Below are 57,671 nucleotides of genomic sequence, written 5' to 3'. Positions count from 1 at the left end.
TAAATGAGTAACACTCCTTTTATTGCTCCCGTATACGCTGGTGTCATTAGTCACAGCATTGTCAGATTTATAAAGGGAATTACCTGTTATAATTAGAGTAGAAGTCATGAATCACAACTACTAGTTAATGGAAAGAAGGAACGTTATGAGTACTGAGTCTCAATCCAAAATTATTTTCTCATTGAGTGTCGTTCAGGTGATCCTTTCGATTTCAATTCTTTTCATGCCAATTATGTACCTCATGCATCCTGAGCAGGAAAGCCTCTTATTATACGGTTTGATTTCGTTTGGTATTGTGAATCTACTTGCAGGCCTTTCGAAAAGGATTAAGGGTGAGAACCGCTCTGGAATGTTCTACTCCATTGCAGGCGTTGTTTTGTTTGCAATCGGCATTAGTTTATCAATCTTCTAATCAATTGGGCTGATACTTTATTAATAGACAGACCTCTGAATATAGTAAATTAAAACAAATTAAATAAGGTTATCACGAGTGAACGAGAGCACGGGCTCATTGACTTCACAGCAACCTGCCAGCCGGTAAGGTGCTACAACCTGCAAAGCATGGCTTTGAATGATAACGAACGAAAAGCGTAGGCTCTTTGTTGCATTCATTTGCGATGAAGGGCCTTTTCTCGTTTTCCTTGCTGATACCTTGTTAGAAAGAAAAAGGAGTGATTGGGTTGAATAGCAATGGGTTTGCTAGGGGCTTATTGGCGAAGCACTATAATGGAGAGAAGTTTCTATTGCATGTAGCTGACGTCATTGAACGACAGTTGAAAGAGTGGAGCGTTGTGTATGAAGTGATGGTAATGAAGCTTTCTGACTATAAAATCGTCGTGAAAAAGGATAATCGTTATTACGAATTGGTGATTTCTGAAAAGGAACTTGATACGCTTCAAGCAACCGCGCCATTTGCGCTAGATCGATTTGTGTGGAAGGAGTTAGAGAAGCAGGGGATAGAGATTGTAAGAGGGTATGGGGATTATATTGAGAGAGTGATGTGAAAGCGCAGTGGGGTCAGGTACGTGTCTGACCCCAATTTATATCGAACAAGATTGAGCCTAGATAGGACACCTAATACAACACTTGTGAGTTTTGACAAGGTGGAAATCCGTTTATATCTTGAATCATAGAGTATTCATATTGTTTTAAAGCGAATTGTGTTTGATACAAATATTCCATGACAAGAAGCTTTCCTTCGGATGTACCGCATAAAATACCTGAAGTTCCCTGTCCGTTTGCTAATGATATTCCAACAGGCTGACCCATTAAATATCGAATTTTTTGATGCCAGGGCATTGTCATCACTCCTTTTTACCTATCATATTGAATTGGAATAGATAGGTGCCTATTGGAGAGCAATTTATTCTTAAGTGGATAAAAATCATCATTTTATAAGATTCGTTGAATTAGTTTTGTATTATAGGAATATTCCTTTCATTGATCTATATATTACTTGATAGATAATAATAGATAATACGCCTTGAACAAAGAGTGCAATTGCAAAGAAGATTTTTCTTAAAAACCAATTGTAATTTGCAACTTTTTTATAAATGTAATAACCAGATCCAATCGTCGATATCATAAATATATTAATAACTTTCTGTATTAAATTGCTTGGCTTTTCTTCAATAGTAACTGCGAAATAATTAATCATTATTCTTCCAAGTAAAAGGATAAGTACTCCATAACCAAACTGTATTCCAAGTATGTATCCAAGTATTAATCTGAATATCCCAAAAAATTCCCATATTGTAAATCCCAAGTTGTTCACCTTCTTGACTTTAGTGTATTAATTAAACGAAGTGGTCTGGTAGATGTTTAATTTTCTTATTTTCTGGAATTTTTAGCATAGTGATCTCTCATCTCGTCCTAACTAAAAATACTATCTAAAATCAGAAGAGATTAGATAGCCACACAACAAATCCCTCAATCTGCTTTATGAAACAGAAGAGGGACTATGAAAACATATAATTAAACTTCTTTCAATACTTCCTGGAATTTCTCCTCTTCATCATTTTTAAATCCCTCAAAAATAACTTGAGCAATGTTTTCGTGATTAAAAAGGTAAGTATGCTCTTGATCAATAAAACCTTCTGGATAGGGCACACCTATGTAGTCGTACATATCAAGGTCTTGCTCGTTCTCAACTTTTTCTTCATCTAGGTGAAGTTGTTTTCGACCGTAAATCATTAGTTTTTTGTTGCCACCGTCTAGTAAGACGATGGTGCCGTTTGGGAGTAGTTTTATCATTATTTGTATACAACACCTTTTCTTTCGTACTTTTTAAGTAAATTTTTATCAGAAGGTTTATCAAAGAAAACTAATCTCATATTTGTTTTCATAAAAAAGTATTTATGAATGTACTTTGCAGCGAAGTACGATAGGAATAGAGTGAAAATTACTGTTGCGATTAAAAACACACTATGCATACCTTTTTCACTATTTTTGGAAGATTGAAATATAATGTAGCCAATACCAGGGGCTGCAGTTAGAAGAGGAATAAACCTTGTATTGTTATACCATTTGTTGGATTCCTCTATTTTATAATTTATTTCAGAATATTTTTCGATTTGATATTGAATCAGAACGGCAATAAGTATTATATGTACTATTGAAAACACAACATAGAACCATAGGTTTGATATTTCGACAAATACATATGAAACTTTTATGCTAGTGATGAAATTACATATTGCTCCTATTATAGAAAAAACACCCATAAACAAAGTGGTTTCCATCTGTGTTGTGTAAGGGTTTTTGAATAACAATCGGATTAACCATAAATGTATAAAAATGATTAGTGGAATAGTTATCATGTAAATCAAGTCATTTTTTGGATAGAGCAAAGGAACAGCACTCATATCAAGCAATATGAGACAAAACATCGTGATTGTTACCTTTGCACTATCAGGTGATATCATAATGAGGTGTTCCTGCATATAATTTGGAAGGTTTCTAGTTTTTTTGTTTTCAGGAATTTTAAGCATAATAACCTCCTCTATACCTTTAAATTAATTAACAATACTCTCTGCAGTATCGTTGAACCAACCAGCTACTGATTGTACTCCATTTTTAAAATGATCGCCAATTGATTTATTATTTATCTTAAGACCATCTAATACATAGGAAACAGTTAGAGATGCTGCGACTGTGACTGCTGTTCCAAATAATACTGGTGCACCTGCGCTTACAGCTAATGCAGCAAATGCGCCTCCGACAGCTAGAGTAGCTGCACCGATCGCTACATCAATTACTGCATCTCCAACAATTTTGCTTGAGCTTTCATCGTTGTGAATATTTTTTCTTGCATTATCGACCGTAGTGATACCTACTCCTAGCCATCCAATTTTACTTTTTACAGCACTAATCGCTCCTGCTTTACCATTTAGAAATTTAGAAACATTTAAATTAAGAGAATTCCCTCTATTTACTTGGGATTTGATGTACTTTTGAGTAAAGGTCTTAAAATTTCGTCCATTTTTAGGAGCGGTTTTAAATTTATTGTACTTTGATTCGTAAACTAGATGTTTAACTTTATCTGATTTACCGACTTTCTCTATCCTAAAACCTCCTTTAACTTCTCGACCTGCTGAATAAAAGGCAAAACCATCAGTAGCTAGTCTATATGCTCCGCTTGGTCCTTTAAATGGTGCTATAGGATCAATACCAACATCAACAGATTTCTTCGCCTGAACAGCCTTCCCAACCGTACTCGTCCCAGATGAACCTGAAGACAAACCACTCATCACCGTCTTATAAGCTGGAATAGCACTCATCGTTCCTACCTGATAACCACTAATCGAAATATCCCCACTTTGAAATCTGGTTGATACTTCTCTTATGTAATTCATGAGTGTGTGGCATTCTTGAAGGACTGCTTCTAAGTGGTTTGCTTGGCTTTTGTCTAAAGCATGAAGATCTTCAAGAACTTGGGTTGTTTTCTCTTGTCCTCTGTGGACATTTGTATTAAATTCATCTTGCTGTAATTCTGGAATAAAGATAATGTCATTTACGCTTCGGATAATGGAATTGCTGTCGCTTGTTAGTTGATCAGTTATGTTTTGAGCTTTATGTAATCCATTCTCCACATCATTAGCAAGAAAATCTTCTCGAACGAATCCAGATTCTTGTGGTTCATATGATTGGATAGAGTTAATCAAATTGACTAGCTTCTCTTCAAAGTGAGTTATGACATTTTCCAAATAAGTCAGAAAGGGGAGATGACATTCCTGGTAGAATGACCGAACTGCTTTCCCGCCATGACCGTTAAAAGAAGCTTCCAATGTAGTAAATCTTTCAATAGATGAACGGAGCTCTGTCGTTTGCGTTCTCATAGTAGTGACGGCAGATCGGGTATGTTCAATACCTTGATGAAGCGATTGGACGTCTAGTGTTTTCATTGTAGCCTTCACCTCTTAACGTAATTGAATAGAGGAAGAGAGTTCTTTGTCTGCATTCTCTAATTGTTGTACAGATTCTCGTACGGTCTGGTTGTTTTCAGCTAGGATCTGTTTATAAGCGTTGCCGACTTCTGTCATCATGTGATTCAACTCATTCAAGCGATTCACAACATCAAGATTATTGCCTTCTCCTGTGTTCTTCGGAAGTTCTGCGTTAAAGGCACTTAAACTTTTTTCAATGCGACTAATGGACTGTTCAATTTCATTGAATTTGACAAGTAGCTCATGACTCAATTGGTATTTCTCCTTTCTCTTGCTTCTTCTTCGAGGCGATGTCTTTCTTGTGTAATGTTCATTTCAAGTGACTGAATTTCGTACCTGAGATACTGTGCTTTATTTTCCATCGTAATTATTGCTGTGTTTAGCTGATTCGCAGATAGATTTTGATAAGCTAGTTTCATATCTTCTCGAATGTTTTTGAATGAGTTCGCTAACTCACCTTCCCATGTAGCAGGGGAGAGTTCAGGAGTATCGATAAGCTGTTTATTTTGGAAGAATTCATTTTGTATACCTTCAAGTTTAGTTAAGCTTGATTGTAGGCGGATAAGCTGAACTTGTTTTTCAGCTATTTCTGATTGTAAATATGATAAATAGGACATTCGCTCTATCCCCTTTGTATAGTTGTGCAGAAAAATCATGCTCAAACAGTATTATAGGGTACCAATAGTCACTTGTGTGGTAAATGGGAAGAACCTCCTAAAAATGAGACTCACGTACGGGGTCTTAGTACCCAATAGTGAGGAGGAGTCAGGTGTGTAGGGATCGAAATTTACTTAATTGGGTAAAAATAACATTATATTATACAACTTTAATCAAGGAAATCAATAGGTGTTAATACTTTCAAAACTGGAAATAAAAAAGAAGAATAAAGTGAGGAAATCATACTAAAAAAGTATTCCTAAATTTCAAATAATTAACTATAATCAAAAGTAGGATGGGAATTACTAGTAGGATCTAACTGGTTTATGGGAGAAAGGGAAAAGGCCACTAGGTCATCCAGACTAGCAGAAAAGGAAGGAAATTGAACGATAGGGTGGTGAATCGTACTTGAACGGCATACCTAAAAACCCCAGAATGTCTAGTCTTGGCAGACACATTCTGGGGTCGTTGTTGGCGTGGAAACCAACGTATTCCTAGTATACCGTTTTACGTGTGAAAGGGAAACCTTATGCAATGATAATAAGTTACAAATCATCTAACAATGGAGCGGAAGGGATACTAAGGATGAACGAATATAATAGTGAAATAATGGATGACTATGAGATAAGCAAAACAACGCAAGCAATTGAGCTTGCGAAAGAGGTTGAGTATAGCTCTAGAATCTACGATCGAAACGGCATTTATTTATCAACTAAGACACCGGTTGAGCTGATTCGGCATGCGTGTCTTGAGGCTGGTATGACATATGAAGGTCGTAGAAAGGCTGTTATTTACCATTTAAGGTATGAGCAGCAAACGCCGATTATTGTCTCGCATTGGAACTCGATTTCGGTTTTTCCAACCGAATCACCTGAGAAAATGGATTGCTGTTGGATCTTCTACCAGCATGTGAAGGAGATGACGGCGCTCTCGAAAAGTTGTTCGAAGATCCTTTTTCTAGACGGATTTGAATTAATGGTCCCTGTTTCTGTTGGAAGGCTGCAGAAGCAAATGGAGCGGATGGGGCGTTGGATTAGTCACTATTCGAATAATCCTGTGTATTGTTGATGAGGATAGGGAAAGGGTCAGACATGTGTCTGACCCTTTGCTTATATTTGTTAAACTATGGGAGAGTGCTTTTCTAGGAGGAGAGGTTATGGAACTTAAAACGCAATTGAAGCAGATGAACTTTGAATATCCTGATCAAGTGAAACGCGTTGATATGGATCTTCTGTTGGAGAGCATGTTAAATGAGATTGGATCCACGGATCCAGAGCTCAGGGATGAATTCATTTTTGGAACGTTTGCTGAGCTTGTGATGAAGGACTATTTAACAGTGAAGCAGATGAATATTGTGATGACGACTTGTTTAGATGATCAGCACGTATTTTATAGGATAGGTGAAAAGGGGACGGATGCTGTTTTCACTCGTTCTTTTTCAATTCTAGTTCTTGCGCTTCTCTTAGAGAAGGATCGAGATGTACCTTTTCTAACGGACGAGGATGCAAATAGAGCCATTGATTGTTGTGTTCGGTATTTGCAGGAGGAGCAGGATACGAGAGGGTATGTAGAAGAAAAGGGCTGGGCGCATAGCATTGCACACGGTGCCGATGCACTAGCTGAAGCGATTAAGCACAGGAAATTCGGTGATGAGCGTGTTGCTCAGTGTCTTGAGACGATTCAGCTTTGTCTGTTTAAAGAAGGTGTGTATGTAGATGATGAGGATGAGCGATTATTGCTATCATTAGAAGCACTTCTTGAACGAGGTGTGGGTGATGCTGTTCTAGTATCGTGGATTGTTGGAATTGAAGACGAGCTCGAGTTACGGTTTACTAACGAAGGATATAGTGTGCCGTTCTTTCATACGAAAGGGAATGTGATGCAGTTCTGGAAGAGCTGTTATTTCAGGCTATTGTTTCTTGATTGCTGTGTGGAAACGAGAGTGACGATCGAGAATGTAGTGAAGAAGTGGACGAAGAAATTCTATGGATAAGGCATAGCTACGTGCTATGCCTATTTCTTATTGTTTCCGTTTAGGATTGGAATCGGGCAGTCGATCTTCCTGCTCCGTTTCTAACATTCCGTATTCGCCATTCATTGCTTGTTCGTCTTGATCAACGCCTAGGTCATATTCATTGACATACGATTTCTTCATCATCGTTGGCTGATTAGCGAATTTCTTCTTATTCAATTTCATTTGAATCACCCCTACTTGTTATGGTGGCTTAAAGCGGAATTATTATACGTAATTGATAAAGGAGGGGAGGTTCGACAAAAGGTTACATAAAGCGGGTGGTGACAGGCACTCGCAGCTCTCTCATCAAAAAAGCTCTTGAAAGACATAAGTCCTTCAAGAGCTTTATTTTTTGATCTTGCACTTAACTTAATACGCTAGTGCGAAAAGACCTTTGATATGAGAAAGATAACGAACGCTACTTGCTTCTTTCATAACAGAAGCTGGTAGTCCTCTAAGTGATGTTGCGTTCTCACCGATTGAGGCAACAGCGTCTTTACGACCAAGGCTTGCGAGTACTCCTGAGTTAACTGGAGTAAAGTCTCGATAGTCCTTGCCTTCAAGGTAAGCAAATAGGTTATACCCAACCAATTCACCCATCTGCCAAGCAATTTGAGCAGTTGGTGGTTGTGGACGCTCGTCACCAGGTTTGAAGTAAACGGCGCTATCACCTACTACAAATACATCTTCGTGAGAAGTGGATTGAAGGTAGTTATTTACTGTTGCGCGACCGCGGTTCACTGCAATGCCTGATTCAGCAACCAGTGGATTTCCTTGAACGCCGCCTGTCCATACGAAAGTATTCGTTACGATCTTCTGGCCGTCTTTAAGTTCAACAACGTTGCCATCCACGTTTGTAACAGGAAGGTCTGTTAAGAATGTTACGCCTCGCTTTTCAAGGCTTGTCATCGCACGCTGAATCAAGTCATCCGGAAGCATTGGAAGAATTTTCGGCATAGCTTCAACAAGCATTAGTTTGATCTTATCACGGTCAACGCCGTATTTACGTGTCATTTTTGGAAGTTCATCAGCTAGCTCTCCAACAAGCTCTGTACCAGTAAGACCGCCACCGCCAATTAGGATTGTAGCATCAGCTTCGTCACCTGTTTCAGCGAATCTCTTAATGCATTCTTCAACATGATTACGAATGTTGTTTGCATCTTCAGCTGATTTCAAGACCATGCTGTATTCTTCAAGGCCAGGGATGCCGAAGTAAGCTGTTTTACTACCTAATGCAACAACAAGTGCATCGTATGAAAGAGTAGAGCCGTCACTAAGCTTTACTTCTTTGTTGTCGACAGAGAATGAATCAACAGTTGCGATTTTAAGATCAACGTTTGCTCCTTTTAACAACTTCTCTAATGGAAGTGCAGCTGCTTGCTCTGAAATGTTACCTGCAGCAAGACGATGCAGCTCAGTGATGATTTGGTGTGTTGGTGTTTTGTTAATCAATGTAACAGTTGCTTCTGATTCACCTAAGTATTGACGTACGGATAAAGCAGCAAGAAGCCCACCATAACCTCCGCCTAGAATAACGATTTGTTTTGACATGATGTTTCCTCCATTCTTAGCTGCTCTTTATGATTTTTGGTTGTTGCGTTCGCCAGAAACTTTTAGGTAAGCATTCACAAATCTGAATAGCTTCTGTGCTTGTGGATCTTTGAGCATTTTAAGTAGACCGAAAACGCCGATTGTTTCTGAACTCTTCTCAGCCATGTCCTTAGCTTCAATTGCGTTCGCTGCAACATCTTTAGCAGTAGACTTCACAGGATGAATAAGTTCTGAAAGGAATTCCGTTGTATCACTCATTAATACGTCATCTGTTGCAATCGCATTAACGGTGTCGTATGTGGAAGAAAGCATATTGACTAGCTCTGTTACTTTCGGAAGCTCCTTAACAAGTGTGTTCAATGATTCCTGTACTTCTGGATCTAAAAGCTGATCGAGTAATTCGCGCTGCTCTTGTGTTGCTTGCGTTGTTTCTTTTGTTGTTGATTCTGACATAACCACTACTCCTTCTTTTAAGCTAGCTCGCTTATTTATCATTCGTAAGGAAAACCTATAGCATTGTAGTGTGAAGCTTGATTGGACAAGCCAATCAACTTATAAAAAGAGCCAAATCCATCTGTTTTGGTAACCTTTTTTAGTGTCTACTATTCAGTAATCTTCAATACCTACTAACTTAGGTTAAGTTAAACTTAACTGAATTTCAATGAATTGCTCGTTTGTTAATCGCTTACATGAAAAAAAAGTGTGAAGAGGGGGTCAGACACGTGTCTGACCCCCTATAAAATGACGACTCCTACAACGATCAAGGCGATCGAAAGAAATTTACGCTTGCTTGCTTTTTCGTTAAAAAGCAAAATACCAGCCAATGTTGTACCCGCGATGGATGCGCCCGACCAGATTGCATAGGCGATACCGATTTCTACCGTTTCAACGGCAATTGTAAGGTAGTAAATACACATTCCGAAGAAAATGAAGGAAGTAACCCCTGGGATGATTTTCTGAAAACCTGCGGACTGCTTCACGCTTATGCTTCCTACAATTGAGAATAGTAAGGATAGTAGTAAGAAACCCATCTTTACTCACCTCCAATTACACGTCTACTGCGGTGCCCATTTGAATTTAGTCCATAAATTCCAGCAATAATGAGGGATATGCCAATAAGCTTGGCTAGAGTTGTTTCTTCATTAAATAGGGTGATACCAATGACTGCAATAATAACCGTCCCTCCCCCGGACCAAAGAGCGTTAATGGTACCAAGTTCGTGCTTTTTCGTGAGAAGGATATAGAATGTAACAGCTAACGCATAACTAGCCATTACAATGCCACTTGCCCAAAGGTTACTGAATCCGTCTGCATATTTCATGAGAGTAGCACCAATTACTTCAAATACAATTGCAATTCCAAGTAGTAGATAGATTTTCACGATGATTCCTCCTATAGGATTTCTTGTTAAAAGGATAACGTCTTTCTTAGGTGGGATGGTAATAGTGAAAAATGATGAAAGTATAACTTCAGGTTATAGTTAGTTAAGATTAAAAGCATATAATCGCCATTTTAGCTAATATAAAGTGAGGAGAAGTTATAGTTGGGAGTGTTGCGAATCATGTTGTTACATAAATTAAAGTACTTTATTGAGATTGCTGAACAGAGAAGTTTTACGAGTGCTGCGAGTACGTTCTATGTTTCGCAGCCTGCGTTAAGTAAACAGGTGAAGTTGCTGGAGGAAGAGCTTGGATTTACACTATTCAACCGTTCTGTGAGAGGAGTGGAGCTCACGAAGAAAGGGAGGGCGCTATTTGAAGACTTAAAGCCATTATTCCATCAAATCGATAAAACTGTTGGGCTTTATAAGCAGTTTGATCACATTCGCTTTGGCTCTACGCCGATGTTAAGCTCCTATTTTCTTCCGGGTTATTATGAAAAATTGCAGTATACGAACCTTGACGTCACAGTCGTTCAAGAAGACAGTCAGGATTTAATTCCGTTATTAAATAAACAAGAAATTGATGCTGCCATTGTACAAGACATTCCTTCAGTAGAAGGGCTACATTCGAAGCTCCTATTTGAGGAGAACTTCGTAGCAGCTATTCCTATTTCTTATGCGCTCGCATCCAAGGACACGATAACGATTGAGGAGTGCTTCGACTATACACAAATCCTACCACCAGCGGGGAGTTTGTCTCTGAATGTTCGGAGAATGATGAAAGAGCAGAACGTGGAGCGAGATGTACTTGAGACCCATTACCTCGGAATGGTCGGTCTCGTTTCGCTAGGAATTGGAATTGCTTATCTACCTAGTATGATGGCAAAAGAAATTGAGCATCGAGGCGTCGTTTTCATACCGATTAAAGGTGCTCCATTAAATAGAAAGATGTATTTATATGCTGTTACATCGTCTGTATTGGAGGTTTTATCAGAGTCGTTGAAATGAAACAACAGTAGGAGGGGGTCAGACACGTGCCAGACCCCCTCCTACAAAAGACCTACCTCCAATCAGTATGAATGACACATACAAATTATGACACAGAAGGTATAAAATAGAAGTTAGACTATTTAGTGAATTAGAGGAGGAATGGGATGAAGAAGCAACTAATTGCTGGGCTTGTTACGCTCGGTCTCTTTGCCGCGCCGATGACAGGTTCTGCAGAGTCGAATTGGAAGAATGTGAATTGGAATGAAACGATGCAAGAGGAGAATGGTAGTCCTTTTAATAGTGAGAACTATGATTTCGTAAACTATTCAGAAGTAGATGATAAGCTACAAGAAATTGAGAAGAACAGCAATCGGATTACGGTCGAAACTCCTGCTCAATCGTCAGAAGGTCGCGACCTTTATGTAGTGACGATTTCAGATCCTGAAGCAAAAGGGAAGTATGGGTACCAAAAAGCATTGCGAAAGAAAATGTTTAAAAACCCTGAGAAAGCAGAGAAATTCATTGAAAAGCATCCTGATTTCAAAGTGCCAGTCATGATTAATGCTTCCATTCACGGAACGGAGTTTGTCGGTTCCGATGCAGCACTACAGTTAATCGAACGATTCGCTACAGCGAATGATGCGAAAACAAAGGAACTCCTGGAAAATCACATTCTGATTTTTAATGTGGTAGCGAATCCTGATGGTCGCATCGATGCAACTCGCTTTAACTCAAACGGTATTGATTTGAATCGTGATTTCATTACGCAATCTCAGGTAGAGACAAAGCATACCGTTAACTTAATTAAAGAATGGAATCCGATGGTGTTTCTTGATTTGCATGGTTATGTGAAAGCATTTGGTGGAGAAGATCACCCTGGATTAATTGAGCCTTGCACACCACCTCACAATCCGAACTATGAATATGATTTGTATTCAAAGTGGGCGATGGATCAAGCAGAATCGATGGAAGGTACTATTGTCGATAACAGAAGTGACTATGATAATACAAACACAGAAACATCGAACGTCAATTACCAAACGATGACAGGTACATATATACCTCAGCGTGATGACGAAGCAGGTTGGGATGACTATCCACCAATTTTCACGCCAATGTATGCGATGTACCACGGTGCATATGGTTACACGCTTGAAGCTCCAACGAATGATTGGGACGGTGTTAAGTGGCATTACGATGCGGTGATGGGTGCACTTGAATTCTCGAATGATAATAAAGAAGAGATGATCAAAGATCAGATCGAGGTGTTTAAGCGTGGTATCCAGTTCGATCACCCTTATCACACAGAAGGCTTTTTCCCGAAAGCGTACATTCTACCTGTTGATGAAAAGGACCCAACTGCTACAGAAAAAGCGGTTGAGCATTTGATGTTCAATGATATTGAAGTATCAGAAGCGAAAAAGGCTTTTGAATTCGATGGTAAAACGTATCCTAAAGGGTCGTACATTGTAGATATGAGTCAAGCGAAGGCAGGACTTGCGAATACGATGCTTTGGGACGGGGAGGATATCACGGATATTACCCCAGCTATGTATGACATTTCAGCATGGAATCTTCCTGAACTATGGGGTTTTGAAGCGATTGAAGTAGAATCCACACGTTCTCTTGATGTAAAAACATCTGATGTGAAAAAAATCAAAACAGATGGTGAGTTAGTTGGGACTGGTCCTTACGTTATCGAAAATTCATCTGTGAAAGCTGTAAATCTTGTGAACAAGCTGATCGAGAATGGGTTTGACGTGCAGTGGGGAGAAGACGGATCGTTCCATGTTGATGCAAGTGCAACTACTGACTTGAGAAAGCTTGTAAGAGATTCTGGGGTTACAGTGGTGACGGATCCTAAAGTCGAAGGAAAGAAGCTTACTTCACAGAAAGTAACGATTTTAAAAGATGGTGGGATTTACAAAGCACAATCGCATGCTGGGACACATCTAGCACTCGAGCGACTAGGTTTTGATGTTAAGGAAATCACACCACGTGAGCTTGCAGAGAATGGTCTTGGCGATACGGATGTCTTTTTCTATAGTGGTACATCTCGGTTGATTTCGTACAACAATAGTGAAGCAAACGCACCGTTTGGTTTAGAGAATGAAGACCAATATCAAGCGTTCAAGCAGGAGATGCAATCGTATGTTGAAAATGAAGGCAAGTATATTGCCGTAGGCGCTGGTGCATCTGATGCGACGAAGAAGCTTGGGTTAACGAGCGTTTCAGTAAATAAAGGTTACTCAAACAGCAACGGAATTGTAAAAGTGGATTATGGAAATCAGCTTTTAACCTCAGGGTTTGGAGCAAACGATTATGGTTTCGTTTATCAGCCTGTTTGGTATTCGAATGTAGAAGAAGTAGATGTGCACGCTTCCTTCGATACAGGCGATTTCTTTGTTGCAGGACACTGGGAAAATCGTGTTGGTGCAGAAGGGCAACCTGTTATTGTGAAAGAACAAAATCAAGATGTAACGTTAATTGGTATTGAAGCAGGGTTCCGTGATCATACGGATTACTTGTTCCGTCTTCTTTCGAATGCAGTGTTTAGTGAGTAAAGTAAGGTAATTCATATACAGACTTGCAAAATGCTAAATCATTTTGCAAGTCTGTTTTTTATTCAAGATTGATCGAGAGGCACTTTAACTACAAGTAATTCCACTAGTAATTTAGATTACTTCATATTTAAAAGTTTTCCCCTATACTCGAAGTGTACTTATTAAATAGATTGGAGTTGTTCAAGAGATGAATCAAAAAGCTGTAAGTTATGGATTACTTGTTGCGCGCGTGGTTCTTGGTATTATTATGCTTGCTCACGGTATTCAGAAATGGATGGGAATTGAGGGAGTCGTTGGCATGTTCGAGGACATGATTGGATTGCCTGGCTTCCTTGCTTATGTAACAGCTGCGGTTGAACTTGTTGGAGGTCTTGCGTTGATCATTGGATTTAAAGTTCGCATCGCATCCATTCTTATTGGAATCATAATGATCGGAGCAATGGTGACTGTGAAAATCCCTATGGTTGGTTTCTTCGGAAATGGTCAAATGGCTGGTTGGGAATATGATCTATCCCTTCTTGCACTAGCTGTCTTGCTTAGCCTAAGTGGAAGTCAGCTATTTTCAATTGATGGTAAAAGTTCATCAGAAACTCACGTATAAATATAGTAGAACCGAGCTTGGCGCTTCGCTAAGCTCGGTTTGTTTTTGTGTAAGGAAAGCGTCACTCCCCTTTCTTGAATTGTCTCGAGATTCTACGAATAGGTATAACTAGAAGGATTCTACCGGAAAGGGTTGATTCAAGTGAGGGCTAAAGTCGAATCAGAGATCAACCGGATTGTCCGAACGTTAAAGAACGATCAGTTACCGGGTGGGGACTGGGATTATACGTTTGAGACAGGTATTACAACGGATGCCTATATGATTATTTTACTAAGAGTGATGAAAAATCATAATGAAGAATTGATTCGTTCTCTCGTTGAGCGGATTTTAAGTAAACGTGAATCGGATGGACTGTGGAAGCTATTCCCTGATGAAGAAGAAGCGAATTTCAACGTGACGCTTGATGCTTACTACGCTCTTCTATCTTCAGGTTATAAGTCAGCAAATGATCCGGATATGAGGATTGTAAAAAGGTACCTTCTTTCAAAGGGAGGACTTGCGAACGCAGGAATGTTTTCGAAGATATTGCTTGCGATTACTGGACAGATTCCATGGCCGAACGACTATCCGTTTACACTTGAATTCATGGTGCAGCCTTTATCTACCCCACTCAACATTTTTGATATATCGGTGTTTGGTCGTTCAAATTTAATTCCGATTTTAATTCTAGCTGATAAGAAATTCAGTCTGAAAAATTCAGGTGGGCCGGATTTATCTGATCTTTTGGTTGAACGTTCTTACGTTGATTACAACTATGATGGATCAGAACACCCGAGGTATGATAAGGCTCTTGCGTTAAAAAAAGCTGAGCAATATATGCTTGATCGTATTGAACCTGATGGGACGTTCCTTAATTATTTTAGCGCAACGTTTTTAATGATATTTGCCCTTATGGCACTGGGGTATACGAAGAATCATCCGGTCATCACGAAAGCAATAAAAGGACTGGAGTCTATGCGGGTTACAATCGATGGGTTCACACATATGCAGTACACAACAGCAAATATATGGAATACAACGCTAATTAATCATGCTATGCAAGCGGCAGGTGTTCTTCCTTCATCTGAAACGGTTCAGAAAGCGAATCATTATCTGCTTCAGAAGCAGCAGCTTTTATATGGTGATTGGGTTGTGCATAATCCTGATACGCTTCCAGGCGGGTGGGGGTTCTCAAACAGCAATACGATCAATCCAGATGTGGATGACTCGACCGCTGCGCTAAGAGCAATTAAGCATTTTGCGAAGAGAAACCCTGACTACCGGGGTGCCTGGGATCGTGGGAGCATTTGGGTCATGTCAATGCAAAACAGTGACGGCGGCTGGCCGGCGTTTGAGAGAGGGATCGATAACAAGCTGCTGAGCGCACTTCCCCTTCAGGGAGCGGAGTATTTGTTGCTTGATCCATCAAGCGCTGATCTTACTGGACGAACGCTTGAATTCTTCGGAACGTTTACGAAATTAAATAAAACCCATCCGAGTGTGAAAGCGGGAATTAACTGGCTAGTGAACAATCAGAAGGATGATGGTTCGTGGTATGGGCGCTGGGGAATTTGCTATATCTATGGGGCGTGGTCAGCTCTCACTGGGCTAAGAGCCGTTCGATCAATGGAGCAGGAAACGATTTCGAAAGCGATAAGGTGGTTGAAGAAGATTCAAAACGAAGACGGTGGCTGGGGAGAGTCATGTAATAGTGATATAAAGCGAACCTATGTGCCGCTTGGTGCTAGCACTCTCACGCACACAGCCTGGGCAGTGGATGCCCTCATTGCATGTACGGATGAAAGCTCGCCAGAAATTGAACGTGGGATTCAATTTTTATTAGATAACGGTGAAAAAGACGACTGGACGACAGCTTATCCAAAAGGACAGGGCATGGCAGGTGGTTTTTATATTCATTACCACAGCTACAGGTATATTTGGCCGCTCCTTACGTTGGGGCATTATCGACGGAAGTTTGGTTGAAAAAGAGGGGGGGGGATCAGGTACGTACCTGATCCCTATTCAAAAATGCTTCTTTAAAAAGGTTAACTTGATCACGGTCAGATTTCTTGATCGCCATCTTAATGACAGGAGAGAAGACCCTTGACATACCTCGCGCATCGCAACTCGCATTAAGAGTGAGTTTTGTATAATCGGTATTCTCGCTTGAGAAGGAGTACGTGTAGTCAGCCTGGAAATTTCCTTGTACCGAAGTCAGGGTAACCTTCGCCTTGGGAACAAACTCAGTAACGGTTGAAGAATGTCTCTTTCCCCGTGCGTGAAATAAATAGTTCGTTCCTTGATGGATTTCTCCTGTAGTTTCTTTCTCCATTTCTTGAATGCCCTTCATCCAATTAGGAGCATTCTCTTCAAGGTTAATGAAATAGTTCCAAACTTCTTCTAGTGGGGCGTTGATTGTCACGGTTTCTGTGAAAATCTGGCTCATACTTTAACCTCGCTTACTCTAAATATTTTAGTAGTGCTCAACTAATGGGGATATCTTAATGATAAGTATACTACAACGGTTTAAAGCAGCGGGGGTCAGGTACGTACCTGACCCCCTTTATTCGCTACTTTTGTAGGAGGCCGCGAAAATAAGGGTTATTTAACTTCAAAGGGTACAGAGGACAGGAACACATTATTGTTGAAATGAGTCGTTTTATGAAGAATGATAGTTTGTTAGGTTTTCTCATGCGATCTCTGACAAACGAAGTCACTTTATTTATCCTATTAATAGAAATAAAAACTATTAAGGGGAGTTGGATGTTTATTGAAGATGCGTAAATTATTTTCTATATTGTGTATTGGTGTCATTTCTTTTGTAACTATGGCAACAGGCGTGGCTAGCGCGAGTACAAGCGAAAGTAGCCAAACCTTAAATCTATCAGGAACACCAAGTGAAATTGGAGAACAATATGGAGAATTAGCAAAATCAGCTATCCAAGAAAATCTAACTTTATTTAAGAAGACAGCCAACTTGATAGGTTATTCTGAAGAAGAATTAATAGAAGCAGGCACAGAACTTGAAACTTATTTGCTAAAGCAAGACAAAGACTTAATAGAACAATACAAAGCAATGGCGGAAGGCTCAGATGTTTCATACATAGACTTACTTGCATTTAATCAACTTGAAGAAACGGTCTTAGGAGATGGATGTACAACAATCTTAGCTGACGGAAAAGCAACAAAAAAAGGGGCCACTTACTATCATAAAACCCGAGATGCTTCTCGTGGATATAAACAAGTTGTCGTTCAAGTTCAACCGGAAGATGGTCACAAGTTTATAGGAATTACAAGTGCTGGATCCTCTGGGATTGCAATGGGTATTAACGAACATGGTGTCTCTGTTGGGAACAATGTGCTATCTACATGGGATACAGGTAGTGGATATGGAAACCTTACCATTATTCGTATGGCATTAGAAAATGCAAGCAACACTCAGGAAGCGGTAGGTTATGTTGCAGACATTGATCGTAAATCAGGTTCTGTTTATGGAATTGCTGATGAAACAGAAGCTGCATTTGTTGAAACAACATATAGTGCATATGGCGTCATTTGGGTGGAAGACGCAGCGGTTGCCCACACAAACCATTTCATACATCCTGATATGCTTGGTTATGAAGGTTTATCGGATGATCCAGATGATGAAAGATGGAATTGGAGTTGGTACATCTCTACAGAAGAGCGTCTTGAACGTGCTAAAGAATTACTTGAGAAAGACTTCGGTAAATTAGATATACAACGTATTATCAACATTTCTGAAGACCAAAACGGTGAAGATCCTACACTTTGGATTGATGCACAAGCGGTAATTAACGATAGAGCGATGGGTTCTGTTTCAACAGGAACATTTGATGGTTCCAAGCTTCGTATGTGGTCACAATTAGGGCAACCTAGTGTAGCCCCAGCAATTCCATTTGATGTTGACCGACCACTTATTCCAATGCCGTTTAACTCTGGTAAGCAAAGTGACCGTATCGAGAAGACGAGTAGTAATCGAAATTAACCGAAACTACTTTATAAATAGGGTGCGTATGGGATGTATAATCCAGGGGACTTTTCTCCTGGATTTTTTACTGAAAAACCTTTTGACGTTCATACAGGTGACGCACAATTCTCGTGGTTTTTAAAACGGTAAATATTGACCTTAAAAAAGTCTTGGTTCGACACAACGAAAGAACATGGGAAATGTTGTTTACTTCTTTGGGTGGATTTGCACAATTTGAGCAAAATCTTACTTCCGAACGAACACAATTTAGCCTTCATTTCACATCAATTAATTCAAACCGTTCACACACCACCAATAGATCCTCAGAAAACTCACGTTCAACTTCCTTTAATTCAGATGTGAAGAACGCTTCATGAACATTCCACCAGTACTCATAACTTCGATCTCCTTCGCCTTCAGCCGCTGCGAATTCCTCTGATACTTCATTCATAGGAAGAGTGGATACTTCTACAGTTTTAATGATCGCTACCGGCTCGTTCTGGCTGTTTAGGATAACGCTGTAATCCTGAGTTGTAGGTAGCGGTTCTTGATCCAACTCGTAAAAAATGTGAGCTGAGCAAGTTGCGGTTTTAATCCCTTTCATAACTAGCTTTGCAAGTTGATCTGGATCGTCACCGAATTGCCAGGCCGTGACAGAAGGTGGCTTTTCTCGACCCTTCCAGTAGTGATCCCAGTAGTTTTGTGCAGTTTCATTCAACTGAAACCCTCCTTAAAGAAAAATAGTTCAATGCTATATGCTCTTCAAATTATTTCAAACAATCACTTTTTCTTCAATCCTGATTTTGTTTAGTGATTTAAAGCAGCGGGGGTCAGGTACGTACCTGACCCCCTCCCATCCGCTAAGCATAATCTTGAAAAATTAGTAAAAAGGTATTACTCTTTTTTTGTAGAATTTTAAGGTAATGTTGCTTGTTCTGGTGAAAAGACATGTGGTTGGTTCATACGTTTGCTTTTGATCGGTAATACCTACACCATCAATGAAGACAATCTATGAAAAGGGGAGTGGTGGAGTGGAACAGCTTAGGGGGAATGACGAAATCTCTGTTATTCAAAAAGAGGCCATGTATCAGCAAATTGTTGAATATTCGTTTGAGACGACGGTTATTCATTCGAGGCATAAAGTGCTTTATATTAATCAGTCGGGAGCAGACTTTCTAAGAGCACCGAAGGAGAGTATCATCGGGGCGAACATACTTGACCTTTTTATGAATGACTACAAAGACATCATTGTGGAGCGGATCAGAAGAAATGAGGAAGAAAATATTGTCGGTCAGCTTATCGAAACAAAGGTCTATCGGATGGATGGAACACTTGTCGAAGTAGAGCTGTACTGTCACCCTGTCTATTTTGGTGAAACTAAAGCGATTCAATCAATTGTTCGGGATATTACGCCACGTAAAGAAGCGCAGCGAAAGCTAAGACAAGTCATTGATGAAGTATCAATTCCACTTGTCCCCGTGCTAGATGGCATAGCGGTTCTACCCTTGGTAGGTATGATGGATCAATATCGAAGCGAGCAAGTCCTAGATAGCCTGCCAAAGAAAGTCCAAGGTCGTCATCTAACTCATTTAATTATCGATGTTTCAGGTATCTACAATTTCGACGAAGTAGTTGCTCAGTTTCTATATCGAATAAACGCGATCATGAGACTACTAGGTATTACGTTAATATATACAGGGTTCAGGCCTGAATTAGCTCAAAAAGCTGTACAGGCAGGCATTGAGATTTCGTCAGTAAAAACGATGACGAACGTGAAGATGGCGTTAAGAATGTTAATGGAATAGAGTTCTGAGTGGGTGGAAGTGATTTTTTGTTGTTTTCCTTTATAGACACTTAATTCTATGTAGTTGAATGTTTTTTTACTAGAATACCTCCATTAACTTTAATGGAGGTATTAAAATTTAGATTACCATTTCACATATGAAACGCCAACAATAATCAATAGAACAAATAGAACGACAATTAAAGCAAAGTTGTTATTATAGCCATACATAATTATTCCTCCTGTTCCTAAATTAAGAATGAGAAGGGATGCTTACCTTCAAGAATAGAATATGCAAACTGTAAAAAAGAGGTGTGGACAAGTTGAAAGGAGGGGGCAGGTGAGTACCTGCCCCCTAATAATTTATTAAATTATTATTTAGCAAAAGAAACGCCAACGATGATTAATAGAACAAACAACACAACAATTAGAGCAAAGTTGTTATTGTAACCATACATAGTTATCCCTCCTATTTCTGAAATTAAGAGGAAATCTATCACTCTCATTAATAGAATATGCAAGCCTATAAAAGACGGTGAGGACAAGGTTGGAAAATAGTCTTTAGTAGATTAACGTAGTGGGGGTCAGGTACGTACCTGACCCCTTTTAAATTCTTTTAAAATATTTTAAGAAAAACTGTAGGGATTTCTCTTTTTTATTCGTCTATATAGGTAACGTTGCATGAAAGGGGGGAGAGGTTGGAAGAGTCATTGATTTATCGAGCTAAGAACGGCAATGAACAGGCGTTTCGGCTGCTGATTGAAACATATAAAGACTATGTCTTTAAAAGCATTTACGGAGTGCTTCGTAACCAGAAGGATGCAGAGGATGCATCTCAAGAAGTGTGGATCAAGATCTATACCTCCCTCCAGAGCTACGAGGGCCAGGGGTTTAAAACGTGGATCTCGCGCATTGCCGTTCGACATGCGATTGATTGTAAGAGGAAGAAAGCAAGACGGAGTGAGGAGCTTGTTGATGAGTTTGCGATCGGCATAGACGTCAACTCAGAGAGGAATCACCTCGTGGAACGAAGCGTACTTCAAAAGGAGCAAAAACAGCTCGTGTTAAAGAGTCTTGATCAGGCACCTGCTGCTTATCGGGACGTGATTGAAGGATACTACATAAAGGGAAAAACGTATCAACAGTTAGCACAGGAACAGAATGTCCAGGTGAAAACAATTGAGACGAGGTTATATCGTGCAAGATTATGGATTAGAAAGCATTGGAAGGAGGAGGATTTTCTATGAACCATCACTCGTTAGAAGAATGGAAGCAATATGCTAGTGGTGAACTGCATCCTGAGAACCGTACAGCATATGACCACCACCTTGATCATTGTGACGACTGCCTTACTCTTTATATGAATGCGATTGAGGCCACAGAAGATGAGCTACCTGAGATTGAAAATCCCTCACTCTATACCGATGATCTTATGTCACAACTTCCGTTTGAATCTGTTGAAACTATTTCAGTAAAAAAGAAGTGGTTTGAGAATCGCGCATTTCACTATGTGCTAGCTGCCGCGATGACGTTTCTTCTCATGACGACAGGCGTTTTCTCGCAACTTACAACCGTACCAAAAGAATTTGAACTAAACGAGCGTTCTTCTTTTACAGAAGACGTACTAAATAAAACGACGAGCTTACTAGATCGTGTTGAGGAAGAGAAATAGAGGAGGTATATATTAATGGTAAAAAATAAAAACCCGATCGTTGCCTTTTTGCTAGCGTTTCTGCCAGGAGTAGGATTGATGTATTTAGGTAAGGTGGGAAGAGGCGTGTTGTTCTCTCTCGCAATCATTGGATCAATTCCCTTTGGATATGCATTGAATCGTGTGTTATGGATGCCTGAGGCAATGATTCTGTCCATTGGAGTAGGATTTCTACTATATGTTGTAAGCATTATCCACACAGCTTTGACTGCATCGAAAAGTGTCCAGCAAAGCGAGAGTCAGGCTCAGCCTTTAAGCTCAGAACGCTTCTACACAATTATCCTATCAATGGTACCAGGTCTCGGGCATTTCCAACTTGGTTTAATGAACAGAGGTGTAACTTTTCTTGCATCGTTCCTAGGTGTTGCAGCGATGATTCTGTTCGTCACCTTTATTACAGGAACCGGTGGATTTATGGTGTTTCTGATCATCCTACCTGTCATTTGGGTATACAATTTCTTTGATACGATGCAGCTGCTAAACAAGAAAGAAGCAGGCGAGGACTTGAAAGATCGTTCGATTCTAGAAGACTTTGAAGATCATCATCAAGGTGGTAAGAAAAGCGTTGTGCTTGCAACGCTGTTATCGATGTTTCCTGGCGCCGGGCATCTATATCTAGGATACCAGCGCAGGGGTGTGCAATTAATGGCGGCATTTCTTTTTTCTATCTATATCTTGGACGTCCTTCGTCTTGGCATCTTTCTTTTTCTAGTACCAATCATTTGGTTCTTTAGCTTCTTCGATGGCTTGCAGCGCGCCTCTCGTCATAACAAAGAACCATTGGAGGATGAACCGATTGTTTCCTACTTTGTTAATCATCAGAAGTGGATTGGAATAGCACTCATCTTCATCGGAGTTTATTACCCAATTACAAATATTGTTTTACCAACTTTAGCGCCATACGTGAATGATTATTTCCAAGTGAATCTTTATAACCTCGGGCAATACATGCAAACCGGAATTGTTTGTGCTTTACTCATTATCGGTGGCGTTAAGCTTCTTGGTGGTAGCAAAAAGAAAGCAAATATGGGGGAGGAGTAAAGTCATGGGATCGTGGAGAGTAGGAACAATTTCAATGGGGGTATGCCTGTTATTTCTAGGCGTGATGTTATTACTATCACAAATTTTTGATTGGGACACCGCATATGTCTTGATTAGCTGGTGGCCTCTGCTGCTCATCGTGTTGGGTGTCGAAACACTTCTTTACTTCTTGCAGTCGCAGTCTGAAAAGCCATATTTGAAATTTGATTTTCTTAGTATTTTCTTTGTCGGAATCATTGGAACGGTTGGAATCGGTTTTACGATCTTTCAAGCATCCGGCTTCCTAGATCATGTGGGATCGTATCTTGAAGGTGAAGTGAAAACGGAAAACCTTCCAGCCTATAATCAGGCTGTCGGGGATGAGATTAAAAGAATCCTTGTTGATGCGGGGAACCAACCAGTGACGATCGAAAGTTCATCGGAAAAAGAAGTGAGCGTTTTCGGAACGTATCGTGCCCAGGAGATAGACGGTGAGTCTCTTCTAACCAATTTCGAAGAGTATCTTTTTACAAAAGAGAAGGGTGATACGCTTTATGTTACGTTTAAAGATCTCCCTGAGAGACAAGGCTTGACGCGCCAAAGCATGATGCAAGCAAGGCTCGTCGTTCCATCCACAACCGAACTAGAAGTGACGAGTGCTTACGGCGGAGTAACGCTTAATCCAAGAGCACTTGTGAGCTCATGGAACGTCTCGAATGCTTCAGACGTATCAATCAACCTCTCAAAGGAAGAAAACCTGACCGTCAATTTAGAAGAGGTAGAGTATATTCATGGTGAAGCATCTGAATGGCAGTACACAGACAATGCTTCAGGAGAAAGTCCTGTGAATAGTAGCAATGGAGATGAAGTAGTTGGACTTGAGCCAAATCAGTCAGCGACGTTATCTATTGGAGACGGTGATTACTTTGTCTCAATTTCAAAAGCTTCATCTGTTAACGCTTCAATAAGAGAATAGCCAAGCATAGAAAGCCACGCTCTCCTGGGAAAGGGGCGTGGTTTTTCACGTTCGCGGATATAACGAAGAAATCGCGAGAGTGTCCGGCAGGTGACAGGCACCACCCGAAGTATGTCGACCTATGTCAGTTGGGATTAGTGACTGCTTTTTGTATAAATTGTATGTATACGACACCAGCATTTTACTAGATATGGTAAACTGTTAGAAAAGTCAGATATTATGAAGGGAGGGGTGTGGGTGCAACCTACCGTTCCGATTATAGAAACGAAACTTGTACCGCCAGCTTTGAAAGATACGTATATTTATCGGCGTTCGGTTATTAAAAAATTGAAGGAGGTTATGAATTATCCATTAACAATCGTTCATGCAGGAGCGGGTTATGGAAAAAGTACGATTGTTAGTCAATATATTAAACAATGCAAGCAGCCTGTTTGTTGGTATACGGTGACCGAACAGGATGATGATATTTTCCCGTTCATTCATTATATTGTTTATACGATTCGAAAGAAATTCCCTCATTTTGGTGAGGAGTTGCTTGAAGTCATTGCTCAAATGGATTATTGGGTCAGTGAAGAAGACCTTCAATTACTTAGCGCCCTCTTTATTAATGAATGCGCACGTATGAACACGGACTTTATTCTCGTAATTGATGATTTTCAATTGGTTGATCACGTATTTATGATCAATCAATGGATTGAGAAATTCATTACTCTTCTGCCTACAAATGTTCATCTCCTATTTTCTACACGCATGAAACCTAAGTGGGATATTCTCATCAAACTTAGTGTTAGTAATCAAATGCTTGATATAAATGAGAAGGATCTTTCTCTCTCAGAGGAGGAGACGAGGGTATTTTTGACGGATTTCTATGAGTCTTCTATGTCAGATGAACAGCTTGAGAAAATACACAATCTAACAGAAGGTTGGATCATTGCAATTAGTATGATTGGAAGCCAGCTCTCTCAATCTGAAGAAATTGATTCAATTCTTCAATTTAAGCACACATCAATGGATGATTTATTTTCCTACCTTGCACAAGAGGTCTTTACTAAGCAGTCAGACGAAACTCAGCAGTTTCTACTGGATTCGGCTATGTTCGGAGAACTTGAAGCAGATTCTTGTAACCGCATTCTTGAGATTTCGAACGCTAAAACGATGTTGGATTATCTATTCTCAAAAAACCTGTTCTTTCAAAAAGTCAATGAAGGTCGCTATCGATACCATGGGTTATTCAAAGCTTTCTTGAAAAGTAGAGGAAGAGAACAACAGAAAAAGCGCATGAGGAATTTGCAATACAAATGGGCTCGAGATCTTGAAGAAAATAACTATTACGAGGATGCTATCGTTCACTATGATGAACTAGAGGATGAGTCTTCACTCGCTCGCGTTTTGTTAAAAACAAGTGAGCGAATGATACGGAACCGTCAGCTAGAAGCTCTTCTCGATCAGCTGAGTTCTCTTTCTAAGAGCGTAAAGGATGACAAGTATCCGCTTTGGTTATATGAAGGGGAGGTTCTGCGCTATCGTTCTTATTATGATCGAGCTTTTACTTGTTATAAACGAGCGATTGAATTAGGGAAGAAAGCTGATGATTTTATTATACTTAGTAAAGCGAATGAAGGAATTGGGAATATTTACTTAGATACGATTCAACCTGGAAAAGCCGAGCGTTATTTGGCTGAAGCCATCCATTACCTTGAACGAGTTAATCCGAGTCACCCTGATAAGGAACGGTTATTTCGTCTACTCGCTGAAAATCTTGTGAATTCTGGTCAAGCCGCTAAGGCGATGAATTGGTATGAAAGAAGTGAGGGAAATAATTCCTGGATATTTGGAAATCTAGATGCTCGTTTGTTATTACGTACAGGGAAAATTTTTAAATCACGAGAACTTCTTCTTACTCGGAATTCTTCAATCGAACAGCTCCCTCAATCGCACAGAGAAACAGAGTTGCTACTCTCGCTTTTAGAGTCGCTCAGCGGTAATGGAGATCGTGCAAAAGATCTTGCACAGCAAGGGATCCAGCAGGGGATACAGCATCAGTCACCCTTTATTGAGGCGTGTGGTTGGATTCGAATGGGTCATGCGGTCGCTATTTCGAATCAGTATGAAGAGAAGTTAGCGATTAATTGTTATGAAACGGCTCTAGAATTAATGGATTCAATAAAAGTCGAGAGAGGGAAAGCGGAGCCTCTGATGGGATTATGTGTGATGTTTGGACGCAATGAGATGTGGGAGCGTGCGAAAGAATACGGTGAACGAGCACTTTACGAAACGAAAAGAGTTAAGGATGAATGGCTTTCCACTCTTATCAAACTATGTATCGGACAATCAGCTTATTATTGTGGTGAATTAGAAGAAGCTGAGAGATGGCTTCTTGACACGTATCAATCTGCGCAATTATGTGGGGATGTTTATGCTGAAATGCTCGCTACGATGTGGCTTGCATTTCTAACGAAAGAACGGGATGATTTCACCAACTATGCTCGTGCTTTCCTTCAAAAAGTTCAAATCGAGGAATACGAATTTATTTTCGCCAAACGAACAACTTTCGGCCCAAAAGACTTGCAGCAATTTCTCCCCCTTTTATTAAAAGCAAAAGAGGCAGGGATTTATGAAACTTACATCACAAACCTGCTGGATTCATGGGGATATAAGCACCTCGAGTCTCATCCGGGTTATACCCTTCGTATTAAAACTCTGGGGGAATTTAGCGTATCGCTCGGGGACAAGGTACTTGATTATAAGGATTGGCAGCGTGAGAAAGGAAAAGAACTGTTTCAGTATTTACTTATCCGCCGTAACACGTTTGTGAGAAAAGAAGAAATATTCCATGATGTATGGCCAGAAGCTGATGAATCAAGCAGTCAACGAGATTTCAAAGTCGCTTTTAATGCGTTGAACAAAGCATTAGAACCGGACCGGAAAACGAGGGGTCAACCGTATTTTGTGGTACGACAGGATTCATCCTACGGCTTCAACAAAACTGCTGTTATTGATGTGGATAGCTTCCATTTCAGCCATTGGGTAACAGAAGGGTTGAAAGAAAATCGTGTGATTCAATCTAAAAAACTACTAGAAAAAGGGTTGCGATACTATGAGGGAGACTTTCTCCCAGATCGTCAAACAGCATGGGCCCAAAGTGAACGAGAGCGTCTTCGCCAACTGTATTTACGAGGATTAGAAAAGCTTGCGCAGCTTTTTATACGGTTGTCAGAGTTTGAAAAAGCGATCCCGATTTGCAGAAAAATCATTGAAGTCGATTCTTTGTGGGAAGAAGCATACAGGCTTCTCATGTTCTGTTATTATCAGCGGAACAATCGTCCGCAAGCCATACGACTATATCAGGATTGTGTAGTAAAGCTTCGTGAAGAACTTGCTGTTGAACCAATGGAATCAACGAGGCAAATGTATAACATGATTTGTTCAGAGACTGTTTCCTTTACGATATAGGATCGCTTCTTTCTCCTAATGAAGCGGTTCTTTTTTTGTTTGTAACTTTTGTGTAACTCACTCCCTGTAAGCTACCCCTATAGCAATACCGAATGAAAAAGGGGGTAGAAATGCTTGCGTAAAAATGTGGTTTTATCAATGGTAATGTCATTGTCTCTTGTTCTTGGTGCCTGTAGTTCCAACTCCGAATCTTCTGGACAGGAGAATGGAGATGCTGAAGAAACGATTAAAATTGGTGTGCTTGCTTCATTAACTGGTGCACTTGAGACCTATGGGAATCAAACAAAGCAAGGATTCGAGCTTGGACTTGATTATGCAACAGATGGATCAATGGAGGTAGAAGGTAAAAAAATCGAAGTGGTCTATGAAGATACTGAAACCAAACCAGAAGTTGCTGTACAAAAGGCGACTAAGCTTCTGGAAGAAGATGAAGTGGATTTTCTTGTAGGGTCTTCGAGCTCTGGAGATACGCTCGCTGTGCTTCCGCTTGCAGAAGAGTACGAGCGAATCATGATCGTTGAACCTGCGGTAGCAGATAGTATTACAGGTTCAGAGTTTAACGAGTATATTTTCAGAACAGCTCGTAACTCCTCACAGGATGCGATTGCTGGAGCAAAAGCAATCGGAGGCGAAGGAGTTAAGATCGCAACGTTTGCACCTGATTATTCTTTTGGGATCGATGGAGTAGCTGCCTTTAAAGAAGCTGCAGAGGAACTCGGATCTGAAGTGGTACTAGAAGAATACGCTGATCCAACCGCGACTGATTTCACATCTAATATCCAGAAAATTATTGAAGCAGATCCCGATTACTTGTTTGTAATCTGGGCAGGAGCCAATTCACCTTGGAACCAAATCAGTGACATGAAGCTTCAGGAGAAAGGAATCAAAATTTCGACGGGTGCTCCTGACATCTCTGCTTTAAAAACGATGGAACCGCTAATTGGAATGGAAGGATTCTCTGTCTATTATCATAGTTTACCGGACAATGAAGTTAATGATTGGCTAGTTGACGAACATAAGAAGCGTTATGACGGAGCACTTCCTGACCTTTTCACACCTGGTGGAATGAGTTCTGCGATTTCGATTGTAGAAGCGTTAAAGGAAACAGGTGGAGACGCCACGGCTGATGGCCTCATTGATGTGATGGAGGGTATGTCGTTTGAAACGCCTAAAGGTACGATGACTTTCCGTGAAGAAGATCACCAAGCACTACAAACGATGTATGCCGTGAAACTCGAGAAGCAAGATGGAGTTGACCATCCTGTACCAGTGCTCATTCGTGAGCTCACACCTGAAGAAACAGCCCCACCTATTCGTAACTAAGGAGCTAATGAGAAAAGGTGCTGTTGCTGAACTTCAGCGCAGCCCCTTTCCATGTTGGGAGGATTTGAAAACATGAGTATTTTGAAAACACAGGATCTAACGATTGCGTTTGGCGGACAGGTCGCAGTCAATTCAATTAATCTCTCAATTGAAGAGAAATCATTTACTTCAATCATCGGACCGAATGGTGCTGGTAAAACGACATTGTTTAATCTATTGAGCGGTCAGCTTAAACCTACAAAAGGGAGCATTCTATTCAAAAATGAAGACATTACAAGGCTTCCCTCTACAATCCGAACTCGAAAAGGAATAGGACGTTCTTTTCAAATCACGAATGTTTTTCCGAACTTAACAGTTCTTGAAAACGTCCGACTTGCGGTTCAATCGCAAGCAGGGGTGCGGTATCAAATGATTAAGCACTTTCGTTCGTATAAGAAAATGAACGAAGAAGCTTATTATTTATTAGAACAGGTCATGATGGCTAAACAGGCTGACGCACTTGCAAGTAATCTAGCTCATGGAGAAAAGCGAAAACTCGAGATTGCCATGCTGCTAGCATTAAAGACAGAGCTACTCTTACTTGATGAGCCAACAGCAGGTATGTCGCTAGAGGAAGTTCCTGCGATCTTAAAGATTATCGAGGATATTAAATCGTCAGGTAATCGAACGATTCTATTGATTGAACACAAGATGGATATGATTATGAATCTTTCAGATCGAATTATTGTCCTGTTCAATGGCAGGTTACTTGAAGAAGGATCGCCACAGGAAATCATGAACAATGAAACGGTACAGAATGCTTATCTAGGAGGGTTATACGATGACCACACTGCTTGAGGTTAACGAAATTCAGACGTATATAGGGCAGTATCATATCCTCCAAGGCGTATCGTTTCAGGTTAGAAAAGGAGAAGTTACTGTTCTACTCGGACGAAATGGAGCAGGGAAAACAACTTCCCTACGATCTATTATGGGACTGAATCCTATATCGGACGGTCAAATTACGTATAACGGAAAAGATATTTCAAAGCTTGCAACCTATCATATTGCCAACCGTGGAATTGGCTTTGTTCCAGAGGATCAGGGGATTTTTGGCGAACTTACAGTAGAAGAAAATATGAAAATTGCGATGCAGAAGCAGGATGAAGAGACGCTTGCCCGAATGGACAAAATCCTCACGTTATTCCCTGATTTGAAAACATATTGGAAAAAGCAGGGTGGGTATTTAAGCGGGGGTCAAAAGCAGATGCTTTCGATTGCGAGGGCCTATCTTAATAAAAATGAGCTTTTACTCATTGATGAACCTAGTAAGGGTCTTGCCCCTATCGTTGTTGAAAAGGTGATGGAATCGATAATGGAAATGAAGGATGAAACGACAATTGTTCTTGTGGAACAAAATTTCAGAATGGCGCTAGGCGTTGGAGATACCTACTACATTATTGATGATGGAAGAAGTGTAGGAACAGGAAACATGAAGGAACTTGCAGAAAACGAGGAGTTAAAACGCAAATACTTAGGGATCGCATAGAAAAGAGGTGGGAACATGGATCTTCTTTTGAATTTAATGGTAAATGGACTCGCGACTGGAATGTTGATTTTTCTACTAGCAGCGGGATTAACGCTTATCTTTGGCTTAATGGATGTTTTGAATTTCGCTCATGGCGGTCTTTTTGCTTGGGGAGCCTACTGTGGTGTCTGGGTGTATGGGATGACAGGAAGCTTTATGACTGCAATTGTTGGAGCTGTTTTGACAGGAGTCATTCTTGGATATGTTACTGAACGCTTCATTATCCAACCAGTATACGGAAATCATGTTCAGCAAATTTTAATCACGCTTGGTCTCATGCTCGTCCTTTCCGAGATGTTGAAAGTAGTCTTTGGACCAAATCAAATTGTAGCAGCCCCTCCAGACTATTTAGCTGGAAGCTGGCAGTTAGGTGATGTGGTTATCATTAAGTACCGAGCGTTCATCATTCTTGTTGGCGTTATTGTATTTGCTCTCGTTCATTATGTTCTAAAGAACACCAAAATCGGTCTGACTGTTAGAGCGGGTGTTATGAATAAAGAAATGGTGCAGGCACTTGGAATTAACATTAAGAAAGTATTTATGCTCGTGTTTATGATAGGTTCAGCGATGGCTGCTTTAGGGGGAGTATTGCTAGCTCCTTATTCAGGTGTTATTTACGCCGAGATGGGTATGGACTTTGCCATTCTCGCTTTTATCGTCGTTGTCATCGGCGGCATGGGAAACTTTGTTGGTTCCTTATTCGCAGCAATGCTGATCGGCCTCTCAGGCGCATTCATGACGTATTTTGTTCCAGATCTTTCATTAGCTGTAAACATGCTCTTGATGGCTGTTGTTCTAGTAGTGAGGCCACAGGGTTTATTCGGTGCAAAGGGGTGAGCGAATGTTAAAGCATTTCAATAAAAGTCCAGTTTGGGTTCTCATTAGTAGTGCTGCGCTTATTCTTTTGCCATTTGTTAACGACTCTAGAAGCCTAATGATTATGATCACGCAAATTTTTATCCTCGCCATTTTTGCAATGAGCTATGATTTGTTACTCGGCTATACTGGGATCGTTTCGTTTGGGCATGCGATGTTCTTTGGAATAGGTGCTTACTCAACAGGCGTGTTGCTTAGTCGATTCGAGCCAACCATGTTGTGGTTACTCGTTTCGATCGCGGTAGGAATGGTCGTTGCTGCAATCGTAAGTTACTTTGTAGGACTGCTAACGCTCAGGCTTAGTAATCATTTTTACGCTATGCTAACCCTTGCGCTTGCTGGATTGTTTCTAGTAGTAGCGGAGAAATGGCGCTCTCTTACACTTGGAAATGATGGATTTACATTTAGGGTGCCGGATGTGATGAGAGATCGTCTTTCCTTTTACCTCATCTGTCTCATCTTAATGGTAGCTGTGTTCTTCTTTCTTATGAGATTAACGAATTCACCGATGGGTAAAGTACTCCTGGCCGTACGAGAAAATGAAGCGCGTACCCAGTCACTTGGCTTTAAAACAATCCATTACAAGTTAATTTCGAGTGTGGTTGCTGGTGTGATCGCCAGCCTTTCAGGTTCTTTGTATGTGCTGTCGCTTAGATTTGTTAACACGAGTGTGTTTGCGCTTGATGTTACTCTTGACGCGCTTTTGATGACAATTCTCGGCGGTGTTGGAACGTTGATCGGTCCTATTATCGGAGCGGCTATAATTGAGGTGTCTCACCACTGGTTAAGCGAGCTTGGAAAGTCATATGTCATTTTTGAGCGCTGGATCATCTTCTTTGGAATCTTGTATATTCTAGCAGTTATGTTCTTTCCAAAAGGAATTGTTGGAACGGTTAAAGAGATAAGGTGGAAGAAAAAACGTCCTTCGAAGGTAGAGACCAATAACAAGAATAAGCGAATCGCAGGGTAGGTGAAGTAATGAGTATAGGTGTCGTCAGTACAGGAGTTTACATTCCAGAAACGTATATCACTGGTCAAGAGATTGCTGAAAAAGCGAATCTTCCAATTGCTGTAGTGGAAACAAAGTTGGGTATTAAACGAAAAGCAGTTCCTGGTCAAGATGATCACACGTGTGAAATGGGAATTAGAGCTGCAGAAAGGGCACTAAAAGAAGCTGGAATGACAGGGAAAGACATCGATCTTGTGATTTATATTGGAGAAGAATACAAAGAGTATCCGCTGTGGACTGCAGCACTTAAGACCCAGGAAGCGATCGGGGCCCACCATGCTTGGGGATTTGATACGGCGCTTAGGTGCGGGACGACGATCATGGCTCTGAAACTTGCGAAAAGCTTGATGTTAACTGACGACGATATCAAAACCGTCCTTCTCGCAGGTGGTTATCGAAATGGGGACTTTATCGATTACTCGAATGAACGAACTCGCTTTATGTTGAACCTTGGAGCAGGCGGAGGCGCACTTATTTTACAAAAAGGTAATAACAAAAACATGCTTTTAGAGTCTCATATCATGACTGATGGCTCTTTCTCGGAGGACGTTGTCGTTACAGCAGGTGGTACGAAAAATCCGATTACAATTCGTGAGCTAGAATTAGGCACTAATCGACTAGATGTCATTGATCCTGTAGGAATGAAGAAACGCCTTGAGCAAAAATCGATGGATAACTTCTTGTCCGTTATTCGAAAATCTCTTCATAAGAGTGGAAAAGAAGAGAGTGATATTTCATATGTTGCGATGCTACATATGAAGAAATCAGCACATGACTTTGTTTTGCGAAAACTAGGCTTAACCGAAAATCATTCCATTTACTTAGAAGAATACGGGCATATTGGTCAGATCGATCAGATTCTATCATTAAAGTTGGCGGAGGAGCGAGGGAAAATTAAATCAGGAGACGTTGTTGTGCTAGTATCAGCGGGAATTGGGTATGCCTGGGGAGCGACAACAATGATCTGGGGAACCGAGGAGGGATTAACGTGATTACAATACCAACCGTTAAAAAAATTCAGCTTTCGAATGGCGAAGAAATGGGATATAGAAAACGAGACGGTGGAGAGGAAACGATTCTACTAGTTCATGGGAATATGACTTCATCCACACATTGGGATCTTTTTTTCGAGACGTTCTCAGAAGCTTATACGCTCATTGCAATCGATATGAGGGGATTCGGTGAATCCTCCTATAAGAAAAGGATTAATTCCATTCAGGATTTTGCAGAAGACCTGAAGCTATTTGTGGATGAGATGAACTTAAAGAATTTCTCGTTAATTGGGTGGTCTACTGGTGGGGCAGTTTGTATGCAGTTTGAAACACAATACCCAGGTTATTGCGAAAAGCTCGTTCTTGTTGGTTCTGCATCGACAAGAGGCTATCCATTCTTTGCGACGCATTCGGACGGTACACCGAACTTAGATCAAAGGTTAGAAACCATTGAAGAAGTGGAGAAAGATCCAACAAGAACAATACCAATACAACAAGCTTATGATACGAATAATCGCGATCTTCTTAAAACCATTTGGAATTCGCTTATTTATACCCATCACAAACCTAGCGAGACCAAATACGATGCGTATGTCGATGATATGAGAACACAGCGAAATCTTGCGGATGTTTACCACGCTTTAAATACCTTTAATATTAGTTCTGTTCATAACGGGCTTTCTAATGGAACAAATCAGGCTCGGAATATCTCTATTCCTGTACTTGTTCTAAGAGGTGAGCACGATCTTGTTATTAGTAAGAAAATGGCCGAGGAGATCATAGAGGATCTAGGTGAAAACGCAACGTTCAAAGAACTACGTGAATCTGGTCACTCTCCTTTTGTTGACGATATTGAACAATTGAATGTGATCATTGCTGATTTTCTTAAAGAATGGCTATGTTAACTCATATTGTTGATTTCTCGATTTTTGGCTCATTCGAGTGAAACCTTAGTTTCACTCGCCTGAGCAAATGAATTTGCTCGAAGCGATTGGTCACCGCAGTGCGTAAATGAGCCCAAAATCAACATTGTTCATTAACATAGCCTAAAGAATAGGAGTGGACTGGATGAGGCTTCAAAGTAAGGTAGCTGTAATCACAGGTGGTGCGAACGGGATTGGTTTTGCAGCAACGGAACGTTTTGCTCAAGAAGGTGCTCAGGTTTCGATCGTAGATTTTAACGAAGAACTAGGAAGGCAGAAAGCTGAAGAGCTTCAGTCAGAAGGATATCACGTTAAGTTCTTTCGTCTAAATGTTGCTAATGAACAAGACGTTCAACATACGATGAAAGAAATTGCAGATGTCTATGGCAGAATTGATATTCTCGTTAACAATGCCGGAATAACAAAAGATAGCATGCTTCATAAGATGAGCAGTGAAGATTTTAAGAAAGTGATGGATGTAAACGTGAATGGCGTCTTCTATTGTGCTCAGGCAGCTATGCCTTATATGGTCAAACAGGGCAAAGGTAAAATTATCAATACCTCCTCAGTGAGTGGTGTGTATGGAAATGTCGGTCAGACAAATTATGCAGCTGCTAAGGCGGCGGTTATTGGTATGACGAAAACGTGGGCAAAGGAATTAGGAAGCAAAGGGATTAACGTGAACGCTGTGGTCCCTGGCTTTACTGAAACAGGGATGGTAGCCGCTGTACCTGAGAAAGTGATTGAAAAGATGGTTGCAATGGTTCCTGTAAAGCGACTTGGCAAACCAGAAGACATAGCGAATGCGTATGTATTTCTCGCGAGTGATGAATCCGATTATGTTAATGGAACTGCTCTTCACGTTGATGGAGGCATTATGATGTAGTGATTTAATTATTCATCCATTTTGTGATGAGGAGATGAAGCGAAGTGGAACTTGACTGGATTGAACGAAGAGCAGGTCTCTTTCCGGATACGATTGCGTTGATTGATGGAACTACACGTGAAGAGTGGACATATAAACAGTTGAATGAGAAAGCCATACGCTGGGGAGCGTATTTCCACGAGAATGCTGTAGGAAAAGGAGATCGAGTACTAGTAGTAGCTCATAATTCTCCAAAAATGATTGAAGTGTTATTTGCTTGTCAGAAGCTTGGAGCGATTTTTGTTCCCCTAAACTGGCGGCTTTCTGGTCAGGAACTTGCAGAACAAATCGAACACGCAGAACCAGCTCTTCTTTTATTTGATGAATATACAGAAGAACTCGTTTCCGAGTGTGTTGATAAAAAAATCAAATGCGTTTCTTTTCAAGATCAGTATTTAATTGAACAGAATGATCCTATGTTGCCTACGATAGAAATGACAGAAGAGGATCCGTGGATGATGATTTATACAGGGGGTACGACAGGGAAATCAAAAGGCGCGATCCTTTCTTATCGTTCAGTTAATTGGAATGCTTACAATACTATAATTAGCTGGGGCTTGTCTCATAAGGATACAACGGTAACATATCTGCCGATGTTTCATACTGGAGGACTTAATGCGTTATCACTCCCAGTCCTAATGGCTGGAGGGAAAGTAATTGTAGCAAATAAGTTCTCACCAGACGAGGCGATGGAACTGTTGCACGAATTTGAATGTACAATCGTTCTATTTGTGCCAACGATGTACCATATGATTGTAACGGACAATAACTTTGAAAGGTATCCCTTTGCATCTGTGAACGCGTTCTTATCTGGCGGTGCACCTTGTCCAGAATTGATCTACGAAAGATTCAGAGAACGTGGGCTCCCTTTTAAAGAAGGATATGGATTAACTGAAGCTGGTCCTAATAATTTCTATATCCACCCAAAACAATCTGCGATAAAGAGAGGATCTATTGGAAAACCCATGTTATTTAATGATGTGAAGATCGTTGACGAAAACGGCATGGTTGTTGGAAGTGGCAAAGTTGGTGAACTGTTAATTAGAGGTAAGCATGTGTTCAAGGAGTATTTCCGAAATGACGAAGCAACGAAAAAGACACTACAAGGTGGATGGCTTCATACGGGTGATATGGCGAAGTGTGATGAAGATGGGGATTACTACATTGTAGGTAGAAAAAAAGAAATGATTATTTCCGGAGGTGAGAATATTTATCCGGCCGAGATCGAAAATATCCTTCTTCGTCACCCTGATGTGGATGAAGCTGCGATTGTTGGGTTTGAGGATAAAAAATGGGGCCAGAAGCCAGTTGCCTTTGTTGCTTCAAAAAATTCGGTAGATGTTGCTTGTCTAGAAGTGTTTATGAAGCAATCTCTTGCTACTTATAAAGTACCAAAGGAGATCATTCTGATTACTGAATTACCTAAGACGCCTGTAGGGAAAATTGATAGAAACAAGCTAGTGAGCTGTTCATATGGAAGTAAGACCTTACAAATCGATACGTAGTGACGCTCTAGTTGAAGCGAATCCAGATGATCACAAATGAGGGGGAAACATTTAAGAAGACTATTGAAGCTTGGAAATCACGTGGTATTAGCAGTTAGATTTTATACCAAAACAACTGCTAATCTCACTTTTTTCTATGACGATTATGACACTTGTAGAGGATACCATTCCTTTACAAGTTTTTTAAGTTAATTTGTGTTTTGTGATCAAAGCTGAAAACGAAGGTGTTTTCACCCTCAAGAATTTTAAAGCAGTATGAGAGTTTTTTTATTGTTGCTACATGAGTGGGTTAATTTCCGCTCCTATCCGCTTTCCGTGGGCCGGGCGGTGAGCCTCCTCGTTGCTCCTGCGGGGTCTCATCTGTCCCGCTAGTTCCGCAGGAGTCGAGCATCCTTCCGCTCAAATCTGCTAATTGTGGTTTTTTATTTGTTTCAAAAGCAACAATCTTTTAGAAAAGAGCCTAATAAATAAAGGTTGAATATCGACACTAATGTCGTTATAATAAAATTAACAAAACGACATTAGTGTCGATAAAGGGGTTGTTAGGGTGAAGGGGTTATTGAGAAACAAGGGGTATGTGACGTTGATGATGGCACAAACGATTTCGAGCATTGGAGACTGGTTGAGTATCGTTGCAATAATGACGCTTGTTGGGTTGAAGTGGAATGCCTCTCCAATGGAAGTGTCGTTCATTATCCTTTGTCTAGCACTTCCGATGGCGTTATTTGGACCTGTTGCTGGGACAGTAGCGGATCGACTTAATCGGAAAGCTTTGATGGTTGTTTCTGACTTAGTCCGATCTGGTGTGATTCTAGTTCTTACCTATGCTGAATCCCTCTGGGTTGTGTATGTATGTCTCATTACGGTTGGGCTGTTCTCGGCTGTTTTCATTCCTGCGAAGAATGGAGTGCTGAAGGAGCTTGTTGCCGATCACGATATGAGAAGCGCTATGGCAGTGACGTCGATGATTGATTCAAGTACAAAGGTGATCGGTCCTTTATTAAGTGGGATTCTAGTCGCAGCTTTAGGTGCACATCCTGTGTTTTTTATCGATTCTGGTACGTTTCTGTTATCCGCGCTGTTACTCTTTTTGTTACCAAAAACGGTTCAAAGGGTTACGGAGAAGGCCGAACCTCATTCTTCTTTTAAAGAGGAGTTTATGGAAGGGATTCTGTTTATTAAATCCAAAGCACCTGTTCTTGTAGGACTGTTTTTTCTCGGCTTTAGTCTCCTCATTCTACAGCTCTCAGACTCGCAGTTAATCGTATTAATTCGAGAGCTATCAGAGGCTTCACCTGATTTGTTTGGTTATCTCGTTGCTTCTTCTGGTGTTGGAATGTTTGTATCTGGAGTGATTCTTGCTAGGAAAACAGATTATAGACCTTTTTCTTTAATGCTACTTGGTGTTTGTGGAATCGGAATCAGCTTTGGTATGATGGCAATATTAACGTCTTATGATGTAGGACTATCGCTCCTTTGGGGTCCGGCCTTCGGATTGGTAGCTGGATTTTCGGCAAGTCTTGTTTTCGTTCCATTTCAAGCAACAGTCCAAGTAGATACGCCTGTTCAACTAACCGGAAGGGTTTTTGGTGTAGTGAACAGTGTGACCACAACCGCAACGATTATTGGTCCAATTCTTGGTGGATGGCTTTCAACTGTGATCGGTGTAATCCCGACGTTCTTGATTACCGCATCACTATTAATCCTTTTATCCTTTATTGGATTCGTAACAAAAAGCAAAATAGAGCGGAGGAAAGATCATGTCTCCAAAAGTAAGCAAGGAACACATGGAACAGCGCCGAGCTAACATATTAGAAGCAGCGAAGCGTGTTTTCATAGAGAATGGGTATGAGCGTGCTACGATGAAGCATGTGATGGATGAAGCAAATGTGAGCCGTGGTGGCTTGTATCAGTATTTCTCTAATAAAGAACAGCTGTATGAAGCGATTCTCGAAGAAGGTCTATCGAGAGCAGTTGAAGACAATGAATCACTGATGGGCGAAGTAGATTCACATTGGGATCTTCTACTTAAACGATTGTTCGGTGAGAAAATGGAGCCGAATGATCGAATGGATCCACTAGCACCGAGTAATTTGGAATTCTTTATTACGGGTCGAAACGATGAACGACGTAGAGCGTATGGGGAGGAGCGTTACCAAATCGGTGTCAGGGTGTACGAGGATGTTATTAAAGCAGGGCAAGAAAGTGGCGAATTTAGTAGAAAGTACAAAAGTTCGACGCTCGCTCGTACCATTGTCTCGTTTGTCGACGGCCTTGCGCTAGACTACGCGATACTATCAAAAGAGCAAATTCAGCTAAAAGAGCAATCTATTCTGTTTGTAGAGTACTTAAAAATGGCGCTTGATGTAAAGTGATCTTTTAAAATAATTAGAACGGTGTTGTTTGCATGGCTACAAAAATAAAGCTTGAGCAACCGAAAATACCCTCAATACTTGAAGAAGGAACGTTTGGTGAAGTGAATCATGACGAAGAGTTACAAATGATGAATTGCATGATAACAGGTGAACATGTAATCGACCAGGAGCTTGATCATGTCATAGTATCAAAAGTTATTTTCAAAAAGGTAACGTTTACGAATGCGACATTCCCTCAAATTGATATGGTTGATGTGATTTTCGATAATTGCAACCTCGCCAATGTGAGTTTTCAAGAAGGACTTATTCACCGTGTGACGTTTAAAGAATGCAAACTAATGGGGACGGATTTCTCTGAAGCGACATTAGGGAATGTGTCTTTCGCATCTTGCAAAGGGAACTTAAGTAGCTTTGTCGATGCGCGCCTTAAGCAAGTGAACTTTCTTCAAACGTCGTTACAAGGAGCAAATTTTCATCATACCTTGTTCTCGAAAGTGGGCTTTTCGAATTGTGATCTACATGATGCGAATTTCTATGAAACGTCTTTAAGAGGTGTGGACATTAGCACATGTACATTTGAACGGATTCATTTAGATCTAGAGTGCCTTGAAGGGTGTAGCGTTTCTCCTGAGCAGGCGATTGGGTTTGCGAAGTTGCTCGGGGTGAAGGTAGTTGAGTAACTATGAGATCTTTACATAAGAAAAATAATTGTAACGAAAACGGGAATGATGATGGATGGTGCAAGTATAAATAGGTAGCATAAGAAGGTGGGATATTAAAGTGAAAGCAGTTCAAGTATCAGGTTATGGTGGTTTAGATCAATTAGAGGTTGTGGAAAGGGAGATTCCTAAACCCAAAGCAAACGAAGTACTTATACAGGTAAAGGCATGTGCGATCAACAATACCGAAATTTGGATGCGTGAAGGAGCATATGGAACAGAAGGGAAATCAGGATGGCGTCCTGAAGGCGTTCAGTTTCCTAGAATTCCTGGCTCTGATATTACAGGACAAATTATTGAGATCGGAACGGACGTGGATGTGAAGCGAAAAGGAGAAGACGTAGTGCTGTTTCCTTTTACATCTAGTGGTGAACCAGGAAGCGAACATATTTCTGAAGATATGTCGTTTATTGGTTCTGAGTATGACGGTGGTTATGCGGAATACGTCGTTTGGCCAGCAAATCTATGTCTTCCAATGGCCCTCCCTAATTATGAAGAGAGTGCAGTGTTCTCAGTGAGTGGAATGACAGCTTGGCATATGGTTGAACAATCCGCTATTAAACGAGGAGAAACTGTGATGGTGACAGGTGCGAATGGCGGAGTGGGCTCACTCAATGTCCAAATCGCTGCCAATGTATTTGGTGCAAAGGTTATCGCTATCGTTGGAGATTTATCGCTTGAAGGGAAGATGAAAGAACTAGGTGCTACGCACGTTCTATCGTATCGATCCGATAAGCTAGCAGAAGAAATCATTGAAGCGAATGGCGGTCCAATTGATGCTGTTTTGGATGTGGTGGGAGATGCTTTGTTCCATACCTCTCTTCACGTATTAAGAAAAGGTGGACGCTTCTGCACATCAGGATCTGCTGGTGGACAGAAAACAGAGCTTGATTTCAGAACAATGTACTTAAAACACATTACATTAATCGGTTCAGTTCTTGGAACACGAGATGAATTCGAACGCCTTATGAAAGCCGTAACAGATGGGAAAGTCAAACCCATCATCGACCGCACCTTTCCACTCGAAGAAGCAAGAGAAGCGCAAAGTTATTTCAAGAAGTCAGGAAAGCTTGGGAAAATTGTTTTGTTAACATAATGGGAGTCAGGTGTCTACCAAAAGGGGATTACTTCACTGTCCCCCGCTTCGTTAAAGCGCTAAACCCCATCGTTATTTTTCTCATTTAAGTTTTAGTACCAGTAAATAGTGTTTAAGAAAGTAGAAAAGAGAGAAGGGAGTCTGGTACGTACCTGACTTCCTTCTCTCTTATTTTGATTCTAACGGTTACGTAGTTGTTTCAGTATTTCGAGACCTGCTGTAACACCTTGACTCATAGCAGAACCACCACCATAGCCTGCAGCAACGACCATTGTTTCGTAGATTTGTTGATCTGTGCATTCCATTGCTACACATTGGTCCATATGGTACGTGATGCTCGCTTCGTCACCGTCTTTGATGCTAATGGCTAGTGCCATTAAATGCTTGTGTGGGCGATCAATCTCTCCACCTTCAAATGATTCACCTGTGAAACGATTGTACTCAGAAATAGCATTAGGTAGATGTTCGTTTAATTGTTCTATGCCTTTGCGGTAGTTTTCTAGGTTCTGTTCAGCGTTAATTCTCATGCTTTCACTCTCCATTTCTTTATCACTAGTGAACCATTCCTCTTTTGGTTAAGGTTGTAAACAAATGGATGTGCTTTAATGGTTTAGTGTGGTGGGGGTCAGGTACGTACCTGACCCCTTCAAATGACCCCTTCAAAAGGAGGAGTTTACCAATCTGCGTTGTAATTAGAGAGATAGGGAGAACTGGTTATGATCGATGTAAGATTTAAAATGTACATAAAGGATGAAGCGAATGGAAAGTAAATTACATAATGCGTTTCGTGAATAACCAGGTTGTTATTATTTAGTCTTAATTCATAAATTCACAGATCACAAGATAAGAGGTGCGTATGCAGATTCGAAACGTAAAGCAATCCGATTACTATGTTGTTTCTCCGACAATCAACGAGTGGTGGAATGGAAGACAAATGGCAGAGATGTTACCTAAGCTATTTTTTGACCACTTTACTTCAACGAGCTTTGTAGCAGAAGAGGATGGCGAGATTATCGGTTTTCTCATTGGATTCTTATCTCAGACCCATCTTCATGAAGGCTATATTCATTTTGTTGGTGTTCATCCAAACTATCGCGGCCGGAACGTGGGCAAGCAACTGTATCATCAGTTCTTTGAAGCAATTAAGCTCTATGGTCGCAGTATCGTACGGTGTGTCACGTCTCCGGTCAACAAAACATCGATAGCTTATCACATCAGGATGGGATTTGAAATTGAAGGAGGAAACCGCGTTGTGAATGGCATTGCCGTTCACTCGAATTACGATGGACCTGACAAAGAGCGGGTTGTATTTGTTAAAAAGCTTTATTGATAGAACAAGTAAGACGTTTCCTTAAATGGAGACGTTTTATTGTTTGTCAGCTATTATTTTTATATTAAAAGTAAAAACGGACACGCAATTTCAATTTACTCATACTATATTAAAACTGAATGATAGGTGATAATCATGAGTAGAGATAACTATTTGAAATGGTCAGAGGTACCATATGGTGGTGAAACAAAGCCACCAACTGATCCTGTTAATCCTCTTGCTGGGTCATGGCCGACGACTTTTATTGAACGAAGGGGAGATCGATTTTACAGCCCTAGAGGCCCCATTCATTTCGACATTCCAGATCCGAATCAAATCGATTGGGAAGCAGAGTTGAAAGTGGTACAAGAAACATTAAATAACATTACACCAAAACAAATCCGAATTGCTAAGTATTGGGGTACAGGCGTTGCAACTAAACAATGGACTCCAATTATTGATAGGTTAATTGATACGTATGGTGCAACGCCTCCTTATGCTGCACGGATTTTAGACACAGTTCAAGCGGGAATTAACGATACATTTGTCACGGGCTGGTATTATAAATATTTGTGGGATGTTGCTCGTCCAATCCAATATGACCAGGAGCTCGAACCAATTTTATGTACACCGAGGTTTCCGACTTATCTATCTGGCCATTCGGCAATAGCTGGTTGCGCTGAAGTTATGTTAAGTTACTTTTTCCCTGGAGAAGCAAACAGACTCCACCAACTTGCTGAAGAAGCTGCCGTATCGAGACTTTATGCAGGCGTTCATTTCCCTGTGGACAATGACGCAGCACTTGTAATGGGAAGACAAATTGGAGGAATTGCTGTCGAACAGTTAAGGCGTCAACGTAACGCTAGTGGTAAGAGAGTTGATACACCTTACTTCGAAAATTTACATGCAAGGTTACGCCCGCCACCGTTCAGACAAGCAATTCCATTTCCCTTTGACAATACCTGTACTTCGAATACAAGAAACACGCAATGCTCTGCCAGTAATCCAACATTGTTTATCCCATATAAAAGTAAAAAGAGCTAACTAACAGATCAGCCTAGAATAGTAGAGGTATTAGTTGATCGAATCTCTGTTATTTCTTTAATAACCCAAAAAAGCCTGGGGATTTCCCCAGGCTCTTTCACTATTTCATTCTATATTTCTTCTTGAGCCATTTTCTTTCTTCTAAAACGATAGAAGACAAGATACAGCATAGGTACCATAATGAGTGTAAGAATCGCTGAGAATAGGATACCTGAAATAATCGTTACGGCAAGCGGTGTGAAGAGTGCATCACCAGATACGGCAACTGGGATTAAGGCAACAATTGATGTGATTGCTGTTAGAAGGATAGGGCGTAATCGTACGCGTCCTGATTCAATGACAGCTTCTTTCACATCCATGCCTTTTTTCACTGCTTGTTCAATGAATTCAATTAGCACTACTGAGTTTCTTACGACGATACCTGTGAGCGAGACCATGCCCATTACACCAAGGAAACTGATCGGCGTTTGGGTAACGAATAGTCCGAGTATCGCTCCTGCAATTGCGAGATAAACGGCAACGAGAACAAGGAACGGTAGTGAAAGTGAGTTGAATTGAAGGGCGATAAGCAGATACACAAGGAAAAGGACGATGATGAAGAGGACGGTAATTTCTGCGAAGAAATCACTTTGTGCTTCATTCTCACCACCAAGTGTAATGCTGTAATCAGCTTCAAGCTGATCGCGCTGTTTCTCAACAATTTCTGTTACGTTTGCTTTGTAATTCTCTTCATTTTCTGGGAAAGCACGTAATGTAATTGCGCGTTCACCATCAATGTGAGGAATGGTTTGAAGCTTTTCGTTTCGCTCTGTTGTAACGAGCTCATCGAGTGCGACAAGTTCTGGTGGACCCCCGGTTGATGCAGCAGGAAGCTCTAGGCTTGATAGATCCACTTCTTCGTCGCTATCTTCAAGCACAATGTTCATATCCCGCTTCACGACACCATTATCGAACGCTTTTAGTGGAATGCCGGCTGTTGCTAGTCGGATTTGTTGGCTAATCTGGTTAACTGTAATTCCGTTTTCTTCAAGTGCTTCACGGTCAGGAACGTAGTCGAGTGACGGTGCGAAATCGCCAACGTTGTCAACGACTAGATCGGTTTCTAGTTGTTCAATTTCTGACGTTAATTCATCTCTTAGATCAATTAATTTGTCAATTTCAGGACCAGAAACAGTTACCGTCACAGGTGCCCCTACTGGAGGACCTTGTTGGATTGTTTCCATGAAAATTTCAGCTTCAGGGTATTCAGTACGAAGCTTGTCCGTCCAGTCATCAATCAATCCTTGAGTTGTTTGATTTTCACGATCAACACGGGCAACGATCTGTCCGGTGTTCTCGCCAGAACTCGTAAGCGTGCTATTAAATAGCCCTGGAGTTCCAGTTCCTGTGAAGACGCTTGTTTCATAGACGCCATCGTCTGTTTGTAATCTTTCCTCAATATCTTGCAGCGTTTCATGCGTTTCTTCAATCGGTGTACCAATTGGCAGTGTAATGTCTACCGTTACTTCTTCTTTATCAGCTGCAGGGAAGAATTCGAACGGTGTTAAAACAACTAATCCGAAGATCGCAGTTGTGAACAATAGACCAATAATCGAAACAAGAATTGGTTTTTTCGAGAACTTCTTCAATAATTTATCCGCATAGACGTCAGCAAGCTTGTTTAAAGGCTTTCCGAGAAGGCCTGGTGCATCTGACATCGGCTTCTTAGATCTACGGCTCAAGAAGTATCTTAAGATTGGTACGAAAATAAGCGCGACAAGTGTTGATGCGATGATCGTCGTAATAAGTACAGTCGGCAATGCTCTAATAAAGGCTCCGTTACCGCCTGATAGGAAAATGAGCGGTAGAAATGTAAAGACAATGGCAAGAGAGGAGGTGACGATTGATACCCAAATCTCTTTTACGCCGTTAACTGCTCCCATTAATCCTTTATCACCAAGCTTGTACCTTCTCTGAATGTTGTCGTTGATAACGATGGAGTCATCCACGATAATTCCGAGTGCAATGATCAACCCGATAACTGAAATCTGGTTAAGATCAACATCTGCGAACGGAAGTGGTATGAATCCCATTAAGACCGATATCGGAACAGCAAGAGCAACAACAAGTGCACCGGATCCAGAAAGTCCTAATGATGTTGCAACGATAACAGCAAGAACCGAAATGGCAAGTGATAGGAATAGTCCATCGAAGATATCATTTACGATTGATGCTTGTGAGTAGTAGGACTCTAATTCAACATCAGAAGGTAATCCTTCAGAAAGTTCGTCCACTTTTTCGCTAACCCGTTCATCCACAGTTGGAATGTCTTCACCAGGTTTTACGTAGGCAGTGAAGGAGATGGAAGGTTTTCCTTCGAATGTGATGATGTCAGTAAGTTCTTTCGGACTCACCTCTACACTCGCAATGTCTTTTAGAAAGACGGAATCGCCTTCGGGGTTTTTACCGATGAAAAGCTCTTCCATTTGGTCAAGTGAATCATAGTTCTCAACAGAGAGTTGCACAAGTTCATCATCCATTTCCTGTTTGCCAAGAGGAGTAGGATAATATTCATTATTAATGGCGCTTTGAACATCGGTGACGTTCAGCCCTGACTCTTTCAATTCTTCTTGTTTTAATTCAATTAGAATTTGCTCTTCAGGTAATCCTTTAATCGTAACGTCAGAAACGCCTGATAGTTCTTCAACTTCATCTTTCCAGCGATTCAACTCTTCCTGCAGGGCAAAAAGATTATCACGGTTCTCACTAGTCAAGTGATAGGAAACGATCGGCATTTTTGCCGTTGATTCATTCACTTCAGGTTCAAACGCATCTTCTGGGAAAGAAGTTTGCGCATCTGAAACCGCCTGACGGACGTCGCTAAATATCTCTTTCTTACTTTCGCCTTCTGCAACTTCTACAACAATTGTAGAAAAACCGGCTGCTGATGAAGAAGTCACTTCAGCGATCCCATTAATTGAACTAAGCGATGATTCAATAGGGTTTGTAATTGAGCGCTCTACTGTATCGACAGTAGCACCTGGATAGACAGTGTTAACTGTTCCAATGTTAATGGTCGTTTCAGGAATTTCACGCTGCGGGAGTTGGACGAATGTAAATACTCCAACAATAACAAATAGTAGGATAAATATGATGAACAGCTTGGATCGTTGTAGAATCCACTTGAGCATAAAATGGCCTCCTCTTTTCTTTTTCGACTGGTCGGTCAGTGTGTATTCGTTTATACCCTTTAAGTACTGAAACATAAACTTTTGAGCTTCTTGACTCACTAGTCATTTTACCTAGATAATAGAGGATGTCAAGAAATGAGTGTGTTCCTTACACTATCTTTAAAGGGAATACGTTTTGTAAAGCTTCAACCCCCATTTGAAATTCGCTCTTTTTGAATAGAAGAGGTATGATTTGGTTTATGAGTTAGGATGAGAACATCGAGGTGAATACAATGGATAAAAGAAAAGCAATTCTTGAAGCGGCCGTTGAGTTAATTGGCGCTAAGGGCTATACACATACATCAATGCAACAAATCGCAGATAGCGTTGGGATATCGAAAGGATCACTTTATTCATTTTTTCCATCAAAGGAAGATTTGATTATATCGATTTATGAACATTATCAGCAACTCGTGTTCGAGCGTGCATTTGTCGTTGGACTAGATGGCAATCTTCCACCATATGAACGGTTCGCCAAACAGTTCCAAGTCCAGTTCGAAGGAATACTTGAATACAAATCTTATATGAAAATGCAAATGCGAGGAGAAACAGCGCAAAGCAGTGAGAAGTTAGAAAGCATGGGTCATCGGATGAGGGGAAGATTGTTCAGCTGGCTCGAGCGAAATCTAATCGAGCTATATGGAGAGAAGATATCTCCGTATAAGTGGGATTTGATGTGGATGACGCAGTCGATCTATACGTCTTACACAGGGCTTATGATTTCATCAGAAAACGAGCTTGATCCAAAGAAACTAGGACATCATATTGTTCGCCAGATTGAAATTCTTGCAAACGATTTTCTAGCTGGGAAAAGCAAGCCATTGCTTGATGACGATATGATGCGTCCATTCTCCGTTGGAATGGATCGAGAAGGAGCGTTTACTTCTTTCGAGAAAAGAGAGAAAGCTTGGAAGGCGGTATACGAGAAAATTCATACGCTTGATAACGAACACTACTTCCTTGAAGTGACAAATCGCATTTCAGAAGAATCAAGAAAATCAAAACCTGATGAGCTTGTAATGAGAGGTTTGCTCCATTTATTGAAAGAAGAAGAGACCTTAAGGGTTGAAGCGATAACACTAGAGGAGCAACTACTGCCTTAGGAAGCACATTGATTTGATTAGGTTTGAGTCATCTAGGGTAATAAACGTTTAGAGCTAGAGAGCGTAAACAAAAGGAGAGAATACCATGACAAACACACCTACTTCAATCAATGGTAGTAGTACCTTTATTTCAATTGTGTCCATTGCGGCAGCAGGACTTGCATTTATTATAGCTGGTAGCTTCTTATCAGGTATGATTGATCTTCAACCAATACAAAAACAGTTCTTCCCCGTTATTCTACCTATATTAATCTGTGCTGTTGGAATGATACTTGGTCTTACTGCTTATCGCTTATCAAAAAGTAAAATTGCGATTACAGGCATTATCCTAAATGCAGTCGTCTTGTTCATCCCAATTTCATACTTGGTTATGTGATGATAGAAACAAGAATAGATTAAGAAGGGTCAGGCATGTGCCTGACCCTTCTTCTTATCAATGTAACCTTCTCCCTACTCATAACGTCTAATGAGATAAGAAATGCAATAAATAGAATGGAGGTCATTCTATGAAGCTGAGAAGTATGGGATTTGTTCTGCTAAGCATCCTTCTTATGGGTATGATGGGTTGTACAGGGAATGAAGAGCAACAGCCAAATGCTTCTTCTATATCAAACGCTACAAAAGATGGAACGGTAGAAGAAGAGATGCGGTCTGATCAGGTAAAGATGATTGCAAACGATGAGAAAATCATTGAAATGCTAAAATCTTCAGGTGCTATAAAAGAGAACGCAACGTCAGAAGAAATTGAAGAAGCAGTAAACAACTACCTTCAAAAGAAAGCAGAACAAAACAAAATGAATGAGAAATCAGATAAGAAGACAATTGAGGAGTTGAAGAAAGAGATTCAGAAGGAACTTGGTAAAGGATCGTAACTTTAGATAAATTTGCGATGGGAGGCTCAGATGATGAGTCTCTTTTTTTGTTAAGTTAACAGGTTAAAGCGTTATTGCGAGAAAACAATAGTAAAGTCGAATCATAGTCCTTTTGACACGGGTCTTTAGTTAGTAAAGTGTATTTTTATTAGATGAAATTGGTATTTTTGCAGTAAAATGACGCATTTTGAGACTTTTGGATCATTCTAATTTTTCAGAAAACATATTATAGTGAGTCTATTGTAAAGGTTTTGTAAAAAAACATTTTTTTAGGGGGATTGAGCATTTGAAAGGGAAAAACGTATTGTCAATGGCAATGATTGCAGCTTTAACACTAGGGTCATTAGCACCAAGTACAAGCAGTACAGTCCATGCGGAACCATCTACTTCCGTAAAGCAAGAAGTGAAGAAAGAACATGTACATAAACAAGGGCCGTTTGATTTAGCGGTAGCTAATGAAGAGAAACTGATTGAAATGCTGAAAGAAAATGGAGAAATTTCCAAGAATGCTTCTGCGACGGAAGCTGAAAAAGAACTAAATCAATTTCTCGAAAATAAATCAAATGCGCTTAAAGATATGGAGTCAGCTGGAGAATTGAATGATGAAAAGCTTGAACTTGAGAAAGAGATCAAGGATAAGCTTAAGAATGACAATGATAAGAAAGCGAAAGACAATGGACGTAAAGGCGGCAAGAAGCTGGACACTGTTGTTGAGGAAGACTATCACGGTGATGTTCGCTCAGATAACGTTCTCGTTCTTCTAGTCGAGTTTCCTGATTTCCCTCATAATAGTATCCAGCCAGATGAGTCGGATATGTATTATGAAGATTACGTGAAAGAACACTATCAAGATATGATTTTCGGTGAAGACGGGTATGAAGGTCCAAACGGTGAAAATCTAGTATCTATGAAACAATTCTATGAAGAACAAACCGATGGAGCTTACACGGTTAATGGTAATGTTGCCGGTTGGTATATGGCTTCTAAGAATGCTGCTGAATACGGTGGAAATAACCCTAATGGTGGCAGCGACAAAGATGCACGTAGTTTGGTTAAAGAGGCGCTTACTGCTGCAGCTGCAGATCCTAGCGTGAATCTAGCAGAATATGACCAGGAAGATCGCTATGATCTTGACGGCGATGGTAACTTCCGCGAAGCAGACGGACTAATTGATCACTTAATGGTTGTTCATTCAGCGGTTGGAGAAGAAGCTGGTGGAGGTCAGCTTGGTGAAGATGCGATCTGGTCTCACCGTTGGAATCTTGGTGGCGTTTTCCCAATCGCAGGATCTCCGGAGCCAGAAGTAGATTACTGGGAACAGGGTTCTATGTATGCATATGACTACACAATCGAACCGGCAGATGGAGCAGCTGGCGTATTTGCACACGAATATGGCCATGATTTAGGCCTGCCTGATGAATACGACACGCAATACTCAGGTGCTGGTGAAGCTGTTTCGTATTGGTCGCTTATGGCTGGAGGAAGCTGGGCTGGTAAACTTCCAGGAACAGAGCCAACAGGATTTAGCGCATGGTCGAAAGAATTCCTTCAAGCAGCACACGGTGGAAACTGGTTAAAGTACGATGAAGTAGACTTGGAAGATATTGATAAAAAAGGGTTGGAAGTATACCTTGATCAAGCAAATACGAAAGGTACGAATCTTGATGCCCTCAGGATCAATCTTCCTGATAAAAAGACTCAAATCAACACGCCTTTTAGTGGAGAATTTGACTATTTCAGTGGAAGTGCAGATGATCTAAATAACTCTGCAGTATTTAATGTTAATCTGACAGATGCTTCAAACGGAGAATTGTCGTTTAAAACATGGTATGACATTGAGACAGACTGGGATTATGGGTCAGTACAAGTAAGTGAAGATGGAAAGAACTGGACAGCTATTCCAGGTAACATTACAACAGATACGGATCCATACGAAACGAATCCTGGAAACGGAATTACTGGTAATTCTGATGGTTGGATTGATGGAACATTTGATTTGAGTGATTATGCTGGGAAAGAAGTATTTGTTAAATTCAACTATTTAACAGACGGTGCTGTATCGAATCCTGGCTTCTATATTGATGATATTCGTGTAACAGCTGATGGAAACGAATTATTCTTTGATGATGCTGAAGGTACGCCTAAGGTTGATCTCCAAGGATTTACAAAAGACGATGGTGTGAAGGTATCTGAACATTACTACTTGCTTGAATGGAGAAATCATCAGGGAGTAGATAAAGGATTAGGAAACATTCGCCGTGGCGCGAGTATGATGTCATTTGAACCTGGTCTTGTTGTCTGGTATGCAGATAATAAATATTCGGAGAACTGGACTGGTATTCACCCAGGCGAAGGTTTCCTTGGCGTAGTGGATGCTGATCAGCACGAATTGTTCTGGAGTGATGGTACTCCTGCGCAGACACGTTATCAGATCCATGATGCTGCTTTCAGTCTACGTAAAGATAGTAAGATGTTTATTGACTACTCAAGTATCAATGGACTAACAATGACAGATAAGAAAAATCAATTTGTGAAAAAGTTTGATGATAGCAAGAGCTATCTTAACGAAGCGATTCCTGATGCAGGTCGTAATGTAACGGAATATGGCTTGAATTTCAAGGTAACAGGCGAAGCAACAGACCGTTCTGTTGGCCGAGTTTCAATCACAAGAAAATAGTAAGGATGAGGGGCGCTTAGTGATAAGCGCTTCTTATTTATATGTTGAGAAAGAGTTGGGGTCAGACAGCGGTCTGACCCCCTATTACAATCGTTAAAGGAAAACCAGCTCAGGCGCAGAATTATTCTTTTAGAACTGTCCCTGGCTTTAACAATACAATTATAAGGGAGGGATTACAGCTCATGTATGAATACTTTTGTCCTGATTGTCATATCTCTGAATTCTCTCTTGAAGTTGAACCTTTAAAACAATGTCCGGAATGCCACTTTATGATGGAACACATTGAAACAGAAGGAACGGTGACTGAGTCCCGCCATTCTAGAAGCTAATGGACTTAGTTGATAGGTTCACAACCAAATGATAGCCAAATACACACATGAAATCAGAGGTGTGTATTTTTTATTTCGAGGAGTAGCAGTTTCTAATCTGTTGTTTATGTTACAATTTATGGTAAATATGGAAGTTGCATATACCAATCAGGAAAATGAAGAAAGAAAAATTACAAGCATCCGTTATATGAACGATGAAAAAATTCGAGACTCCTTGGGGTAATTAAATTTAATTAATTATTAAGTGATCACGTATTCACATTATGAGACTGAGAGTATTTAAAAAAAATCAGAGAAAGTAGTGGCAAAATGGTGATGGTAATAGGCTATGTAGTGGCATTTCTAAGTGCTCTTGTAGCACTCGAACTAGGCAAAGGAAAGGCCATTGAAGGAAAACTAAAAGTATGGGGAATCGCTATTATGCTGCCGATCTCACCAGCCTTATCGATTGCGATTGGATTAACGTATGCAGTAATTGTTCAAGACCCATGGACAGGATTAATATTTTGGTTCATATTACCATTTATTTTCATGACAGGTCTTATCTTATTGTTGATTGGAAATTATCTATAGAATAATAGATAGGATTATGTGCAATAGTTTCAAATCGATATTGGGTTATTCAAGTATTACACTATTGCAATACATAAAATGGGGGTTAATCATTGTTTGTTTTTATAGTTGCTGTAGTATCTATCGTTATTTGGAGTACTGTATCTAGAGAACTAGGGTCATCGTCAAAAGAAAAGGATAATCAGAAGATTGTTACATTAATGTCTGCTGGTACTTTGTTAACAATAATACTGACGTTCTCACTTCTTAAAAATATCCAATTATAGAAATTGCGAATAAAGCAAACTGTTACCAATTGATTTTGCTGATCTTTAATTAGGAGCTTATCCGTTATTCGTATAAGCTCCCTTTTTATGAAATCGTCATTGTTTTGGTTGCTGGAATTTGAAATAATTGGTAGTAACATATGAAGACTGAAGGGAGTAGCTTATGCCGAAAACTTTTTCAGGAAGATTAGCTGGAATAATATTAGCTATTTTCGTAATACAAGTTGTTGTTTTTATTATTAACCTATTTAGTAATAATGGATTTGGTGCAATTGTGAACTTTATCAGAATAGCACCATTCACTTCTTTATTGGGTCTGATCTTTGGAGTTACTGGCTCAATTAAGGAAACCGGTAACAGTAGAGCATTGCCAGTTATAACGACCAGTTTAAGTGTTGTTTTGGGTGGGTTTACTTGGTTCTTTCTGTTTGGTTGGTCATTTGGAGGATGAAACATTAAAAGGATAAACCACAACTAAAGGTTAATATCTAATTAATCATTAATCCACTGAAAGGATGTATTTTAGCGTGAGGGATGTTTATTTTAGAAACATTACTACTTCTAATGAATCAGCAGCAAGAAAGATAGCATTAAAATCTGGACAAGAAGAATTTATTGAAACAGTAGATGAATGTTTAGAAGAAGCAACTACTTATAAAGGATGGCACCCAGTAGCTATCTATCATAATGAGGAAATGATTGGGTTTGCGATGTACGGTTCTTTTGGCCCTAATAAAGATACTTGGATAGATCGAATCATCATTGATGAAAATTATCAAGGAAAAGGCTATGGGAGAATTGCAATGAAGAAACTAATTGGAATTGTTTCAAGAAAATTTGAAGTAACCGATATTTATTTAAGTATCGTTGAGGAGAATAGAATCGCTTTTAATCTATATAAGAGCATGGGATTTGAGTACATAAATGAAAGAGACCCTAACGGTGAACTCATATTTAAGTATTCTATTTAACTAGTTAAGCTAAGTAGAAGGGACGTTGCATATAATGAGAGACATCATTGACTTAATTGAATCAAATAAACTAGGAGTTACCGACTTAGATATTCATTTAACTGAAGAGAAATTAGGCGTAACCTTTCCAACTCAGTACAAAGAACTTTTTAAACTGACTAATTGTGCTCAAGTTGGTGAATGGACTTTGTTCCCAATAATAGACGCTAAAAATAGAAAGAAAACATGGGATGACATAGTAAGACAAAACATAGAGCTAAGAGATGAAGATATTCCAGCAGAGCTCATATTTATTGGCGAAGATGGAACAGGGGACAAGTTATGCTTTAGGCATGTTAGTGGAGAGTATGATAACAAAATATTTATTTGGTACCACGAAACAGGAAGATTTGAAGAAATAGCTTCAAGCCTAAGAGAATTTGTTATTTCGTACTCTGAAGAAGTAGAAGAGGATGAATGAACATATGGCTAATGAATTTGCATTACTTACAGTCTCGCCTTTGTATATATTAATGGTTGTTCTGAGTATCATCTATTTAATTGTCTTAAGAGAAGACAAGGGCTGTTTTGTAACCTTCGGGAGGATAGGTTCTGTTGCCTATATTCTAATGTACATCATTGCACTGATTTTATTTATCTTTTAATTAATGGCTCTTTTCTTCGCTAATTGGAGCGGAAGGATGCTCGACTCCTGCGGGACTAGCGGGACAGGTCCCACAGGAGCGTTAGCGACGAGGAGGCTCACCGCCCGCCCCGCGGAAAGCGAGCATCCTGGAGCGGAAATTAACCCGTATAGCAACAAAGAATACGAATACTTCTAAAAGCAACAATCTTTTAGAAAAGAGCCTAATTAATTGAGACCAAACAGGGTAATTGAGCTACCAGTTTTCAAGAAAGGAAGAATGGCTTAACAAATTACTTCTGCACAGTGTGAAACGTGATCGATTAAAAATTAAACTAATTGCGAGGTAGAAATATATGAATATATCTATTCGAAGAGCTGAGCAAAACGATTATGAATCATTGTTGCCTTTATTTAGGCAAGTTCATGACCTCCACGTTGATATAAGACCAGATTTGTACAAAGAGAATTTGACTCCAGTTGAGCAAGAGTTCTTTGAAAGCCAGTTGAGTGATGTTAAACAGCACATTTTTGTTGCCGCAGTAAGTGATGAATTGGTTGGCGTTATAGTGACCAAGGAGGAGAAATCAACTGAAAACTCATTTGTCAAAGCGAGGAAAGTATTAGTAATAAACAGTTTATCCGTTAGTGAAAAGTATCGAACGAAGGGAATAGGAAAGAAACTAACGAAATACGTTTTTGATTTAGGCAGGAACCTCAGATTTGATAGTATTGAATTAGGTGTATCTGAGAAAAATACGTTTGCTATTGAATTCTATAAATCAATTGGGATGACTACAAAAAGTAGAAAAATGGAGATTGTATTAAACTAATAGCTCTTTAATGGATAATTATACAAGTAAGTATAAAAAAGCATGGATCATAATAAATGTTGACCCATGCTTTTCTACTACTCTATTACCTTGTTGCTTCGTATACATCGATTACGCCGTTACCATAATAGAAAGAACTTCCTAGAGGTATGGCTGTATCATTAAGCTTTTGACGAACATCTGCGTTTGATAGTCCCGGATTGGCTGCCATGACTAGCGCTGCTGCTCCAGCTACGTGAGGAGAAGCCATAGACGTACCATTGTAGCTGTCGTAGCCATTACCCGGAACGGAGCTTGAAATGTTAACACCTGGCGCCATTACCTCAAGCTCTGATCCTACACTTGAGAACGATGCGCGTTTGTTATTGGAATCTACTGCACCGACTGCCATTGCAGAGTCGTATTTTGCAGGATAGCCGATTGTATTGAATCCGAAGAACGTTCCTTCGTTTCCTGCTGCCGCAACAACTAATACACCTGAGTTGTAGGCATTGTCTGTCGCATTTTTAAGTGCAGTTGAACCAGAGCTACCACCCAAACTCATGTTAATCACATCCATGTTGTTATCAACTGCCCACTCAATTCCTTGAATAATGCCGCTGTAAGTTCCGCTACCTGAGCTATCTAGTACTTTTACAGCATATAAACTAGCAGAATGTGCAACACCAAGGACGCCAACACTATTGTTCAGTCCAGCAACTGTACCAGCAACGTGTGTACCATGGCCATTACCGTCTGTCGTTGCGTCTGGTTCACCAGAAACGAAGCTCGCACCGCCGCTCACGTTAAGGTCTTCGTGGCTAGCGTCGATTCCTGTATCTAGAACTGCAACTTTAACACCAGAGCCAGTGTTTCCAGTCGCTTGAACTTGATCTGCTTTGATATGAGGAATACCCCAAGGTGTTGTTTGTCCAATTGCATGTGCCACTTGATCTTCTTCTACATATGACACATTAGGGTTTTTCTTTAGTGCCTTAGCCGCTGGTTCAGGCAATGAAATAAGCATCGTATCCATAAATTTAAACTGATGCTTAACCTGTCCACCTAGTTTCTGTATGTTGTTAATTTGAGCTTGATTAATATTTGTTTTAAAACCAACGAGGAAGTTCTTTGGTCCTTTGTCCGCCGGTGCAGCAGATGCAGAAGGTGAAGAGAAACCAACCAATAAGGATAGAACAAGGACCATGCTGAAAATAATACTTAATTTTCTTAATGTAACTTTCATTTCTTTTCCTCCAATCATGATTTTATAACGGATAACAATCAAACTATGTACTCGTGGTGCTCAGGTCCCGGGCCCGAATGTATGTGTCAGAAAAGTTCGACTATTACTATTTTCATGGTAACACGAACCAGAAGTTTATAATATTGGGAAATAGATAGAGATTAATAGAGGTTAAAAAGGTATTATATACATTGGTTTCCCAATCAACAAGTTAAGGAATTAGCGTTATAATATAAGGTTTATGTTCAATAGTAGAAGCTGTTTTGTTATTGATTGATTTGGCTTAAAATAGAGTGTAAAGGATTTTGCTGACAGCTGTATTGAAAATGGCGTTATAAAAGAGGTTGAGGTCGGTGTAGCGTTAATTAGTATTGAAGATGAATGATTTTGAATTTGAGAACTAACATACATTTGTTCAGGAGGCGTTACATTAGATGTCGATTGTTGATAAGTTAAAGTTATCAAAATATAAAAATATGGCAGTTCTTCATAACCCAGGAGAATACGAGATCTTTCATGAATACTTGAGTTCATTATCTAGGGATCACGATGCTATCTTTATATTTGTGAAGAATATTGAGGAGATGGCTGAGAATTTAAATCATGTAATCGCGAATGATGAAGTCCTTCAGCCAAAAGGGTATTTGTTCTTCGCTTATCCTAAAAAGGGCAATACAAAATATGAAACTTACATTCATCGAGATGAAATGTTTCCCTCGTTGAAGGTTGGAGAAGATGGCTATGTGAAAGACAGCGACATTAAATTTTCTCGTATGGTCAGCATGGATGATGTTTTTACAGTGGTTGGAATGAAAAAGGAAAAGAAGAAAGCACCAAAAACTGCCCCGGCGAGTCAGTGTGTATCGGACTATGAAGATCAAGTACGTGATGTAGAAAACCTCTTGTCCGACCATCTCACAGAGCAAGAGTTTTTCCGTAATCTGACTCCTGGCTATCAACGAGACTGGGCAAGGCAAATTTTCTCCGCTAAGCAACAGGCCACTCGAGATAAGCGAACGAAGCAAATGATCGAGGTGTTATCAGAGGGGTACAAAACGCTGGATCTTTATCGTCGTAGGAAGAAGTAGAGTTTTTACTTGGATTGGAAAAACTGTACGTCAATCGATAAACAATAAAAGAATCACTTTTGGAGGTAACAGTTGTCTGAACTAGTAAAAAATGAAGTGAAAAAGATCAAATTTAGTTTATTAAAACTAACGATATTATTTGTTGTTTTAATGATTACAGTTCCGTACTTATCAAACATTGGAGTCAACTGGGCTATTTACTTATTTCTATCTCTGTACATCTTGCCGGCGCAAAACGCTGTACTAATTACTAAAGTGCCAAATGCACAAGCACTTATTATTTGGAAAGATAAACTTGCTAATGGAAGTGAGCTTATTTATGCAAAGTTTTTTGCTAAGCTGGTTCACTATTTAATTACAGCAGTTCTAATTATTATTGGATTACTAGTTACATTCTCTATTAGTCCTGAGAGCAAATCCTACTTAGATAAAACGATTCCTTTTCTTTATCAAATTCATTATTTCCTAGTCATCTTTCTTAATCTACTCTTTTATGCACCAGCTGCATTTTTGGCTTCACTTTATGCTTTACATAAAGGCTTAAATGAAAAATGGGTCAACTTACTTTTTATATTGATCGTAGGAGTTGTGACTTTAATTTCAGTCTTTTTAACCTATACTCTTCCTGTTCTTCTTCTTGTCATCACACTCTCGCTAGTTATAGCAAGTCTATTATTGAAGAAGTTACTGCATCAAACAGAGAGTGTCTGAAACAACTAATTGATGTGGAAGCAATAGCAACAGTCTTTTAGAAAAGAGCTTGGAATGGCACTTCGCCTCCAAGCTCTTTTTTAGTGTGAATTCCATTTGTTATTAATCCGTACTTTCCTCGCAAGCTTCGGCAACACGCTCAAAATAACGTTCCACTAACCCGCTAAGTGTTTCCACTGCTTTCTGATCTAGCATTTCATCATTGCGAATTGAAAGTAGCACACTTTCAATTAAGAATTTCCGAGGCTTCTTGGAGTGGAGTAATTCATCTTGTACAAAGTCTAACAGTTGGATAGATTTCGCATGATTTAGTTTCGGTACAAGCTTTTCTTTAAGAGTCTGTATCGTTTGGTAAAGCTTATCTTGAAAGTCTTGCTCGGATCTCGTCGCATCAGGTAACCAGCTATTCATTTGAT

At 40.2% G+C, this 57,671-nt stretch carries 62 protein-coding genes and 1 riboswitch (1 of these 63 cut by a window edge); of the genes, 42 read left to right on the top strand and 20 right to left on the bottom strand.

All coding sequences use genetic code 11. From position 1 onward, the window contains the following. Positions 1 to 145: 145 nt before the first annotated feature. Positions 146 to 412: a hypothetical protein gene (locus AB986_RS08095; RefSeq protein WP_048310347.1), complete on the top strand. Its 267-nt coding sequence runs from the start codon at positions 146 to 148 to the stop codon at positions 410 to 412. 66 nt (positions 413 to 478) lie between these two features. Further along, a riboswitch (SAM riboswitch) is annotated at positions 479 to 581 on the top strand. 99 nt (positions 582 to 680) lie between these two features. Then, complete coding sequence (locus tag AB986_RS08090) at positions 681 to 1,004, top strand: hypothetical protein (protein WP_048310346.1); 324 nt, start codon at positions 681 to 683, stop codon at positions 1,002 to 1,004. A gap of 70 nt (positions 1,005 to 1,074) precedes the next feature. Here the strand turns inward: AB986_RS08090 and AB986_RS08085 are convergent, their stop codons facing one another. The 7 genes from AB986_RS08085 to AB986_RS08055 form a co-directional block, all read right to left on the bottom strand. Continuing rightward, entirely contained in the window at positions 1,075 to 1,299 is a 225-nt protein-coding gene (locus AB986_RS08085) for a hypothetical protein (RefSeq protein ID WP_048310345.1), read from the bottom strand. A 121-nt stretch (positions 1,300 to 1,420) separates the two neighbouring features. Continuing rightward, a complete protein-coding gene (locus tag AB986_RS08080; RefSeq protein WP_053216084.1) occupies positions 1,421 to 1,765 on the bottom strand; it encodes a hypothetical protein in 345 nt (114 codons plus the stop codon). A gap of 209 nt (positions 1,766 to 1,974) precedes the next feature. Beyond that, positions 1,975 to 2,253 carry a DUF4176 domain-containing protein gene (locus AB986_RS08075; RefSeq protein ID WP_048310344.1) on the bottom strand — a complete coding sequence of 93 codons (279 nt, stop codon included), beginning with the start codon at positions 2,251 to 2,253 and terminating at the stop codon, positions 1,975 to 1,977. After that, positions 2,253 to 2,990 carry a hypothetical protein gene (locus AB986_RS08070; protein ID WP_048310343.1) on the bottom strand — a complete coding sequence of 246 codons (738 nt, stop codon included), beginning with the start codon at positions 2,988 to 2,990 and terminating at the stop codon, positions 2,253 to 2,255. Before AB986_RS08070 ends, AB986_RS08075 begins: the two co-directional genes overlap by 1 nt. Positions 2,991 to 3,014: 24 nt before the next feature. Then, positions 3,015 to 4,403 (bottom strand): LXG domain-containing protein, encoded by a 1,389-nt coding sequence (locus AB986_RS08065; RefSeq protein WP_048310342.1) that lies wholly within the window; start codon positions 4,401 to 4,403, stop codon positions 3,015 to 3,017. A 15-nt stretch (positions 4,404 to 4,418) separates the two neighbouring features. Then, a complete protein-coding gene (locus AB986_RS08060) occupies positions 4,419 to 4,697 on the bottom strand; it encodes a DUF5344 family protein (RefSeq protein ID WP_048310341.1) in 279 nt (92 codons plus the stop codon). After that, positions 4,694 to 5,062, bottom strand: a complete 369-nt coding sequence (locus AB986_RS08055) for a YwqH-like family protein (RefSeq protein ID WP_048310340.1) — start codon at positions 5,060 to 5,062, stop codon at positions 4,694 to 4,696. Before AB986_RS08055 ends, AB986_RS08060 begins: the two co-directional genes overlap by 4 nt. 625 nt (positions 5,063 to 5,687) lie before the next feature. Between AB986_RS08055 and AB986_RS08050 the strand changes: the two genes are divergently transcribed. Both AB986_RS08050 and AB986_RS08045 read left to right on the top strand, forming a co-directional pair. After that, a complete protein-coding gene (locus tag AB986_RS08050; protein ID WP_053216083.1) occupies positions 5,688 to 6,170 on the top strand; it encodes a competence protein ComK in 483 nt (160 codons plus the stop codon). Between the two features lie 88 nt (positions 6,171 to 6,258). Continuing rightward, on the top strand, positions 6,259 to 7,095 hold the full coding sequence (locus AB986_RS08045) for a DUF2785 domain-containing protein (protein ID WP_048310339.1): 837 nt from the start codon (positions 6,259 to 6,261) through the stop codon (positions 7,093 to 7,095). 27 nt (positions 7,096 to 7,122) lie between these two features. Here AB986_RS08045 and AB986_RS22050 read toward each other — a convergent pair whose 3' ends face one another. The 5 genes from AB986_RS22050 to AB986_RS08025 form a co-directional block, all read right to left on the bottom strand. Continuing rightward, positions 7,123 to 7,299, bottom strand: a complete 177-nt coding sequence (locus AB986_RS22050) for a DUF4021 domain-containing protein (protein ID WP_236690322.1) — start codon at positions 7,297 to 7,299, stop codon at positions 7,123 to 7,125. 186 nt (positions 7,300 to 7,485) lie between these two features. After that, positions 7,486 to 8,667 (bottom strand): NAD(P)/FAD-dependent oxidoreductase, encoded by a 1,182-nt coding sequence (locus AB986_RS08040; RefSeq protein ID WP_048310338.1) that lies wholly within the window; start codon positions 8,665 to 8,667, stop codon positions 7,486 to 7,488. A gap of 27 nt (positions 8,668 to 8,694) precedes the next feature. Beyond that, entirely contained in the window at positions 8,695 to 9,120 is a 426-nt protein-coding gene (locus AB986_RS08035; RefSeq protein WP_048310337.1) for a helical membrane plugin domain-containing protein, read from the bottom strand. A 281-nt stretch (positions 9,121 to 9,401) separates the two neighbouring features. After that, positions 9,402 to 9,698: a DMT family transporter gene (locus AB986_RS08030; protein ID WP_048310336.1), complete on the bottom strand. Its 297-nt coding sequence runs from the start codon at positions 9,696 to 9,698 to the stop codon at positions 9,402 to 9,404. 2 nt (positions 9,699 to 9,700) lie between these two features. Further along, the gene (locus AB986_RS08025; RefSeq protein WP_053216082.1) at positions 9,701 to 10,048 is read right to left on the bottom strand and encodes a DMT family transporter; all 348 of its coding nucleotides are present in this window, start codon (positions 10,046 to 10,048) and stop codon (positions 9,701 to 9,703) included. Between the two features lie 180 nt (positions 10,049 to 10,228). On the opposite strand from AB986_RS08025, the gene AB986_RS08020 reads away from it, so the two are divergent. The 4 genes from AB986_RS08020 (at position 10,229) to AB986_RS08005 (ending at position 16,165) form a co-directional block, all read left to right on the top strand. Then, positions 10,229 to 11,056 (top strand): LysR family transcriptional regulator, encoded by an 828-nt coding sequence (locus AB986_RS08020; RefSeq protein ID WP_152670941.1) that lies wholly within the window; start codon positions 10,229 to 10,231, stop codon positions 11,054 to 11,056. A gap of 146 nt (positions 11,057 to 11,202) precedes the next feature. Continuing rightward, complete coding sequence (locus AB986_RS08015; protein ID WP_048310334.1) at positions 11,203 to 13,602, top strand: M14 family zinc carboxypeptidase; 2,400 nt, start codon at positions 11,203 to 11,205, stop codon at positions 13,600 to 13,602. Between the two features lie 187 nt (positions 13,603 to 13,789). Then, the gene (locus AB986_RS08010; RefSeq protein WP_048310333.1) at positions 13,790 to 14,203 is read left to right on the top strand and encodes a DoxX family protein; all 414 of its coding nucleotides are present in this window, start codon (positions 13,790 to 13,792) and stop codon (positions 14,201 to 14,203) included. 141 nt (positions 14,204 to 14,344) lie between these two features. After that, positions 14,345 to 16,165, top strand: a complete 1,821-nt coding sequence (locus AB986_RS08005; RefSeq protein ID WP_048310332.1) for a terpene cyclase/mutase family protein — start codon at positions 14,345 to 14,347, stop codon at positions 16,163 to 16,165. Between the two features lie 16 nt (positions 16,166 to 16,181). On the opposite strand, the gene AB986_RS08000 is transcribed toward AB986_RS08005, so the two are convergent. Continuing rightward, on the bottom strand, positions 16,182 to 16,628 hold the full coding sequence (locus tag AB986_RS08000; protein ID WP_048310331.1) for an SRPBCC family protein: 447 nt from the start codon (positions 16,626 to 16,628) through the stop codon (positions 16,182 to 16,184). 330 nt (positions 16,629 to 16,958) lie between these two features. On the opposite strand from AB986_RS08000, the gene AB986_RS07995 reads away from it, so the two are divergent. Continuing rightward, positions 16,959 to 18,188, top strand: coding sequence for a C45 family autoproteolytic acyltransferase/hydrolase (locus tag AB986_RS07995; protein WP_048310330.1), 1,230 nt, complete (start codon positions 16,959 to 16,961; stop codon positions 18,186 to 18,188). A 256-nt stretch (positions 18,189 to 18,444) separates the two neighbouring features. Here the strand turns inward: AB986_RS07995 and AB986_RS07990 are convergent, their stop codons facing one another. Beyond that, positions 18,445 to 18,888: an ASCH domain-containing protein gene (locus AB986_RS07990; RefSeq protein WP_048310329.1), complete on the bottom strand. Its 444-nt coding sequence runs from the start codon at positions 18,886 to 18,888 to the stop codon at positions 18,445 to 18,447. 313 nt (positions 18,889 to 19,201) lie between these two features. Here AB986_RS07990 and AB986_RS07985 point away from each other — a divergent pair, with 313 nt between their 5' ends. After that, a complete protein-coding gene (locus AB986_RS07985; protein ID WP_236690321.1) occupies positions 19,202 to 19,975 on the top strand; it encodes a PAS domain S-box protein in 774 nt (257 codons plus the stop codon). Positions 19,976 to 20,097: 122 nt separating this feature from the next. Here AB986_RS07985 and AB986_RS21555 read toward each other — a convergent pair whose 3' ends face one another. Beyond that, on the bottom strand, positions 20,098 to 20,184 hold the full coding sequence (locus AB986_RS21555; protein ID WP_084006452.1) for a YjcZ family sporulation protein: 87 nt from the start codon (positions 20,182 to 20,184) through the stop codon (positions 20,098 to 20,100). A 143-nt stretch (positions 20,185 to 20,327) separates the two neighbouring features. Next, on the bottom strand, positions 20,328 to 20,411 hold the full coding sequence (locus AB986_RS22045; RefSeq protein ID WP_152670975.1) for a YjcZ family sporulation protein: 84 nt from the start codon (positions 20,409 to 20,411) through the stop codon (positions 20,328 to 20,330). Positions 20,412 to 20,651: 240 nt separating this feature from the next. Between AB986_RS22045 and AB986_RS07980 the strand changes: the two genes are divergently transcribed. From AB986_RS07980 to AB986_RS07895, 18 genes are all read left to right on the top strand, one after another. Further along, complete coding sequence (locus AB986_RS07980; RefSeq protein WP_048310327.1) at positions 20,652 to 21,200, top strand: sigma-70 family RNA polymerase sigma factor; 549 nt, start codon at positions 20,652 to 20,654, stop codon at positions 21,198 to 21,200. After that, positions 21,197 to 21,625: an anti-sigma factor family protein gene (locus AB986_RS07975; protein ID WP_048310326.1), complete on the top strand. Its 429-nt coding sequence runs from the start codon at positions 21,197 to 21,199 to the stop codon at positions 21,623 to 21,625. The genes AB986_RS07980 and AB986_RS07975 overlap by 4 nt, the downstream gene beginning before the upstream one ends. Positions 21,626 to 21,640: 15 nt before the next feature. Beyond that, a complete protein-coding gene (locus tag AB986_RS07970; RefSeq protein ID WP_048310325.1) occupies positions 21,641 to 22,705 on the top strand; it encodes a DUF6677 family protein in 1,065 nt (354 codons plus the stop codon). A 4-nt stretch (positions 22,706 to 22,709) separates the two neighbouring features. Then, positions 22,710 to 23,660 carry a LiaF transmembrane domain-containing protein gene (locus tag AB986_RS07965; protein ID WP_048310324.1) on the top strand — a complete coding sequence of 317 codons (951 nt, stop codon included), beginning with the start codon at positions 22,710 to 22,712 and terminating at the stop codon, positions 23,658 to 23,660. A 237-nt stretch (positions 23,661 to 23,897) separates the two neighbouring features. Then, positions 23,898 to 27,113, top strand: coding sequence for an AfsR/SARP family transcriptional regulator (locus AB986_RS07960; protein WP_053216081.1), 3,216 nt, complete (start codon positions 23,898 to 23,900; stop codon positions 27,111 to 27,113). 138 nt (positions 27,114 to 27,251) lie between these two features. Continuing rightward, positions 27,252 to 28,436, top strand: a complete 1,185-nt coding sequence (locus AB986_RS07955; protein ID WP_048310996.1) for a substrate-binding domain-containing protein — start codon at positions 27,252 to 27,254, stop codon at positions 28,434 to 28,436. A 72-nt stretch (positions 28,437 to 28,508) separates the two neighbouring features. Continuing rightward, on the top strand, positions 28,509 to 29,273 hold the full coding sequence (locus tag AB986_RS07950) for an ABC transporter ATP-binding protein (RefSeq protein ID WP_048310322.1): 765 nt from the start codon (positions 28,509 to 28,511) through the stop codon (positions 29,271 to 29,273). Then, positions 29,257 to 29,964 (top strand): ABC transporter ATP-binding protein, encoded by a 708-nt coding sequence (locus AB986_RS07945; protein WP_048310321.1) that lies wholly within the window; start codon positions 29,257 to 29,259, stop codon positions 29,962 to 29,964. Before AB986_RS07950 ends, AB986_RS07945 begins: the two co-directional genes overlap by 17 nt. Positions 29,965 to 29,979: 15 nt before the next feature. After that, on the top strand, positions 29,980 to 30,840 hold the full coding sequence (locus AB986_RS07940; protein ID WP_048310320.1) for a branched-chain amino acid ABC transporter permease: 861 nt from the start codon (positions 29,980 to 29,982) through the stop codon (positions 30,838 to 30,840). A gap of 4 nt (positions 30,841 to 30,844) precedes the next feature. Continuing rightward, positions 30,845 to 31,849 carry a branched-chain amino acid ABC transporter permease gene (locus AB986_RS07935; RefSeq protein WP_048310319.1) on the top strand — a complete coding sequence of 335 codons (1,005 nt, stop codon included), beginning with the start codon at positions 30,845 to 30,847 and terminating at the stop codon, positions 31,847 to 31,849. Positions 31,850 to 31,857: 8 nt separating this feature from the next. Next, positions 31,858 to 32,880, top strand: a complete 1,023-nt coding sequence (locus AB986_RS07930; RefSeq protein WP_048310318.1) for a 3-oxoacyl-ACP synthase — start codon at positions 31,858 to 31,860, stop codon at positions 32,878 to 32,880. Then, the gene (gene phaZ / locus AB986_RS07925) at positions 32,880 to 33,785 is read left to right on the top strand and encodes an intracellular short-chain-length polyhydroxyalkanoate depolymerase (protein ID WP_486606293.1); all 906 of its coding nucleotides are present in this window, start codon (positions 32,880 to 32,882) and stop codon (positions 33,783 to 33,785) included. The genes AB986_RS07930 and phaZ overlap by 1 nt, the downstream gene beginning before the upstream one ends. 163 nt (positions 33,786 to 33,948) lie before the next feature. Beyond that, complete coding sequence (fabG, locus tag AB986_RS07920; RefSeq protein WP_048310317.1) at positions 33,949 to 34,689, top strand: 3-oxoacyl-ACP reductase FabG; 741 nt, start codon at positions 33,949 to 33,951, stop codon at positions 34,687 to 34,689. Between the two features lie 44 nt (positions 34,690 to 34,733). Next, positions 34,734 to 36,233, top strand: a complete 1,500-nt coding sequence (locus AB986_RS07915; protein WP_048310316.1) for a class I adenylate-forming enzyme family protein — start codon at positions 34,734 to 34,736, stop codon at positions 36,231 to 36,233. Between the two features lie 547 nt (positions 36,234 to 36,780). After that, the gene (locus AB986_RS07910) at positions 36,781 to 38,040 is read left to right on the top strand and encodes an MFS transporter (RefSeq protein WP_236690319.1); all 1,260 of its coding nucleotides are present in this window, start codon (positions 36,781 to 36,783) and stop codon (positions 38,038 to 38,040) included. Next, on the top strand, positions 37,994 to 38,608 hold the full coding sequence (locus AB986_RS07905; RefSeq protein WP_048310315.1) for a TetR/AcrR family transcriptional regulator: 615 nt from the start codon (positions 37,994 to 37,996) through the stop codon (positions 38,606 to 38,608). The genes AB986_RS07910 and AB986_RS07905 overlap by 47 nt, the downstream gene beginning before the upstream one ends. Positions 38,609 to 38,640: 32 nt before the next feature. Next, entirely contained in the window at positions 38,641 to 39,288 is a 648-nt protein-coding gene (locus AB986_RS07900) for a pentapeptide repeat-containing protein (protein ID WP_048310314.1), read from the top strand. Between the two features lie 100 nt (positions 39,289 to 39,388). Beyond that, complete coding sequence (locus AB986_RS07895) at positions 39,389 to 40,423, top strand: zinc-binding dehydrogenase (RefSeq protein WP_048310313.1); 1,035 nt, start codon at positions 39,389 to 39,391, stop codon at positions 40,421 to 40,423. Positions 40,424 to 40,602: 179 nt separating this feature from the next. On the opposite strand, the gene AB986_RS07890 is transcribed toward AB986_RS07895, so the two are convergent. Further along, complete coding sequence (locus AB986_RS07890; protein WP_048310312.1) at positions 40,603 to 40,950, bottom strand: carboxymuconolactone decarboxylase family protein; 348 nt, start codon at positions 40,948 to 40,950, stop codon at positions 40,603 to 40,605. Between the two features lie 329 nt (positions 40,951 to 41,279). On the opposite strand from AB986_RS07890, the gene AB986_RS07885 reads away from it, so the two are divergent. Both AB986_RS07885 and AB986_RS07880 read left to right on the top strand, forming a co-directional pair. Further along, positions 41,280 to 41,753 carry a GNAT family N-acetyltransferase gene (locus AB986_RS07885; RefSeq protein ID WP_048310311.1) on the top strand — a complete coding sequence of 158 codons (474 nt, stop codon included), beginning with the start codon at positions 41,280 to 41,282 and terminating at the stop codon, positions 41,751 to 41,753. A 135-nt stretch (positions 41,754 to 41,888) separates the two neighbouring features. Next, on the top strand, positions 41,889 to 42,776 hold the full coding sequence (locus AB986_RS07880; RefSeq protein WP_048310310.1) for a vanadium-dependent haloperoxidase: 888 nt from the start codon (positions 41,889 to 41,891) through the stop codon (positions 42,774 to 42,776). 110 nt (positions 42,777 to 42,886) lie between these two features. Here the strand turns inward: AB986_RS07880 and AB986_RS07875 are convergent, their stop codons facing one another. Next, positions 42,887 to 45,946, bottom strand: a complete 3,060-nt coding sequence (locus AB986_RS07875; RefSeq protein WP_048310309.1) for an efflux RND transporter permease subunit — start codon at positions 45,944 to 45,946, stop codon at positions 42,887 to 42,889. Positions 45,947 to 46,218: 272 nt separating this feature from the next. Between AB986_RS07875 and AB986_RS07870 the strand changes: the two genes are divergently transcribed. The 10 genes from AB986_RS07870 (at position 46,219) to AB986_RS07825 (ending at position 54,231) form a co-directional block, all read left to right on the top strand. Next, complete coding sequence (locus AB986_RS07870) at positions 46,219 to 47,088, top strand: TetR/AcrR family transcriptional regulator (RefSeq protein ID WP_048310308.1); 870 nt, start codon at positions 46,219 to 46,221, stop codon at positions 47,086 to 47,088. Between the two features lie 85 nt (positions 47,089 to 47,173). After that, positions 47,174 to 47,464, top strand: a complete 291-nt coding sequence (locus tag AB986_RS07865; protein ID WP_048310307.1) for a hypothetical protein — start codon at positions 47,174 to 47,176, stop codon at positions 47,462 to 47,464. A gap of 130 nt (positions 47,465 to 47,594) precedes the next feature. After that, positions 47,595 to 47,960 carry a hypothetical protein gene (locus AB986_RS07860; RefSeq protein WP_048310306.1) on the top strand — a complete coding sequence of 122 codons (366 nt, stop codon included), beginning with the start codon at positions 47,595 to 47,597 and terminating at the stop codon, positions 47,958 to 47,960. 286 nt (positions 47,961 to 48,246) lie between these two features. After that, positions 48,247 to 50,637, top strand: coding sequence for an immune inhibitor A domain-containing protein (locus AB986_RS07855; protein WP_053216080.1), 2,391 nt, complete (start codon positions 48,247 to 48,249; stop codon positions 50,635 to 50,637). Between the two features lie 638 nt (positions 50,638 to 51,275). Further along, positions 51,276 to 51,539: a hypothetical protein gene (locus AB986_RS07850; protein WP_048310305.1), complete on the top strand. Its 264-nt coding sequence runs from the start codon at positions 51,276 to 51,278 to the stop codon at positions 51,537 to 51,539. A gap of 429 nt (positions 51,540 to 51,968) precedes the next feature. Further along, on the top strand, positions 51,969 to 52,256 hold the full coding sequence (locus AB986_RS07845) for a hypothetical protein (RefSeq protein ID WP_048310304.1): 288 nt from the start codon (positions 51,969 to 51,971) through the stop codon (positions 52,254 to 52,256). Between the two features lie 76 nt (positions 52,257 to 52,332). Beyond that, a complete protein-coding gene (locus AB986_RS07840; protein WP_048310303.1) occupies positions 52,333 to 52,776 on the top strand; it encodes a GNAT family N-acetyltransferase in 444 nt (147 codons plus the stop codon). A 34-nt stretch (positions 52,777 to 52,810) separates the two neighbouring features. After that, the gene (locus AB986_RS07835; protein WP_048310302.1) at positions 52,811 to 53,236 is read left to right on the top strand and encodes an SMI1/KNR4 family protein; all 426 of its coding nucleotides are present in this window, start codon (positions 52,811 to 52,813) and stop codon (positions 53,234 to 53,236) included. A 4-nt stretch (positions 53,237 to 53,240) separates the two neighbouring features. Then, positions 53,241 to 53,420: a hypothetical protein gene (locus AB986_RS07830; protein ID WP_152670940.1), complete on the top strand. Its 180-nt coding sequence runs from the start codon at positions 53,241 to 53,243 to the stop codon at positions 53,418 to 53,420. 334 nt (positions 53,421 to 53,754) lie between these two features. Continuing rightward, complete coding sequence (locus AB986_RS07825) at positions 53,755 to 54,231, top strand: GNAT family N-acetyltransferase (protein WP_048310300.1); 477 nt, start codon at positions 53,755 to 53,757, stop codon at positions 54,229 to 54,231. Positions 54,232 to 54,316: 85 nt separating this feature from the next. Here the strand turns inward: AB986_RS07825 and AB986_RS07820 are convergent, their stop codons facing one another. Beyond that, on the bottom strand, positions 54,317 to 55,456 hold the full coding sequence (locus AB986_RS07820; protein ID WP_048310299.1) for a S8 family peptidase: 1,140 nt from the start codon (positions 55,454 to 55,456) through the stop codon (positions 54,317 to 54,319). A gap of 434 nt (positions 55,457 to 55,890) precedes the next feature. Here AB986_RS07820 and AB986_RS07815 point away from each other — a divergent pair, with 434 nt between their 5' ends. Both AB986_RS07815 and AB986_RS07810 read left to right on the top strand, forming a co-directional pair. Continuing rightward, positions 55,891 to 56,544: a YdeI/OmpD-associated family protein gene (locus AB986_RS07815; RefSeq protein WP_048310298.1), complete on the top strand. Its 654-nt coding sequence runs from the start codon at positions 55,891 to 55,893 to the stop codon at positions 56,542 to 56,544. A gap of 72 nt (positions 56,545 to 56,616) precedes the next feature. Beyond that, positions 56,617 to 57,255, top strand: coding sequence for a hypothetical protein (locus AB986_RS07810; protein ID WP_048310297.1), 639 nt, complete (start codon positions 56,617 to 56,619; stop codon positions 57,253 to 57,255). 102 nt (positions 57,256 to 57,357) lie between these two features. Here the strand turns inward: AB986_RS07810 and AB986_RS07805 are convergent, their stop codons facing one another. Beyond that, positions 57,358 to 57,671: the 3' portion of a TetR/AcrR family transcriptional regulator gene (locus AB986_RS07805; RefSeq protein WP_048310296.1), read on the bottom strand. The gene runs 598 nt beyond the window's last position; 314 of the gene's 912 nt are visible here — the last part of the coding sequence; its start codon lies beyond the right edge, outside the window — the gene reads right to left on this strand; its stop codon occupies positions 57,358 to 57,360.

The organism is Guptibacillus hwajinpoensis (assembly GCF_001039475.1).
GTDB lineage: Bacteria > Bacillota > Bacilli > Bacillales > Guptibacillaceae > Guptibacillus > Guptibacillus hwajinpoensis.
This window is presented reverse-complemented; position numbering and strand designations above follow the sequence as displayed.

Excerpts from the sequence above, each read along its gene's own strand:
- AB986_RS08095 (WP_048310347.1), top strand. The coding sequence starts at position 146 with ATGAGTACTGAGTCTCAATCCAAAATTATTTTCTCATTGAGTGTCGTT.
- AB986_RS08085 (WP_048310345.1), bottom strand. The coding sequence starts at position 1,299 with ATGCCCTGGCATCAAAAAATTCGATATTTAATGGGTCAGCCTGTTGGA.
- AB986_RS08075 (WP_048310344.1), bottom strand. The coding sequence starts at position 2,253 with ATGATAAAACTACTCCCAAACGGCACCATCGTCTTACTAGACGGTGGC.
- AB986_RS08070 (WP_048310343.1), bottom strand. The coding sequence starts at position 2,990 with ATGCTTAAAATTCCTGAAAACAAAAAAACTAGAAACCTTCCAAATTAT.
- AB986_RS08065 (WP_048310342.1), bottom strand. The coding sequence starts at position 4,403 with ATGAAAACACTAGACGTCCAATCGCTTCATCAAGGTATTGAACATACC.
- AB986_RS08055 (WP_048310340.1), bottom strand. The coding sequence starts at position 5,062 with ATGTCCTATTTATCATATTTACAATCAGAAATAGCTGAAAAACAAGTT.
- AB986_RS08050 (WP_053216083.1), top strand. The coding sequence starts at position 5,688 with ATGAACGAATATAATAGTGAAATAATGGATGACTATGAGATAAGCAAA.
- AB986_RS08045 (WP_048310339.1), top strand. The coding sequence starts at position 6,259 with ATGGAACTTAAAACGCAATTGAAGCAGATGAACTTTGAATATCCTGAT.
- AB986_RS22050 (WP_236690322.1), bottom strand. The coding sequence starts at position 7,299 with ATGAAATTGAATAAGAAGAAATTCGCTAATCAGCCAACGATGATGAAG.
- AB986_RS08040 (WP_048310338.1), bottom strand. The coding sequence starts at position 8,667 with ATGTCAAAACAAATCGTTATTCTAGGCGGAGGTTATGGTGGGCTTCTT.
- AB986_RS08035 (WP_048310337.1), bottom strand. The coding sequence starts at position 9,120 with ATGTCAGAATCAACAACAAAAGAAACAACGCAAGCAACACAAGAGCAG.
- AB986_RS08030 (WP_048310336.1), bottom strand. The coding sequence starts at position 9,698 with ATGGGTTTCTTACTACTATCCTTACTATTCTCAATTGTAGGAAGCATA.
- AB986_RS08020 (WP_152670941.1), top strand. The coding sequence starts at position 10,229 with ATGTTGTTACATAAATTAAAGTACTTTATTGAGATTGCTGAACAGAGA.
- AB986_RS08015 (WP_048310334.1), top strand. The coding sequence starts at position 11,203 with ATGAAGAAGCAACTAATTGCTGGGCTTGTTACGCTCGGTCTCTTTGCC.
- AB986_RS08010 (WP_048310333.1), top strand. The coding sequence starts at position 13,790 with ATGAATCAAAAAGCTGTAAGTTATGGATTACTTGTTGCGCGCGTGGTT.
- AB986_RS08000 (WP_048310331.1), bottom strand. The coding sequence starts at position 16,628 with ATGAGCCAGATTTTCACAGAAACCGTGACAATCAACGCCCCACTAGAA.
- AB986_RS07995 (WP_048310330.1), top strand. The coding sequence starts at position 16,959 with ATGCGTAAATTATTTTCTATATTGTGTATTGGTGTCATTTCTTTTGTA.
- AB986_RS21555 (WP_084006452.1), bottom strand. The coding sequence starts at position 20,184 with ATGTATGGCTATAATAACAACTTTGCTTTAATTGTCGTTCTATTTGTT.
- AB986_RS22045 (WP_152670975.1), bottom strand. The coding sequence starts at position 20,411 with ATGTATGGTTACAATAACAACTTTGCTCTAATTGTTGTGTTGTTTGTT.
- AB986_RS07975 (WP_048310326.1), top strand. The coding sequence starts at position 21,197 with ATGAACCATCACTCGTTAGAAGAATGGAAGCAATATGCTAGTGGTGAA.
- AB986_RS07970 (WP_048310325.1), top strand. The coding sequence starts at position 21,641 with ATGGTAAAAAATAAAAACCCGATCGTTGCCTTTTTGCTAGCGTTTCTG.
- AB986_RS07965 (WP_048310324.1), top strand. The coding sequence starts at position 22,710 with ATGGGATCGTGGAGAGTAGGAACAATTTCAATGGGGGTATGCCTGTTA.
- AB986_RS07955 (WP_048310996.1), top strand. The coding sequence starts at position 27,252 with ATGGTAATGTCATTGTCTCTTGTTCTTGGTGCCTGTAGTTCCAACTCC.
- AB986_RS07950 (WP_048310322.1), top strand. The coding sequence starts at position 28,509 with ATGAGTATTTTGAAAACACAGGATCTAACGATTGCGTTTGGCGGACAG.
- AB986_RS07945 (WP_048310321.1), top strand. The coding sequence starts at position 29,257 with ATGACCACACTGCTTGAGGTTAACGAAATTCAGACGTATATAGGGCAG.
- AB986_RS07940 (WP_048310320.1), top strand. The coding sequence starts at position 29,980 with ATGGATCTTCTTTTGAATTTAATGGTAAATGGACTCGCGACTGGAATG.
- AB986_RS07935 (WP_048310319.1), top strand. The coding sequence starts at position 30,845 with ATGTTAAAGCATTTCAATAAAAGTCCAGTTTGGGTTCTCATTAGTAGT.
- AB986_RS07930 (WP_048310318.1), top strand. The coding sequence starts at position 31,858 with ATGAGTATAGGTGTCGTCAGTACAGGAGTTTACATTCCAGAAACGTAT.
- fabG (WP_048310317.1), top strand. The coding sequence starts at position 33,949 with ATGAGGCTTCAAAGTAAGGTAGCTGTAATCACAGGTGGTGCGAACGGG.
- AB986_RS07905 (WP_048310315.1), top strand. The coding sequence starts at position 37,994 with ATGTCTCCAAAAGTAAGCAAGGAACACATGGAACAGCGCCGAGCTAAC.
- AB986_RS07900 (WP_048310314.1), top strand. The coding sequence starts at position 38,641 with ATGGCTACAAAAATAAAGCTTGAGCAACCGAAAATACCCTCAATACTT.
- AB986_RS07890 (WP_048310312.1), bottom strand. The coding sequence starts at position 40,950 with ATGAGAATTAACGCTGAACAGAACCTAGAAAACTACCGCAAAGGCATA.
- AB986_RS07885 (WP_048310311.1), top strand. The coding sequence starts at position 41,280 with ATGCAGATTCGAAACGTAAAGCAATCCGATTACTATGTTGTTTCTCCG.
- AB986_RS07880 (WP_048310310.1), top strand. The coding sequence starts at position 41,889 with ATGAGTAGAGATAACTATTTGAAATGGTCAGAGGTACCATATGGTGGT.
- AB986_RS07875 (WP_048310309.1), bottom strand. The coding sequence starts at position 45,946 with ATGCTCAAGTGGATTCTACAACGATCCAAGCTGTTCATCATATTTATC.
- AB986_RS07870 (WP_048310308.1), top strand. The coding sequence starts at position 46,219 with ATGGATAAAAGAAAAGCAATTCTTGAAGCGGCCGTTGAGTTAATTGGC.
- AB986_RS07865 (WP_048310307.1), top strand. The coding sequence starts at position 47,174 with ATGACAAACACACCTACTTCAATCAATGGTAGTAGTACCTTTATTTCA.
- AB986_RS07860 (WP_048310306.1), top strand. The coding sequence starts at position 47,595 with ATGAAGCTGAGAAGTATGGGATTTGTTCTGCTAAGCATCCTTCTTATG.
- AB986_RS07850 (WP_048310305.1), top strand. The coding sequence starts at position 51,276 with ATGGTGATGGTAATAGGCTATGTAGTGGCATTTCTAAGTGCTCTTGTA.
- AB986_RS07845 (WP_048310304.1), top strand. The coding sequence starts at position 51,969 with ATGCCGAAAACTTTTTCAGGAAGATTAGCTGGAATAATATTAGCTATT.
- AB986_RS07835 (WP_048310302.1), top strand. The coding sequence starts at position 52,811 with ATGAGAGACATCATTGACTTAATTGAATCAAATAAACTAGGAGTTACC.
- AB986_RS07830 (WP_152670940.1), top strand. The coding sequence starts at position 53,241 with ATGGCTAATGAATTTGCATTACTTACAGTCTCGCCTTTGTATATATTA.
- AB986_RS07825 (WP_048310300.1), top strand. The coding sequence starts at position 53,755 with ATGAATATATCTATTCGAAGAGCTGAGCAAAACGATTATGAATCATTG.
- AB986_RS07820 (WP_048310299.1), bottom strand. The coding sequence starts at position 55,456 with ATGAAAGTTACATTAAGAAAATTAAGTATTATTTTCAGCATGGTCCTT.
- AB986_RS07815 (WP_048310298.1), top strand. The coding sequence starts at position 55,891 with ATGTCGATTGTTGATAAGTTAAAGTTATCAAAATATAAAAATATGGCA.